The organism is Streptomyces sp. NPDC048417 (assembly GCF_040651615.1).
Taxonomy (GTDB): Bacteria; Actinomycetota; Actinomycetes; order Streptomycetales; family Streptomycetaceae; genus Streptomyces.
Genome location: NZ_JBEZKI010000019.1, coordinates 1 through 57463 on the forward strand (window position 1 = coordinate 1; position 57463 = coordinate 57463).

Below are 57463 nucleotides of genomic sequence, written 5' to 3' on the forward strand. Positions count from 1 at the left end.
TCAATCCCCCGCAGTCCGACCCGCGTCACCGGAACACGCCCCCCACGCCAACACGGGGCCCGCCCCGCGCCGCGCCCCCCCCCCCCACCTCTCGATGGCCGGTACGGACCCGGTCAGGTCACGTCGTCGTAGCCGTTGACCCGCTCCGGGGTCTCGGGCAGTGCGCGGCTGGCGGAGACGGTCTCGATCTCGCCGATGTCGTCGGGCGTGAGGTCGAGGTCGGAGGCCTCGTCGTCGCCGGGGCCCTCGGCCTCGCGGCGGCGCCTGCGCCGGTCGTTGACCAGCGAGAAGAGGACCGCGCCGAAGTACAGCACCCAGATCGGCCCGGCGAGCGCCAGCATCGAGAGCGGGTCGGTGCTCGGGGTGGCGACGGCCGCGAAGACCGTGATCCCGAGGATCATCGCCCGCCACCAGCCGAGCATCCGCCGACCGGTGACGATTCCGGTGAGGTTGAGCATGACCAGCAGCAGCGGCAGCTCGAAGGAGAGCCCGAAGACGATCACCATGCGGGTGACCAGCTGGAGCAGGTCGTCCAGCGGCAGCAGGTTGCTCACGCTGTGCGGGGTGAACTGGAGGAGCACCTTCGCGGTGGTCGGCAGGACCTTGTACGCGAAGAACGCGCCGCCGAAGAAGAGCGGGACGCCGGTGGCGACGAACGCGTAGGCGTACTTCTTCTCGTTCCGGTGCAGACCGGGCGCGACGAAGGCCCACAACTGGTACAGCCAGACCGGAGAGGCGAACACCACACCCGCCATCAGCGAGACCTGGAGGGCCAGCGTGAAGGGCGCGAGCAGACCGTTGATCGTGATCTGCGCGCAGGGATGCGAGTCGGACTTGGCCCTGGCCAGTTCCCCGAAGGCCTGCTCACAGCCGACCGAGTCGAGGACCGGCTTGGTGAGGAAGTTGATGATGTCGTTGTAGAAGAAGGCGGCGACCACCGTCACGACGACGATGGCCAGCATGGCCTTCGCGAGCCGGTTGCGGAGCTCGCGAAGGTGATCCCCGAGAGGCATCCGCCCCTCGGGATCCTTCTCCTGTTTGCGGGCAGACTTGGGCAACCCACGTCCTCATCTCGTGCGGCAGGCCGGGGGTCACCGGCCTTGCGTCAGCGCTGGGTGGTGTCCGACGGCTCGTTGACCGGGCGGGAGCTGGTCACGTCGCCGGGGGCCGCCTGGATGGTGCGCTGGGCCTGGGCCTGCTCGCCGGAGGCGGGCGCCTGGGCGGAGGAGGTGGTGTTACCGCCGTCTTCCTTCATCGCCTTGGCCTCGCTCTTGAGGATGCGCGCGGACTTGCCGAGCGAGCGAGCCATGTCCGGAAGCTTCTTCGCGCCGAACAGCAGGATGACGACGACAAGGATGAGAATGATCTCGGGAGCTCCGAGCCTTCCGAACATAAGTCTTTACCTTCTCACCGAGGCGGCTGGGTGGGGTGCTGTCCGATCAGCCGGACATGTGTCCGAGTAATCGTGCTCACAGCGATCGTAACGCTCAGGGGTAAACGTCAGGCAATCCCCATGCGTACGCCCGGTCCACGGTACGGGCCTCGTTCTCCGCGCCGCGAGCAGCAGCGTACCCGCCGCGGTGGGCGCCGTGACAGGGCGAAGTGACGCAAAGCGCTTATGGCGCAGTACTCACATCGGTTCCACAGCGGGTCTCAGAGGGTGTCCACAGTCCGCGCGGCGCTCGCCGCCGCCCGCTCCAGGTCCTCGGCGGCCCGGTTGATGCGCCGCGCCGAGTCCGCGACCTGCGCTCCCAGCAGCCGCGCCGCCAGGAAGACCCGGACGGCGAGCACGCCGAGCACGGCGAGACCCACGAAACCCACAGCTACCGCGAACATCGGCCAGAACATGCGGGTGAGCCTAGACGGTGGGGTGCAGCCGCAGGGTCCTGACCCCGCCGCCGGTGAGCAGCTCGATGATCCGCTCGCCCGCGGGCTTGCGGACCAGGACGCCGCAGTCGGGGCAGGTGAAGGAGTAGAACGTGGTCTTGCTGGTGGCTCCGATGGCCAGGCGCAGGGCGCTCGCGGTGAGCTCGAAACTGCCCCGGCAGTCCGGGCAGCCGGCCTTGAACACCACGGGGACCACTCTTCTCATCCCGGCGAACGCGGCCGCGACCGTCACGTCCCTCGCGCCTGCGACACCGGAACCCGAAGACTCGTTCAAATCCCTCGCCCCTCCTGCTCGGTCGTTCGCCTCCGGAGCACCTCAGCCGGTGCCGAGGGGGTGACCGTGGTCAACCCCGCGGGCCTCCGCGCGGTCACGCCCTCGGCATCGGCGCGCCCCTCCGGGTCACTCATGCCCTTCCTCATCGCCGTGCCCAGCGTGGTCGTACGCCGCCAGGGCCTCGCGGGCCGCCCGGCGGGCGCTGTCGGCCAGCTCGGGCGGTGACACGATCCGGCCGTCGCCGCCGAGCCTGAGTGCCAGCCGGCGCAGGGAGGTCGGATCGGGGGTGCGCAGAGTAATACGCAGCCCGCCGTCGGGAAGCTCGTCCGCGCTGTCGTGCGGGTAGTACTCGGCGACCCAGCGGCCGGCCGGGCCGACCTCGACGACCACCTCGGGGTCCTCGGCGGCCGGCTGCACCAGGGCCTCGGACAGGTCCCGAAGCTCGATCTCGGGGGGCGCGGACGGCTCGTCGAGGATCTTGATCTCGGCGACGCGGTCGAGGCGGAAGGTGCGCCGGGCCTCGGAGCGGCGGCACCAGGCCTCCACATAGGTGTGCCCGACGCTGACCAGGCGGATGGGGTCGATCTCACGCTCGGTGACCTCGTCGCGGGCCGGTGAGTAGTAGCGGATCCACAGCCGGCGGCGCTCGGAGATCGCCCGGTCGACGTCGGCGAAGACCCCGCCCTCGGACTCGAAGGTCACCGACAGCCGGGCGCTGGCGCCGGCCGCCTCGCCGGCCGCGGTCTCCACCTTGGCGGTGGCCCGCAGCAGCGCCTGCCGGTCACCCTCGCGCAGACCGGGCAGCGTGGACACGGCACGGGCGGCCACCAGCAGCGCGGTCGCCTCGTCGGCGGCCAGCCTCAGCGGCTCGGCGGCCTCCTCGCCGAGCGCGGCCGCGTTGTGCCACCAGATGCGCTCGCCGTCGGTGTCGATGTCCAGCAGGTCGCCGCCCCGGAAGCTGGTGCCGCACATGGGCAGCACATCCAGGTCGGAGACCAGCTCGTCCTCGGTGATGCCGAAGGCCCGGGCCACGTCCGCGATGCGGGCGCCGGGGCGCTCGCGCAGATAGGTCACCAGGGAGAGCATCCGCCGGGTCTGGTCGATGGCGCTCACGGGCCTGACCGGTTTGCCTGCCACTGTCTTGCTCCGCTCCCCCTCAGCCCTTGGCCACGGCACGCAGCCGGTCCACCACGTCCGCGCGCAGCTCGGCCGGCTCCAGGACCACCACGTCCGGTCCGAACTCCACCAGCCAGGCGTCCAGACCGTGCCCGTACGGAATCTCCAACTCGTCCCAGCCGTCGCCGAGTTCCCGCACCGTCGTGGCCTTCGCCCGAAGCGGGTAGCCGGCGCCCGAGCGCAGCCGGATCAGCGCCGAACGGTCGGCGATCTCACCGGCCCAGCTCGCGACGGTCTCCCGGACGGTGACCACGTCCGGGACGGGCTCGGTGAAACGGGTGCCCCGGGAGCGCACCCGGCCGGTGATCCGGGACAGCCGGAACACCCGCTCGGCGCCCCGGTCCCGGTCCCAGCCCGCCAGGTACCAGTGGCCGCGCCAGCATTCCAGGGCCCACGGCTCCACGTGCCGGGGCTCGGGGCGGGCGGCGGTGGCCTTGCGGTAGTCGAAGAGGACCGGGCGGCGGTCACGGCAAGCCAGCATCAGCGGTTCGAAGGCGGCCTCGTGCACCGGGATGCGCGGCTCCAGGGCGCTGTGCGCCTCGTACGGGTCGACGTCCTCGGGCAGCCCGGCGGCGCGCAGCTTCTGCAGGGCGCCGCTGGCCGCGCCGGCCAGCCGGGCCTGCTGCCAGACCTTGGCGGCCAGCCCCAGGGCTGCGGCCTCCTCGGCGTCCAGCGTGATCGGGGGCAGGCGGTTGCTGTCGCGGCGGGCCAGATAGCCGACCTCGCCGTCCAGGTTCTCGACGGTCTCGATCACCAGTCCGAGCTCGCGCAGATCGTCCTTGTCTCGCTCGAACATCCGGTTGAAGGAGTCGTCGTTCCCCGCCTCGAGGTAGGCCTCGATGGATTCCCGCAGCTCGCGCTTGCTGAGCGGCCGCCGCGTTCCCAGCAGACACAGCGCCAGGTTCATCAGCCGCTCGGCCTTGGCAATGGCCATCGACGCCCTTCGCCTTCCCTATGGTGCTTCTGACCGATGACCGTACCGCTCCGGAGTGTCACGGCAAAAGCCAGGACAAACAACGAGGACCGAAACGGACAGGACACGACAAACAACGAGGGCCCGCGCATACGGCACGGGCCCTCGTCCAGCTGGTTTCCGACCAGGGGCGATCAGCGCCGCAACGGCGCCGACCGGGCACGGGGCTCAGACCCCGAGCAGGTCCACGACGAAGATCAGCGTCTCACCGGGCTGGATCAACGGGCTCGGGCTCTGGTTGCCGTAGGCGAGGTGGGCGGGGATGGTCAGCTGGCGACGGCCGCCGACCTTCATGCCCTCCACGCCCTGGTCCCAGCCCTTGATGACCCGGCCCCCGCCCAGCGGGAAGCGGAAGGGCGTGCCCCGGTTCCAGCTGGCGTCGAACTCCTCGCCCGTGCTGAACGCGACACCCACGTAGTGCACGGTGACGGTGTGGCCGGCCTTGGCCACCTCGCCGTCGCCCTCCCAGATTTCCTTGATCTCCAGGTCGGCCGGGGGCTCGCCGCCCGGGAAGTCGATCTCGGGCTTGTCGATGCTCACGTCTTACGCTCCTGCTTGTGTACGACACGGAACCCGGACAGTCTTTCATCCCCGCCCGGCTCCCGCCCGCGCGACTACATCGCCGCCAGGATGTCCACCGAGAACACCAGCGTCGAACCCTTCTTCACCACACCACCGCTCGGCGGGTTGTTCCCGTAGGCCAGATCCGGCGGTACGACGAGCAGCAGCCGGCTGCCCACCTTCTTCCCGGTGATGCCCTGCGCCAGCCCCTTGACGACCTCCTGCATCTGCGCGAGCGCGAACTGGGCCAGCCGTCCGCTGTCGTACGTCTGCTCGAAGACCTTGCCGCTGTCCCAGACCTCGCCCTTGAACTGGCACAGGACCGTCTGCGACGACGTAACCTCCGCGCCGTCGCCCTCCAGGACGTAGTTCGACACCAGCTTCTTCGGCGGGGCGGCCTTGGGAATGTCGATCGACGGAGCCTTGCCGTCGGTGTTGGTGCCGACCTTGGGCAGCGCGGAGTCGCTCTGCGCGACCGCCTTGCCGGTGCTGGAGCTCTTGGAGTTGAACGAGTTCAGCACATCCACCACGAACACCAGCGTGTCGGTACCCTTGATACCCGCCTGCGAGTTGCCCGCCGTGCCGTAACCCCAGGTCGGAGGCACCGCCATCAGCACCCGGCTGCCGACCTTCTTCCCGGCCAGCGCGTACCGCCAGCCGTCGATGATGCTGCCCTGGGCGAGCTGCATGAGCAGCGGCGTGCGGTCGTACGACTGGTCGAAGACCTTCGCCGTGGACCAGATCTGCCCGAGGTAGTCGGCCTGGATGAAGTCGTTCTCCGCGACCGCCTTGCCGCCGCCCGCGATCACCGTCTTGACCGCGAGGTCCTTCGACGGATCCCCGGAACCCTTGGCCACCGTCGGCTTCTCGTCGAACTTCGTCCCCGCCGTGATCGCCGGCAGCGGCCCCTCCACGATCTTCGGCGGCGGCACCGAGGAGGCGGAACCGGACGGCGCCGCACTGGCCTTGCTGGAAGCGGACTTGTCGTCACCGCACGCGGCAAGCGTGACCAGTCCTGCGGGTACGGCGGCAAGGAGAAGAGAGCGTCGGCGCACGGAAACAGCCTCATAATCGATCGATCTTGCGGATGCGTGCGCGCAACTCTACGACGTGGCACAGGCGCCGTACGGTAAACGTACGGCGCCCGTGTGGCGTTCGCTCACATACCGGCGATGAGCTTCTCCACCCGGTCGTCGACCGAACGGAACGGGTCCTTGCACAACACCGTCCGCTGTGCCTGGTCATTGAGCTTCAGATGCACCCAGTCGACCGTGAAGTCCCGGCGCTGCTCCTGAGCCCGCCGGATGAAGTCACCGCGCAGGCGCGCCCGAGTCGTCTGCGGCGGTACCGACTTGCCCTCGAAGATCTTCAAGTCATTGCAGATCCGCGCGGCTTGCCCCTTCCTCTCCAGCAGGTAATACAGACCCCGACGACGGTGAATGTCGTGATAAGCGAGGTCTATCTGCGCCACCCGCGGATGAGACATGGTCATGTTGTGCTTGGCCCGGTACCGCTCGATGAGCTGGTACTTCATCACCCAGTCGATCTCGGTGCCGATCCGGTCCAGGTCCTCGGCCTCGATCGCGTCCAGGGTCCGGCCCCACAGCTCCAGCACCTGCTCGACCGTGCCGGTGCGGATACCGCGCCGCTCGCAGAAGTCCACGGCCTTCTCGTAGTACTCCCGCTGCACCTCCAGGGCGGAGGCCTCACGGCCACTGGCCAGGCGCACCTTGCGCCGGCCCGTGATGTCATGGCTGACCTCGCGGATCGCCCGGATCGGGTTCTCCAGGGTCAGGTCCCGCATCACCGTGCCCGCCTCGATCATGCGCAGCACCAGGTCGGTGGCACCGACCTTGAGCAGCATGGTCGTCTCGGACATGTTCGAGTCGCCGACGATGACATGGAGCCGGCGGTAGCGCTCGGCGTCCGCGTGCGGCTCGTCCCGGGTGTTGATGATCGGCCGGGAACGGGTCGTCGCCGAGGAGACGCCCTCCCAGATGTGCTCCGCGCGCTGGCTGACGCAGTACACCGCACCGCGCGGCGTCTGCAGCACCTTGCCGGCGCCGCACAGCAGCTGCCGGGTCACCAGGAACGGAATGAGGATGTCCGCGAGCCGGGAGAACTCCCCGTGCCGCGCCACCAGATAGTTCTCGTGGCAACCGTAGGAGTTGCCCGCCGAGTCCGTGTTGTTCTTGAAAAGGTAGACGTCGCCCGCGATTCCTTCCTCGTGCAGGCGTCGTTCGGCGTCCACCAACAGTCCTTCGAGAATGCGCTCGCCGGCCTTGTCGTGGGTGACCAGTTCGGTCACGTTGTCACATTCGGGTGTCGCGTATTCCGGATGTGAGCCCACGTCGAGATAGAGCCGGGCGCCGTTACGAAGAAAGACATTGCTGCTACGGCCCCATGACACGACACGGCGGAAGAGGTACCGCGCCACCTCGTCAGGCGACAGGCGGCGCTGTCCCCTGAACGTGCACGTGACGCCGTACTCGTTCTCCAGCCCGAAAATGCGGCGGTCCATGACTGAACATTACGCCCGATCCCCTGAGCTGAAACGGGGTTCGGCAGCACGATTTGGATCATTTTCCAATGAAGCCGCAACCACCGCGCCCCCACCGGGAGCTGCGAGGACCCGCCGCGTGACCACCAGGACCAGCAACGACACGCCCCCCGCCGCACCCGGCACAGCGAAGCCCCACAGCGCCCCGCCCGCCTCGACGACCGGGCCCGCCAGGCCCGTTCCCACCGAGGCGCCCACTGTGAACGTCGTCACAAGCCAGGAGAAAGCCTCGGTGACCGTCCCCCTCGGCGCATGCCGGTCCACCAGCACGAACGCACATGCGATCGCCGGCGCCAGGAACACCCCCGCCAGCACGGTGAGCAACACCATGGCCACCACACCCGGCATCACCATCAGCGGCAGATAACACACCGCCAGAAGCGCCACCAGCACCCGCAGTCGCACCGCCGGCTCCCCCCGCCAGAGCCGCGCGCCGTACACCGAGCCGCCTAGCAGCGCGCCCAGCCCCACCCCCGCCATCATCCAGCCGTACACCCCGTCACCGCCGTGCTCGTCCGCGTACGGCACCGACGCCACCGTGATGGAACCCAGCGCGATCCCGACGAACAGGAACGCGCCCAGCAGCGCCAGCAGCCCGGACGACCGCAGCGCACCCAGCCAGTGCGCCGCGCGCGGCGCCGAACGCCACGCGCGCGAGGGCGGCGAGACGACCACGGAAAGAGCCCCGAGCACGCCCACCGCGTTCACCACCAGCAGCGCCGCCTGCGCCGACCACAGCGACACGCACAACGTCACCAGCAACGGCCCCACCGTGAACATGACTTCCTGCGCCACCGCGTCCATCGCGTACGCCGTGTGCACCTGGCCTTCCTTGCCGAGCACACTCGGCCACAGCGCACGCAGACCACCCTCCAGGGGCGGCGTGAACAACCCCGCCGCGGCCACGCACGCGTAGGCGAGCGGCAGCGGATCGGTGCCGGCGAAGGCGAAACCGGCCATGGCGAGAGCCGACGCCACAGCCGCGGGCAACTGGACCCGCGGCTGGCCGTGCACGTCCACCAGTCGGCCCAGCACCGGCTGGCCCACCGCGTTGGCGACGCCGTACACGGCCGCGAGCCCCCCCGCCAGGCTGTACGTACCGCCCTCCGCGCGCACGAACAGCACGATCGCGATCGCGGCCGTGGCGTTCGGCAGCCGGCCCACCAAGGTGCCCGTCAGCAGGCGGACCGCGTGCCTCGCCCTGAGGATCTCCAGGTATCCCGCGGCCATGATCCGCCTCCAAGTTTTACGTATAACCTCGGCTCCCATACGTACCATGTGCGCAGTTCACACGTCCAGACGAAGGAGCCCACTCCCGGTGGCACGCAGCAGCACGCGCCCGACGAGCCGCGACGTCGCCCAGGCCGCCGGCGTCTCCCAGGCAGCCGTGTCACTCGTACTCGGCGACAAATGGCGCGGCCGCGTCTCCGAGGCCACCGCCGAACGCGTCCGGGAAGCCGCCCGCGACCTCGGCTACCGCCCCAACCTCGCCGCCCGCAACCTCCGCCTCGGCCACACCCGCACCGTGCTCCTGGTCGTCCCCGCGCTCACCACCGAGTTCTTCGCCGGCGTCTACACCGGCGCCGCCCGCGTGGCCGCCGACCACGGCTTCGGCGTCGTCCTCTACCCCTCCCCCGAAGGCATCGGTCCCGCCCGCCCGTCGCCCACCACCACCCTCAAAGGAAGGCCCTTGCGGGCCGCCCCCATTCGCGACCCCTTCGCCTCCGCCCAGGCCGCCCTCGACGGCGTCATCGCCTCCTCCATGGCCGCCGACGCCCTCACCACCATCCGCGGCGACCAGCTCCCCCTGGTGATGCTCGACAGCGACCCCGACGGCAGCCTCGGAGCCGCCACGGTCAACCTGGACATCGCCGACGGCGTACGCCAGGTCGCCGACCACCTGCTGGGCCTCGGCCACCGCCGCTTCCTCCACCTGGCCGCCGACGTCGCCTCCTGGACCTTCGAGGTACGCGCCCGCGAGCTGGCCGCACGCACCGCCGAGGTACCCGGCACCTCGGTCCGCACCGTCCACGCCCCGATCTCCATCGAAGGCGCCCACACGGCCACCGAAGCCGCCCTCGCCGCACCCGGCCCCCACCCCACCGCCCTCGTCTGCGACGACGACAAGCTCGCCGCCGGCGCCTACAAGGCCCTGCGCCGCCACGGCCTGCGCATCCCCGACGACATCTCCGTCACCGGCCTCGACGACCTCGCCCTCGCCACCGCCATCGACCCCGAACTCACGACCGTACGACTGGACGCCGAACTCTTCGGCGAACGCGGCATGCACGCCCTCCTGGCCGTCCTGGAAGGCCGCGCACCAGAAGGCCCGGACATCCCCGTCGAGCTGGTCGTACGAGGCTCCACAGCGCCCCCACCGAAGCCCTAGCCGCGCAGACACCCGCGCCCCGCCCGGACGACTCGCCGGGCGGGGCGCACAGAGCGGGTGGCAGCGGGGCTACTCGACGTCTCCGCCGGACTCCTCCGCCTCGTCGGTGGCCGCAGCCGTGGCCGCGCCCTCCGACTCCAGCAACCGGGACAGCTGCGGGCCGCCGATACGCCGGAACTTGCGCTTCTGCGGACGCGTACGGTCCAGCAGCGCAACTTCCAGCCGCTCCGACGGAATCTCCCGCTGCGTGCCGTTCGACTCCCGCGACAGAGCCGTCACAGCCAGCTTCAGCGCCTCCGCGAGAGTCATACCGTCCCGGTGCTCCCGGTCCAGATAACTGCTGATCTGCTCCGCATTGCCACCGACCGCGACCGAACCGTGCTCGTCGACGATCGAACCGTCGTGCGGCAGCCGATAGATCTGATCGCCCTCCGGGGTCTCCCCGACCTCCGCGACCACCAACTCCACCTCGTACGGCTTCTCGGCCGCACTGGAGAAGATCGTGCCCAGCGTCTGCGCGTAGACGTTGGCAAGACCACGCGCCGTCACATCGTCACGGTCATAGGTGTAACCCCGCAGGTCGGCGTAGCGCACACCACCGATCCGCAGATTCTCGTACTCGTTGTACTTCCCGGCGGCCGCGAACCCGATCCGGTCATAGATCTCGCTGAACTTGTGCAGCGCACGGGACGGGTTCTCACCGACGAACACGATGCCGTCGGCGTACTGGAGCACCACCAGACTCCGACCGCGCGCGATGCCCTTCCGGGCGTACTCCGCACGGTCCGCCATGGCCTGCTGAGGTGAGACATAGAACGGCGTCGACACCGGTATCCGTCCCCTTCCTTAGGGTTCCGTCGAAGTCACTGGGATCACCTTCACAACAAGCGCCGGGCGCCTCAGAGCAGCGCCGCGCGCGGGCCGTCCGGCTGCTCCAGACGGCGCGCCAGCACCGCACGGGCGAGCCCGGAGGCCTCGTCGTCGGTGAGCCGGCGGAACCCGTCCTCGGTGATCACGGTGATGATCGGGTAGATCCGGCGGGCGACATCGGGACCACCGGTCGCCGAATCGTCGTCGGCCGCGTCGTACAGAGCCTGCACCACCAGTGTGGTCGCCTGCTCCTCGCTCAGGTCGTCACGGAACAGCTTCTTCATGGCCCCGCGCGCGAAGACCGAGCCGGAGCCCGTCGCGGAGAAGTTGTGCTCCTCGGAACGGCCGCCGGTGACGTCGTACGAGAAGATCCGCCCCCTGCCCCGGTCCACGTCGAACCCGGCGAACAGCGGCACGACCGCCAGACCCTGCATGGCCATGCCGAGATTGGAACGGATCATCGTCGACAGCCGGTTCGCCTTGCCCTCCAGCGACAGCTGCGCACCCTCGACCTTCTCGAAGTGCTCCAGCTCCAGCTGGAAGAGCTTGACCATCTCCACGGCGAGGCCGGCGGTGCCGGCGATGCCGACCGCCGAGTACTCGTCGGCCGGGAACACCTTCTCGATGTCGCGCTGGGCGATCACGTTCCCCATCGTGGCCCGGCGGTCACCGGCGAGCACCACACCCCCGGGGAAGGTCACCGCCACGATCGTCGTACCGTGCGGCGCCTCGATCACCCCCTGCGTGGGCGGCAACTGCCGCTTGCCGGGCAGCAACTCCGGCTGGTGGTCACCGAGAAAGTCCATGAACGAAGAGGACCCAGGCGTCAGGAAGGCAGCTGGTAGACGCCCGGTGCTACGAGTGTTGGCTTCCACGCGTTTCCTTCCAGATAAGCAGCGGCTCGGCGAGCGGCGTCGGGCTTGTCCCTCAATTTACCGATGGCCGAATTGCAGTTGAAGCACAGTACGCCTCGGACCCTACCCGTCTTGTGGCAGTGATCCACATGAACGGGCGGGGCATCGAGGCAGATCGCGCAGAGTCCGTACTGGGCGGCGATCAACGCATCACGCTCGGCTTCGGTGAGGTTGTAGTTACGCTTCAGGTGCCCGGCGCGCCCCTCGACTGCTCTGCACGCCTTGCAGCGGGTCGAGAGCCCGTCCGAGGCCGTCACGTTGCGATGCCAGTCACTCCACGGCTTGACCTCGCCGCACTTCAGGCAGAGCTTGTGGCCTTCAGGGACATCGACCTTCGGCCGGACCTTTCGCCCAAGGCTCACCTGGCGTGCTCGGTGGTAGTCCGACGAACAGTCCCGGCAATGATGCTGGAGGCCGTCAAGGTTTGACCGCTTCCGCGCAAAGGCTGTGTGCGGCTTTTCTTCACCGCACCGCACACAGCGCTTCACGCCCTCTTCGTTCATCAACTTCGAGCCCCCCGCAAACCTTCGATTCGAAGGCTACTCGCCGCCTTTTTGAACGAATGATCGAACGAAATCCTCGGCGTTCTCCTCCAAGACGTCGTCGATTTCGTCCAGGACGGAGTCCACGTCGTCCGACAGCTTCTCGTGCCGTTCCTTGAGGTCCTCCGAAGCCTGCGCTTCCTGCGTCTGCTCCTCGGCCTCCTCGGTGGAACGTGTGGCCTTCTGCTGTCCGCCGCCGGTGTCCTTGGTTGCCATAACCCTCACCCCGCTCAGTTCGCGTTCGCCCGACATGGTCGACAGGTCGGCATTCCTGCCGATCGGTGGTGATCAGACCCTACAAGCCGGGTCCGACATCGGCCCCGCAGTTTCTCCAACGTACGGGGGCCACCTCGATGATTCCCGGACGGCGGGGTTTTGACCCCGGTCGCCGGGCACAGTCCGGGTGCCCGTTCAGCCGCCGGAGAGGACCCTGACCAGGTCTTCTGCGGTGCGGCAGCGGTCCAGGAGCTCCTTGACGTGATTTCGCGTTCCGCGTAGTGGTTCCAGGGTTGGGACGCGCTGAAGACTGTCCCGGCCCGGGAGGTCGAAGATGACCGAGTCCCAGCTGGCGGCGGCGACGTCGTCGGCGTACTGCTCCAGACAGCGGCCGCGGAAGTACGCGCGGGTGTCCTCCGGCGGGCTCGTACGGGCCCTGTCGACGTCGGCCTCGGCGAGCAGCCGCTTGATGCGCCCGCGGGCCGCGAGGCGGTTGTAGAGGCCTTTCTCGGCCCGTACGTCCGCGTACTGGAGGTCGAGGAGGTGGAGCTTGGCGGCGTCCCAGTCGAGGTCGTCGCGGCGCCGGTAGCCCTCCATGAGCTCCTTCTTGGCCACCCAGTCGAGTTCGCCGGAGAGACTCATGGGGTCGTTCTCCAGGCGGTTGAGGGTGTCCTCCCAGCGCTGCAGGACGTCCCGGGTCTGTTCGTCGGCGTCGGCGCCGTAGCGCTCCTCGACGTATTTGCGGGAGAGCTCGTAGTACTCCATCTGGAGCTGGACCGCGGTGAGTGTGCGGCCGCTGCGGAGCGTGACGAGGCGCTTGAGGCTGGGGTCGTGGGAGACCTGGTGAAGGGTCCGTACGGGCTGGTCGACGGCGAGGTCGACGGCGATGAAGCCGTCTTCGATCATCGAGAGGACCAGGGCCGTGGTCCCGAGCTTGAGGTAGGTCGAGATCTCCGACAGGTTCGCGTCGCCGATGATCACGTGCAGCCGGCGGTACTTCTCGGCGTCCGAGTGCGGCTCGTCGCGGGTGTTGATGATGGGGCGCTTGAGGGTCGTCTCCAGGCCGACCTCGACCTCGAAGTAGTCGGCGCGCTGGCTGAGCTGGAAGCCGTGCTCGTGGCCGTCCTGGCCGATGCCGACGCGGCCGGCGCCGGTGACGACCTGGCGGGAGACGAAGAAGGGGGTGAGGTGGCGCACGATGTCGGAGAAGGGGGTTTCCCGCTTCATCAGGTAGTTCTCGTGCGTGCCGTAGGAGGCGCCCTTGTTGTCGGTGTTGTTCTTGTAGAGGTGGATGGGCTGGGCGCCGGGGAGCTGGGCGGCTCGTTCGGCGGCCTCGGCCATGATGCGCTCGCCGGCCTTGTCCCAGAGGACGGCGTCGCGGGGGTTGGTGACCTCGGGGGAGCTGTACTCGGGGTGGGCGTGGTCGACGTAGAGGCGGGCGCCGTTGGTGAGGATGACGTTGGCGAGGCCGATGTCCTCGTCGGTGAGCTGGCTGGCGTCGGCGGCCTCGCGGGCGAGGTCGAATCCTCGGGCGTCCCGCAGCGGGTTCTCCTCCTCGAAGTCCCAGCGGGCGCGGCGGGCCCGGTGCATCGCCGCCGCGTAGGCGTTGACGATCTGGGATGAGGTGAGCATGGCATTGGCATTGGGGTGGCCGGGGACGGAGATCCCGTACTCCGTCTCGATGCCCATTACTCGCCGTACGGTCATGCGGCCCTCCTTGCCCGGCGGAGCCCTCGGTCGTGGGCTCCGCTCGCGTACCGCTGGCGCTCCGGTGCGTGTGCGGTGCCCGTCCCCGCACTGCGCGACTCGGCGGTAGGAAAGAGCCTAGAACGCCTTTGCGCTGGTGGGGAGATCATTTGCGTCATTGCCTTGCTCGCCTCGGTTCCGGTTTTGGCCGGAAAAACAGTCGGCTGCGGGTACCCGGTGGGGGCACCCGCAGCCGCCCTGTGTTTTACAGGTACTGCCCGGTGTTCGCCACCGTGTCGATGGAGCGCCCGGTGTCGGCGCCCTGCTTTCCGGTGATGAGGGTACGGATGTAGACGATCCGTTCGCCCTTCTTTCCGGAGATTCGGGCCCAGTCGTCGGGGTTGGTGGTGTTGGGCAGGTCCTCGTTCTCCTTGAACTCGTCCACGCAGGCCTGGAGGAGGTGGGAGACGCGGATGCCCTTCTGCTTGTTGTCGAGGAAGTCCTTGATGGCCATCTTCTTGGCGCGGCCCACGATGTTCTCGATCATGGCGCCGGAGTTGAAGTCCTTGAAGTAGAGGACTTCCTTGTCACCGTTGGCGTAGGTGACCTCCAGGAAGCGGTTCTCCTCGGATTCCGTGTACATGTGCTCGACGGCCGTCTGGATCATGCTCTCGACGGTGGTCGTCTTGCTGCCGCCGTGCTCGCCGAGGTCCTCGGGGTGCAGCGGGAGGCGTTCGGTGAGGTACTTGCCGAAGATGTCCTTGGCTGCCTCGGCGTCCGGGCGCTCGATCTTGATCTTCACATCGAGGCGGCCGGGGCGGAGGATCGCGGGGTCGATCATGTCCTCGCGGTTGGAGGCGCCGATGACGACCACGTTCTGCAGGCCTTCGACACCGTCGATCTCGGCGAGCAGCTGGGGGACGATGGTGTTCTCCACGTCCGAGCTGACGCCGGAGCCGCGGGTGCGGAAGAGGGACTCCATCTCGTCGAAGAAGACGATGACGGGGGTGCCCTCGCTGGCCTTCTCCCGGGCACGCTGGAAGACGAGGCGGATCTGCCGCTCGGTCTCGCCGACGTACTTGTTCAGGAGCTCCGGGCCCTTGATGTTGAGGAAGAAGCTCTTGCCGGCGGCCTGGCCGGTGACCTCGGCGACCTTCTTGGCGAGTGAGTTGGCGACGGCCTTGGCGATGAGGGTCTTGCCGCATCCGGGGGGTCCGTAGAGCAGGACGCCCTTGGGCGGGCGCAGTTCGTGCTCCTTGAACAGGTCCGGGTAGAGGTACGGCAGCTCGACCGCGTCGCGGATGGCCTCGATCTGGCCGCCGAGACCACCGATCTGCTCGTAGCCGATGTCGGGGACCTCTTCGAGGACGAGTTCCTCGACCTCGCTCTTGGGGACGATCTCGTAGACGTAGCCGGAGCGGGGTTCGAGCAGCAGGGCGTCGCCGGGGCGGATGTTCACGTCCAGCAGCGGCTCGGCGAGCCGCACCACCCGCTCCTCGTCGGTGTGCCCCAGCACCAGGGCGCGTTCGCCGTCCTCGAGGATCTCCTTGAGGGTGACGATGTCGCCGACGCGCTCGTACTTCATGGCCTCGACCACGTTGAGCGCTTCGTTGAGCATGACTTCCTGGCCGCGCCTGAGGTCGTCCAGGTCAACGCTTGGGCTGACGTTCACCCGCAGTTTGCGGCCGCCGGTGAAGATGTCGGCGGTGCCGTCCTCGTTGGCTTGCAGGAAGACACCGAAGCCGGCCGGCGGCTGTGCGAGTCGGTCGACTTCCTCCTTGAGGGCCACGATCTGGTCGCGGGCCTCGCGGAGTGTGTTCGCGAGTCGTTCGTTCTGGGCGGACACGCCGGCCAGGTTCGTCTGCAGCTCGACGATCCGCTCTTCGAGAATCCTCGTGTGTCGCGGAGAGTCGGCGAGCTTGCGTCGCAGGACGGCGATCTCCTGCTCAAGGTAGGCAATCTGCCCGGCGGGGTCGTCGGACCCTCGTCCCGGGCGGATGCCGCGGTTCATGTCGTCGTCGTGGGCTGCCACGGTCCTCACCTCCTCCAAGGGGAGCTGGACGCTTCCAGACCCTACCTGGGTGGGTGTCGATTGAAACCCCTAGATCACAAAGACTGTCAAGGTGTGTCGTCGGTCACCCATCGCTTCTCCCTCGTGCCCGGTGGATACCCACTCAACGCGATTCAGAAGCTGCGTGTTCCAGGCCGGGAGCGGTCAAAACCCTCCGTGACTGACCGGAGTTGTCCGCTCCGATGCCGGTTCAGGGGTTGTGCCCCGGTGAGGGCTCCCTTACACAGAGCAACCGGGCGGGTGGCGTGGGTGATCGCCGGCACGGGTTGCGGGTTGGCTCAAGTCGATCGATCCGGTGGCCGAGCGCCGTCGTCACGCGCGGCCGGGTGCGCCGTGTGCGCGGGTCGGAGGGGCCTCCGGGCGCGGGGGGTGCGCGGCGGAGGGCACGGCCGGGGCCGGTTCGGGCGGGGGTAGGGTCGAAGGAGTTCAACACCCGCCGGGGCGGGACCGGGTGACCGCCGGGTCCGGCTGTCCGGCGCTTTCGACGGCAGGAGAGATGACCGTGCAGCAGGAGACCCTGGCCGGCGCGGAGGCGCTTGAGGTCTGGATCGACCAGGATCTTTGCACAGGTGACGGGATCTGTGCCCAGTACGCCCCGGAGGTTTTCGAGCTGGACATCGACGGCCTGGCCTATGTGAAGGGCGTGGACGACGAACTGCTGCAGGCGAAGGGGGCGACGGTGCCGGTGCCGTTGCCGCTGCTGACGGATGTGGTGGATTCGGCGCGGGAGTGTCCGGGCGACTGCATTCACGTGCGCCGGGTCACGGACCGGGTCGAGGTGTACGGGCCGGACGCGGAGTGACTTTCCGGCCACCCCGCGTGGCCTGTGGGTCGTGCGGGTGCGGTGGTCAGACGCTGTGGGCGGCCGCGGGTGTGGAGCGGACGAACGTGTGGCCGTCCCAGCGCCAGGTGGCGCGGGTCTTCACGTCCGGGCAGCAACTGGGCACATTGTCCGAGGAATAGCCGAGCAGGGTCGCGGTGACCGTTCTGGCGGCGACGGTGAAGTCGGTGACCGTGAGCCGGTCCTTGGGGTCGACGAGGGTGGCGACGACGCGGGGGCGGGTGGCGTCGGCGGCCTGGGTGAGGACGTAGACGCCGTCGGGCGGGGTGCCCATGGCCGAGTCGCAGTGGACCACCGCCACGGTTTCCGGTCTGCCGTCGCCGTCGAGGTCGCCGGTGGCTTTCTTGACGACCACTTCCTTCACAGGGCCGCAGTCGAGGGGGAAGTCCACGCCGGTGACGCTGGGCGGCGCGGTGGCCGCGGGGGTGGGCTTCGTCTCGGTGCCGGCCGTGGGCTGGGCGGCCTTGGCCGCGCCCGGCTGGAAGAGGGATGACAGCGCGATGACGCCGGTCACAGCAGTGGCGGTGGCGAGCCAGTGCATGGGGCGGGGGTCGGTGTGAGCGAGCTCCGGGACCACGGATTGCTGCACTAGGAGTGTCTCCTGCGAGGCCTGTGCCGGTGGGGGATGGCCTGCATAGTGCCACACGTCACAGTGGGTGGGGAACGGCGGGGTGCGCTTCCGACGACGGCCGCCTCCCACGACAGCTTCCGTGACGACCGGGAGAGGCTTCCACCACAGCCGACGAGGCTTCCGTGGCGGACGGGCGAGCTTCCGTTCCGGCGGTGAGCCGCGGCGACGGCGGGGTGGGGGATGCCGCGACGGCGGGGGGACTGCCGTGACGGCGGGGTGGGCTTCCGCGCGACGGCAGGGCTGGTTTCCGCGAGGGCGGGGTGGGGTTCCGTGGCCGTGGGGTTGGCGGGGGCGGGCGTGGGGTTCCGTGGTCCTGCGCCGCGTCAGCGTGCTGTCGCGTCAACGCGTGAGCGCCGCTGCCGAGTTCCGGTCGGGTCGGGGGAACTCGGCAGCAGCGCTCGTACGTTGACGCTGCGACGCGATGACGGGACGGCTCAGCGGCCGGTGCCGCCGTCGGCGTTGGGGCCGTCGTAGTCCTCGCCGTAGGCGCCCTTGGCGGGGCGGCGGCGGCGCATGGGCGGCTCGACGCCGTCGGCGAGGCGGCGGGCGGTGAGCAGGAAGCCGGTGTGGCCGATCATCCGGTGGTCGGGGCGGACGGCCAGGCCTTCCACGTGCCAGTTGCGGATCATCGTCTCCCAGGAGGTCGGCTCGTTGAAGCAGCCGATCTCGCGGATGGACTCGACGGTCCGCGCGAGCTGGGTGGTGGTGGCGACGTAGCAGCACAGGATGCCGCCGGGCACGAGCGCCTTGGAGACAGCCTCGAGGCACTCCCAGGGCGCGAGCATGTCGAGGATGACACGGTCGACGTCGGTGTCCGACAGGTTGTCCTGGAGGTCGCCGACGGTGAGCTGCCACGCGGGGTGCGGACCGCCGAAGTAGCGTTCCACGTTCTGCTGGGCGATCTCGGCGAAGTCCTCGCGGCGCTCGTAGCTGTGCAGCATGCCCTGGTCGCCGATGGCGCGCAGCAGGAAGCTGCTGAGCGAGCCGGAGCCGACGCCGGCTTCGACGACGCGGGCGCCGGGGAAGATATCGGCGAAGGAGAGGATCTGCCCCGCGTCCTTGGGGTAGACGACGGCGGCCCCGCGGGGCATGGACAGGACGTAGTCGGGGAGCAGGGGGCGCAGCGCGAGGTAGGCGACGTTGCCGGTGGTGCGGACAACGCTGCCCTCGGGAGCGCCGATCAGTTCGTCGTGCGGGAAGGAGCCCTTGTGGGTGTGGAAGTTCTTCCCGGCTTCGAGCGTGAACGTGTAGTGGCGGCCCTTGGGGTCGGTCAGCTGAACCTGGTCCCCGACCTTGAAGGGCCCGCGCCTGCGGGCGGCACCGGTCGGTTCGGACATGTGAACAGCCTACCGGGGTTTGTGGAGGCCACCGACCACGGGGAACGCCCTCCGCCCGGGCGCAGCGGGGCTCAGCTGGGGCGGGCCATGGCCCGTACGAAGGCGCGCTCGACGTCGGCCGCCGACAGGACACCGTAGATCTCGCCGGTCTCCTCGACCACCAGGTACTCGGTGGCAGGGGTGGCGCGCAGCACGTCGAGGAGGTCCTCTCCCGCCAGTTCCGCGGAGACGCGCATGCCGTCGGTGAGGTCCTGGGCGAGGCCGCTGACGGCGACCCAGGGGCGGCGGTGCTCCGGTACGCCGACGATGGCGGCTTCGCGGACCAGGGAGAGGGGGTTGCCGTCGGCGTCGACGACGACCAGGGCGCGGGCCCCGGCGGCGTTGGCGCGGCGCAGGGCCTCGGAGAGGGGGGTCTCTGTCTCCACGGGCACGGCGCGGCGGGTGAGGGTGCGGGCGCGCAGCTCCGGGAGGTGTTCGCGCAGCCTGGCCATGCGCAGGCTGTTGCCGGCGCCGGTCCAGATGATCGCGGCGAGGACGGCGGCGAGCAGGCCGTCGGTGAGGGCGTCCATCCCGTTGGCGTCCTCGGTGCCGCCGCCGAAGGCGCCCGAGTAGTTGAGCAGCGGGAGGCCGATCAGGACGGCGACGGCGAGGGCGCGGCCGACCCAGGCGGCGGCGACGGTGCCGCTCATGGGCCTGCCGGTGATCTTCCAGACGACGGCGCGGAGCATCCGGCCGCCGTCGAGGGGCAGGCCGGGCAGGAGGTTGAAGATGGCCACGATGAGGTTGGAGACCATCAGGCCGGCCAGCAGGACGCCGGGGACCGTGCCGGGCTCGACGGGCTGCATGGCGAGGTAGAAGAGGCCGGAGAGGACGAGGGAGAGCAGGGGGCCGACGAAGGCCAGCACGAACTCCCGTCCGGGGGTCTCGGCCTCCTTCTCGATCTCGGAGACGCCGCCGAAGAACTGCAGCTGGATGCGGCGGACGGGGAGTTTGAAGCGGATCGCGGCGACCGTGTGGGCGAGTTCGTGGACCAGGACGGAGGCGTAGAAGGCGATGGCGAAGAAGAGGGAGACGAGGTAGCGGGCGGCGCCGAGTTCGGGCAGCACGCGGTCGAGCTGGCCGCCGAAGACCCAGGTGATCAGCGCGGCGACGATGAACCAGCTGGGGGCCACGTACACGGGTACGCCGAAGGGCCGCCCCATGAGCAGCCCGCCGCCTGGTTCCCTGGGCCGCCGCGGCGGCTGTCCCTTCGCGATACCGGAGTGCGCGTGAGCACGCTCGCCGGCCTCGTCGGCGCCGGTAGCACCGGTCTTGTCAGGGCCGGAGGCGCCGGGGGCGGCGGTTTCGTCGGTGGCGGAGGCAGGTGGTTCGGGAGGGGGCGCCTTCGGGTTCTTGTTCTCCGGGGTGGGCGTCTCGGCGGACGGTTCGGGCTCCGGCTCCGGTTTCCCGGTGTCGGCGGGTGTCCCGGCCCGTGGCGGAACCGTCGGGGCGTCGATGGGGTCCGGGCCTCCGTCGTTGGTCGGGGCCGTAGGACCTGCGGGCCGCTCGGTCGGTTCGGCGTCGTCCGACCGGGGCTGCCCGCTCCCGCCGCTCACGTCCACGGTGTCCCCTCGCTAGAAGCATCGTCTCCGGTCGATGGTATGCGGCCGTCGTGACGCGTTTCGCCCCGGCACCCCTTGTGTTGGCCGGGGCGTCGAGCGGGTTGGGTGACTGTCAGTGGCGGGCCGTATGGTCTGTGGTCATGGAGAGCAGCATCGAGGACGCCTCGCCGGCTCAGGACGCGGCCGTCACTCAGGGGGAAGGGCCGGTCACGGCGGCGCGGGCGACGGCGGCCCGACCGCCGGCCTCGCTGTCGCCGTCACGGGCCAGTGACTTCATGCAGTGTCCGTTGCTGTACCGGTTCCGGGTCATCGACCGGCTGCCGGAGAAGCCGAGCGAGGCGGCGACCCGGGGGACGCTGGTGCACGCGGTCCTGGAGCGGCTCTTCGACGCGCCCGCCGCGGAGCGGACGGCGCCGCGGGCCAAGTCGCTGGTTCCGGGGCAGTGGGACCGGCTGCGGGAGAGCAGGCCGGAGGTCGGTGAGCTGTTCACGGACGATCCCGAGGGGGAGCGGCTGGCCCGCTGGCTGGGTGAGGCGGAGCAGCTCGTCGAGCGCTGGTTCACGCTGGAGGATCCGTCGCGGCTGGAGCCGGTGGAGCGGGAGCTGTTCGTCGAGACGGAGCTGGAGTCGGGGCTGCGGCTGCGCGGGATCATCGACCGGGTCGACGTCGCGCCGACGGGTGAGGTGCGGATCGTCGACTACAAGACCGGCAAGGCGCCGCGGCCGGAGTACGCCGAGGGCGCGCTGTTCCAGATGAAGTTCTACGCCCTGGTGGTGTGGCGGCTGAAGAACGTGGTGCCGAGGCGGCTGCAGCTGGTCTATCTCGGCAGCGGTGACGTGCTGACGTACGACCCGGTGCTCGCCGATCTGGAGCGGGTGGAGCGCAAGCTGCTCGCCCTGTGGGAGTCGATCCGGCAGGCGACGGAGTCCGGGCAGTGGCGGCCGCGTCCGACGAAGCTGTGCGGCTGGTGCGACCACCAGGCGCACTGCCCTGAGTTCGGCGGTACTCCCCCGCCGTACCCGCTGCCGGTGAGGTCGGCCGAGTCCGGGGACCTTCCGCAGGGCAGAATGGGCGCGGACTAGCGAAGGAGACTCACCGTGGCCATCCGCGTCCTACTGGTCGACGACCAGCCACTGCTGCGAACCGGGTTCCGGATGATCCTGGAGGCCGAGCAGGACATCGCGGTCGTGGGCGAGGCCGGAGACGGCCTCCAGGCTCTCGACCAGGTGCGCGCCCTCCAGCCGGATGTGGTGCTGATGGACATCCGGATGCCGCGGATGGACGGCGTGGAGGCGACCCGGCAGATCACCGGTCCCGGCCGGGACGGCCCGGCGAAGGTGCTGGTGCTGACCACGTTCGATCTCGACGAGTACGTGGTGGAGGCGTTGCGCGCGGGCGCCAGCGGCTTCCTGCTGAAGGACGCCCCGGCCAACGAGCTGGTGCAGGCGATCCGGGTGGTGGCGGGCGGCGAGGCGATGCTGGCGCCGAGCATCACGCGCCGACTGCTGGACAAGTACGCCACGCATCTGCCGTCCGGCGAGGAGCCGGTGCCGGACACTCTGCACACGCTCACCGACCGTGAGGTGGAAGTACTGAAGCTGGTCGCGCGGGGGTTGTCGAACGCGGAGATCGCCGCCGATCTGTTCGTCAGCGAGACCACGGTCAAGACGCATGTGGGGCATGTGCTGACCAAGCTGGGGCTGCGGGACCGCGTGCAGGCGGCGGTGTACGCGTACGAGAGCGGTCTGGTGCGGCCCGGCGCGCAGTAGGCCGAGGAAACGGCAAGGGCGCCCCCTCTCCGTGGAGAGGGGGCGCCCTTCGCGTCGTGTGACCGGTCGTCAGCTGCTGGAGCCGCGGCCGAGCTCCCACAGCTGGAGGCTGGCGGAGGAGTTGAGGGCGTAGGCGACGCCCGTGATGTCGTCGCGGGCGGCGACGAACTGCTTGCCCTGCCACAGCGGCAGCACCGGGACGTCGTCGGCGACGTCGTCCTGGATCTCGGTCAGGCTGCCGGTGGCGCTGGCCCGGTCGGCCTCGCGGCGGGACTCCGGGATCAGCGTGTTGATGATCCGGTTGTTGGTGTAGGGCGACTTGAGGAAGTTGTCCTTGTCGAGGAACGGCGCGAGGAAGTTGTCGGCGTCCGGGAAGTCGGGGAACCAGCCCATGCCGTAGACGTCGTAGTCGCCCTTGCGTTCGGCCGTCTGGTACGTCGCCCAGGGGGTGCCCTCGACGCTGACGTCGAACAGGCCGGTGTCGTTGAGCTGCTGCTTGAGGACCTCGAACTCCTGCTTGGTGGCCGGACCGTAGTGGTCGGTCGTGTAGTGCAGCGTGAGCTTCACCGGGGTGGTGATGTTCGCCGCGGTCAGCAGGCTCTTGGCCTTGGAGACGTTCGGGTCTCCGTACTTGTTGAAGAAGGAGTTGGAGTGGCCGGTCACGGAGGCCGGGACCAGCGAGTACAGCGGCTCGGCCTGGGTGCCGTACACCTTGGCGACGAGTTCGTCGCGGTTGATGACCTGGGCCATGGCCTGGCGGACGGCCTTGGACTTGACCGTGGGCGCGTCGGTGTTGAAGCCGAGGTAGCGGATCTCCAGGCCGGACATCTCGACGAGGTCGACGTTGGCGTCGTCGCCGGTGTCGAGCTTCTTGATCTGGGACGGCGACATGGTGCGGGTCATCAGGTCGATGTCGCCCTTGTTGATCGCCTCGCCCATGGCGGCGGCGTCCTTGTACGAGCGCATGACGACCTGCTCGTTGTTCACCTTCACGCTGCCCTTGTAGTTCGGGTTCTTGGTGAAGGTGGCCGAGACCAGCTCGTCGTTCTTGACGTCGGCCTTGAAGGTGTAGGGGCCGGAACCGTCGATGTCGAAGCCGTCGCGGAGCTTGTCCTTCTCGTAGTCCTTCGGGTTCACGATGCCCGCGACCGGGGTGGACAGCTTGTACGGGAAGGTGGCGTCGGCGGCCTTGAGGTGGAAGATGACCTCGCGGTCGCCCTGCGTCTCGATGGTGTCGATGTTCGAGAGGAGGGCGTAGACGCCGGTGTCGGACTTGATCCGCAGGGCGCGCTGCATGGACCACTTGACGTCCTCGGCGGTGACGGCGTTGCCGTCGGAGAACTTCAGGCCCTCGCGCAGCTTGCAGGCGTAGCGCTCGCTGCCGCTGTCGGTGAAGGAGCAGCTCTCGGCGGCGTCGGGGACCGGGTCGCCCTCGCCCTTGGGCTGACTCATCAGGGTCTGCACCGTCTGACGCAGGATGTTCCAGCCGCCGACGTCGTAGGAATACGCGGGATCGACCGGCGCCGGGGCGTCCTTCGTGGCGGTGAACCCGTCGGTGGTGCCGACGACGATCGCGCCGTCACTCGCGCTGCCACTGTCGGATCCACCGCACGCGGCGAGAACCGGAGTGAGCAGGCCGATCACAGCCGGCAGCACCAAAGTCTTGCGGTTCATGCTCGAAGTTCTCCAGAGCTGTTCGAGTCCGTGTATCCGGCATGCAGGGGTGTCGAAGCGGACCACGGGGGTAACGGCGATGTTCTCGCGATGAGATTAGTCCGCGCCCGCAGGAGGGTTCACGGGCGCATGAGTTGAGGTCCCATCACTCAGTGGAACCGGCTGTGGACAGACCGAAAACCCGACGGCGGCAGGATTAGTGCAGCGTCTCCCCAATCGGGACACAAGGGCGCCTGAATTCCCCCCGATCAGGGGGAAGCGGCACACCCGGGCAACGTTGTCGACCCCCGTGCACGTGGGGAACGTCACATGCCCAATGACGGGGGCGGGTATCGGAATTCAGCCGCTTGAACAGTTGCGAATTCCGTTGAATGACCTACGCCGGGATTTCACCCAATGCTGTTCGCACGCTGGGTGAACGGCTAGCGCATTTCCGTCATCAGTCCGCGTAGGAATGCCAGGTCGACCTCTTCCAGGGAGGTGACCACGGTGCGCCGCTCGGCCGGGGCGATAGGCGCGACGGACGGTACGGCGACCACCTGGCACCCGGCGGCCTCGGCCGCGGCGACACCGGTGGCGGTGTCCTCGACGACCGCGCATCTGGCCGGATCGACCCCGAGGCCGGCGGCGGCGAGCAGATACGGGTCCGGATAGGGCTTGGTGCGGGAGACCTCGTCGCCGGCGATGGACAGGGTGAAGTGCTGGGTGCCCAGCGAGATCAGGACACGGTCGATGATCCGCCGGTGCGAGGCGGAGACCAGGGCGGTGGGGATCTGCTGCTCGTGGAGTTCGGCGAGCAGCCGCTTGGCGCCCGGCATCAGCGGCAGCGCGGTGCCGATGCGCTGCTCGAAGCCGTCGTTGAGCAGCACGCTGAGTTCGGCGAGCGTGATGGCCGCTCCGGTGGCCTCGATGAGGAACCCGGCACTGCGGGTCATGGGGCCGCCGACCACGACATGGCGCCAGGACTCGTCGAGGGTGTGGCCGAGGCGGGCGAAGATCTCGACCTCGACGTCCCACCAGAAGCCCTCGGTGTCCACCAGGGTGCCGTCCATGTCGAGGAGCACCGCCTGAAGCGCCGAGCCTTCCGCCGTGCGGGTTCCGAGCGCGGGGACCGTACTGGTCATCCGGGCGCACCTCCTTGAGGGACGACCAGGCCGGTTCCCATGCGGGGAACCGGCCTGCTGTGGACCGACCAGTGTACGACTTATCCGATCAGTGTGCTCTGTGGCACGCGTCTCGGCGCCGCACCGCACACGTACGGCTCAGCGCCGCACACCTGCGGGCTCACCGTGCGTTGAAGTACTTCGCCTCCGGGTGGTGGATCACGATGGCGTCCGTGGACTGCTCGGGGTGGAGCTGGAACTCCTCGGACAGCTGGACGCCGATCCGCTCGGGCTGGAGCAGGTCGGCGATCTTGGCGCGGTCCTCCAGGTTGGGGCAGGCGCCGTAGCCGAGGGAGAAGCGGGCGCCCCGGTACTTCAGGGCGAACATGTCCTCGACGTCGCTCGGGTCCTCGCCGGCGAAGCCCAGCTCCGCACGGACGCGCGCGTGCCAGTACTCGGCGAGTGCCTCGGCCAACTGGACGGACAGGCCGTGCAGTTCGAGGTAGTCGCGGTAGGAGTTGGCCTCGAAGAGCTTGGCGGTCCGCTCACCGATGCGGGAGCCGACGGTGACGACCTGGAGGCCGACCACGTCCGTCTCCCCGGACTCCTCCGGGCGGAAGAAGTCGGCGAGGCACAGCCGGCGGCCGCGACGCTGGCGCGGGAACGTGAACCGGGTGCGCTCGTTGCCGCGTTCGTCCAGGATGATCAGGTCGTCGTCCTTGGAGACGCAGCGGAAGTAGCCGTAGACCACGGCCGCCTCCAGCAGGTTCTCGGTCTGGAGCTGGTCCAGCAGGCCGCGCAGCCGGGGACGGCCTTCGCTCTCCACGAGTTCCTCGTACGAGGGGCCCTCGCCGGTGCGGGCCTGCTTGAGGCCCCACTGGCCCTTGAAGAGGGCGCCCTCGTCGAGCCAGCTCGCGTACTCCTTGAGCTGGATGCCCTTGATGACGCGGGTGTCCCAGAACGGCGGGGTGGGCACCGGGTTGTCGACGGCGACGTCGGAGCGGACGTGGCCCTCCTCGGGCCGCTCCTCGGCCTCGACGGTGGCGGTCGGCCGCACCCGGCGCTGCTTCAGTTCCGGCAGGCTGGCGCCGGGTACTCCGCGCTTGACGCCGATGAGCGCGTCCATCAGGCGCAGGCCCTCGAAGGCGTCGCGGGCGTAGCGGACCTCGCCCTCGTAGATCTCGTGCAGGTCCTGCTCGACATAGGCACGGGTGAGGGCGGCGCCGCCCAGGATCACCGGGTAACTGGCCGCCAGGCCACGCTGGTTGAGCTCCTCCAGGTTCTCCTTCATGATCACCGTGGACTTGACCAGCAGGCCGGACATGCCGATGACGTCGGCCCGGTGCTCGTCGGCGGCCTCCAGGATCGCGGAGACGGGCTGCTTGATGCCGAGGTTGACGACGTTGTAGCCGTTGTTGGACAGGATGATGTCGACGAGGTTCTTGCCGATGTCGTGGACATCGCCGCGCACGGTGGCGAGCACGATGGTGCCCTTGCCCTCGGAGTCCGACTTCTCCATGTGCGGTTCGAGGTAGGCGACCGCGGACTTCATGACCTCGGCGGACTGGAGGACGAACGGCAGCTGCATCTGGCCCGAGCCGAACAGCTCGCCGACGACCTTCATGCCGTCCAGCAGGGTCTCGTTGACGATGTCGAGGGCGGGGCGGTCCTGGAGGGCCGCGTCCAGGTCGGCCTCCAGGCCGTTCTTCTCGCCGTCGATGATGCGGCGCTTGAGGCGCTCCTCCAGCGGGAGGGCGGCCAGTTCCTCGGCCTTGCCGGCCTTGAGGGACTTGGCGGTGGCGCCCTCGAAGAGGGCCATCAGCTTCTGGAGCGGGTCGTAGCCCTCGGCGCGGCGGTCGTAGACCAGGTCGAGGGCGGTCCCCACCTCCTCCTCTGAGAATCGGGCGATCGGCAGGATCTTGCTCGCGTGCACGATCGCCGAGTCCAGGCCCGCCTTGACGCACTCGTCGAGGAAGACGGAGTTCAGCAGGATGCGGGCGGCCGGGTTGAGGCCGAAGGAGATGTTGGACAGGCCGAGCGTGGTCTGGACGTCCGGGTGGCGGCGCTTGAGTTCGCGGATCGCCTCGATGGTGGCGATGCCGTCCCCCCGGGACTCCTCCTGGCCGGTGCAGATGGTGAAGGTCAGGGTGTCGATGAGGATGTCCGACTCGTGGATGCCCCAGTTCCCGGTCAGGTCCTCGATCAGCCGTTCGGCGATCTCGACCTTCTTCTCGGGGGTGCGGGCCTGGCCCTCCTCGTCGATGGTCAGCGCGATCAGCGCGGCGCCGTGCTCGCGCGCCAGCGTGGTGACCTTGGCGAAGCGGGACTCCGGGCCGTCGCCGTCCTCGTAGTTGACGGAGTTGATGACGGCGCGGCCCCCGAGCTTCTCCAGTCCGGCCTGGATGACCGGGACCTCGGTGGAGTCCAGGACGATCGGCAGCGTGGAGGCGGTGGCGAAACGGCCGGCCAGCTCCCGCATGTCGGCGACGCCGTCCCGGCCGACGTAGTCCACGCAGAGGTCCAGCATGTGGGCGCCCTCGCGGATCTGCTCGCGGGCCATCTCCACACAGTCGTCCCAGCGGGCGTCCAGCATGGCCTCGCGGAACTTCTTGGAACCGTTGGCGTTGGTGCGCTCGCCGATGGCCAGGTACGAGGTGTCCTGGCGGAACGGGACGGTCTGGTAGAGGGAGGCGGCGCCGGGCTCGGGGCGCGGGTCGCGCTCGGGCGGGGTGACGCCCCGGACCCGCTCGACGACCTGGCGCAGGTGCTCGGGGGTGGTGCCGCAGCAGCCGCCGATGAGGGAGAGGCCGTAGTCCCGTACGAAGGTCTCGTGGGCGTCGGCCAGCTCGGAGGGGGTGAGCGGGTAGCTGGCGCCGTCCTTGCCGAGGACGGGCAGGCCGGCGTTGGGCATGCACGACAGCGCGATACGGGAGTGCCGGGAGAGGTAGCGCAGGTGCTCACTCATCTCGGCGGGGCCGGTGGCGCAGTTCATGCCGATCATGTCGATGCCGAGCGGCTCCAGCGCGGTGAGCGCGGCACCGATCTCGGAGCCCAGCAGCATGGTGCCGGTCGTCTCGACGGTGACGGAGACGACGATCGGGACGTCCAGGCCGGCGATCTCGCGGGCGCGGTGGGCGCCGATCACGGCGGCCTTGGTCTGGAGCAGGTCCTGAGTGGTCTCCACGATCAGCGCGTCCGCGCCGCCCGCGATCAGGCCCTCGGCGTTCTGCTGGAAGGCGTCGCGGATCGTGGTGTACCCGATGTGACCGAGGGTGGGCAGCTTGGTGCCGGGGCCGATGGAGCCGAGCACCCAGCGCTGGCGGCCGTCGCGGGCGAGATAGCCGTCGGCGGTCTCGCGCGCGATCCGGGCGCCCGCCTCGGAGAGTTCGTAGACGCGCTCGGGGATGTCGTACTCGGCCATCGCCGCGTAGTTGGCGCCGAAGGTGTTGGTCTCGACGCAGTCCACGCCCGCGTCGAAGTACGCCTCGTGGACCGAGCGGACGATGTCGGGGCGGGTCAGGTTCAGGATCTCGTTGCAGCCCTCCAGCTGCTGGAAGTCGTCGAGGGTGGGGTCCTGCGCCTGGAGCATGGTGCCCATGGCTCCGTCGGCGACCACCACCCGTGCGGCGAGCGCCTCTCGGAGCGCGGACACACGGGTCCGGCTGTCGGCGGAAGGGGACGGCGGCAACGAGGCCATGAAGGGCTCCCTTGGATGCGACGGCTGTCGGCTATGCGGTGCGCCGGGCCGGGCCCGGGCGTGGACGCACTGCGCCAGCCTAACCGGGTGTGGGCTTGGATGGGCAGGGCGTCCATGTGGCGGACGAGTGAGAGGGCTGGTGGGGCGGCGGATGGGCGAGTATGTCGCCCACCACGGCGTCCGCGCCGCGCACGGGAACCGCAGGTGAGGTGAGCCACGGGAACCGCACGTGCGGCGGGCACGGACCACGCCTGGTGTAACAGGTGTCGACCGACCATTAGCGGAGAGTCGGCATGGACCGGTAGTGTTCGACATTGCCGAACGACGGTTACGGCAGTCTTACGGCGAAGGTCGTAGGGGACGGAGGCAGGACTGCGATGGCACGGAACATCCAGTCGCTCGAACGGGCGGCCGCGATGCTGCGGCTGCTCGCGGGCGGCGAGCGACGGCTCGGCCTGTCCGACATCGCCTCGTCACTGGGTCTGGCCAAGGGCACCGCGCACGGCATACTGCGCACCCTTCAGCAGGAGGGGTTCGTCGAGCAGGAGGAGGCCTCGGGGCGCTACCAGCTGGGCGCCGAGCTGCTGCGGCTCGGCACCACCTACCTGGACGTGCACGAGCTGCGGGCCCGGGCGCTGGTATGGACGGACGACCTGGCCCGGTCCAGCGGTGAGAGCGTCTACCTGGGCGTTCTCCATCAGCAGGGTGTGCTGATCGTGCACCACGTGTTCCGGCCCGACGACAGCCGGCAGGTGCTGGAGATCGGGGCGATGCAGCCGCTGCACTCCACGGCCCTCGGCAAGGTGCTGTCGGCCTACGACCCGGTGGCACACAGCGAGGCCCTGGAGGCCGACCGCAAGCCGTTCACCGACCGCACGACCTGCGACCTGGACGCTTTCGAACACCTCCTCGACATCACGCGCGCACGGGGATACGCGGCGGACGTGGAGGAGACGTGGGAGGGCGTGGCCTCGGTCGCGGCCCCGATCCACGACCGGCGGCGCATGCCGGTGGGCGCGGTGGGCATCACGGGCGCCGTGGAGCGGCTGTGCAAGGACGGGGAGCTGCAGCCCGAGCTGATCGCCGCGGTGCGCGACTGCGCCCGGGCGGTCTCGCGCGACCTGGGCGCGGGACGGTTCTGACCGCGCTCCACTGATCACCACTGAGGCCGGTCCGCCTGTCGGCGGACCGGCCTCAGTCGTACTCTGATGTGGACAAAACAGAACAAAAGTGGAGTTCAGTGGGGCTGCCGCAGCGGATCCGGGCCGCGATCCCGACAAAGATCGACAACTCACGGCAATCAATAACGATCGCGCTTTCGATAACAGAACTCTTGACGCACACGTAACGCCGGAGCGAGACTCCCGTCCATCGGTCGGCATTGTCGAACACCTACCGGCAATACGCGCTAGAGTGTGACAACGCCAAAGGCCGGATTCGCTCTCACCCACGAGGGCGCCAACACCCCGACGGGACTCGGGGTTCGGCTTCCCTGGACGAAGGACAAAGGAGTCGCGGGTGTCCAGCTCCGACATCTTCATCGGCGAGACCATCGGTACCGCCATACTCATCCTGCTCGGCGGCGGTGTGTGCGCCGCCGTCACGCTCAAGGCCTCCAAGGCCCGTAACGCCGGCTGGCTCGCCATCGCCTTCGGTTGGGGCTTCGCCGTCATGACGGCGGTCTACATCTCCGGACCGCTGTCCGGCGCCCATCTCAACCCGGCCGTCACCGTCGCCCTCGCGATCAAGAACAGCGACTGGAGCAACGTTCCGGTCTACTTCGCCGGCCAGCTGCTCGGCGCGCTGATCGGCGCGACCTTGGTGTGGGTCGCCTACTACGGCCAGTTCCACGCGCACCTGACCGACAAGGAGATCGTCGGCGGTCCGGGCGCGCAGGCCACCACGGCCAAGGCCGTCGAGGCGGAGGAGAAGGGCGCCGGCCCGGTCCTCGGCATCTTCTCCACCGGTCCCGAGATCCGGAACGTGGTGCAGAACCTCGCCACGGAGATCATCGGCACCGTCGTGCTGATCCTGGCGGTCCTCACGCAGGGCCTCAACGACAAGGGCAACGGCCTCGGTGTGCTGGGCGGCCTGATCACCGCCCTGGTGGTCGTCTCCATCGGTCTCTCGCTCGGCGGCCCGACGGGTTACGCCATCAACCCGGCCCGTGACCTCGGCCCGCGTATCGTGCACGCGCTGCTCCCCCTGCCCAACAAGGGCGGTTCCGACTGGAGCTACGCCTGGATCCCGGTGGTCGGTCCGCTGATCGGCGGAGCGATAGCCGCGGGCATCTACAACGTCGCTTTTGCTTAGAAGCAGGCCTCCGCTACCGGCAGAACTCCGCTGAAGCAGCAGACGTACCGCCACACACCACGGATCTTCGAGGAGCACACAGTGACCGACGCCCACACCGCGGGCCCCTTCATCGCCGCGATCGACCAGGGCACGACCTCCAGCCGCTGCATCGTCTTCGACAAGGACGGCCGCATCGTCGCGGTCGACCAGAAGGAGCACGAGCAGATCTTCCCCAAGCCGGGCTGGGTCGAACACAACGCCAACGAGATCTGGACCAACGTCCAGGAAGTCGTCGCCGGGGCCATCCGGAAGGCCGGCATCACCCGCGACGACATCAAGGCCATCGGCATCACCAACCAGCGCGAGACCACCGTGCTGTGGGACAAGAACACCGGTGAGCCCGTCCACAACGCCATCGTCTGGCAGGACACCCGCACCGACGCCCTCTGCCGGGAGCTCGGCCGCAACGTCGGCCAGGACCGCTTCCGCCGCGAGACCGGCCTCCCGCTGGCCTCCTACTTCGCCGGCCCCAAGGCCCGCTGGCTGCTCGACAACGTCGACGGCCTCAAGGAGCGCGCCGAGGCCGGCGACATCCTCTTCGGCACCATGGACTCCTGGGTCATCTGGAACCTGACCGGCGGGACCGACGGCGGCCGGCACGTCACCGACGTCACCAACGCCTCCCGCACCCTGCTGATGAACCTGCACACCATGCAGTGGGACGAGAAGATCGCCGAATCCATCGGCGTCCCGCTGCAGATCCTGCCCGAGATCCGGTCCTCCGCCGAGGTGTACGGCGAGGTCACCGGCGGCAGCCTCGGCGAGCTGCTCGGCGGCATCCCGGTCGCCTCCGCGCTCGGCGACCAGCAGGCGGCCCTGTTCGGCCAGACCTGTTTCTCCGAGGGCGAGACCAAGTCCACCTACGGCACCGGCACCTTCATGGTGATGAACACCGGCACCAAGATCATCAACTCCTACGCGGGCCTGCTGACCACGGTCGGCTACAAGATCGGCGACCAGCCGACCGTGTACGCGCTGGAGGGCTCGATCGCCGTCACCGGCTCGCTGGTGCAGTGGATGCGCGACCAGATGGGCCTGATCTCCACCGCGGCCGAGATCGAGACGCTCGCGCTCTCGGTCGAGGACAACGGCGGCGCCTACTTCGTGCCGGCCTTCTCCGGTCTGTTCGCTCCGCACTGGCGCTCGGACGCCCGCGGTGTCATCGCCGGCCTGACCCGGTACGTCACCAAGGCGCACCTGGCCCGCGCCGTCCTGGAAGCCACCGCCTGGCAGACCCGCGAGATCGCGGACGCCATGGTGAAGGACTCCGGCGACGAGCTGGTGACCCTCAAGGTCGACGGCGGCATGACCTCCAACAACCTGCTGATGCAGACGCTCTCCGACGTCCTCGACGCACCCGTGGTGCGCCCGATGGTCGCCGAGACCACCTGTCTCGGCGCCGCCTATGCCGCCGGCCTCGCCGTCGGCTTCTGGTCCAGCACCGACGAACTGCGCGCCAACTGGCGCCGGGCCGCCGAGTGGACCCCCCACATGGACGCGGAGACCCGCGACCGTGAGTACAAGAACTGGCTCAAGGCCGTCGAGCGGACCATGGGCTGGATCGACGACGAGAGCTGACGAGAGCGAGCGCGCTCTCACGATCGAGCTCTGACGAGGAGTAAGAACCCGACATGACCAGTCAGTCCACCCTGCAGTCCGTGCCTGCCCTGGGAACGCACCCGGCCTCCGGCTCGCTTCCGAGCCGGGCCGAGACCAGGGAGCAGCTCTCCAAGGCGTCGTACGACCTTCTTGTGATCGGCGGCGGCATCCTGGGCATCTCCACCGCCTGGCACGCCGCGCAGTCCGGTCTCAGGGTGGCCCTGGTCGACGCCGGCGATTTCGCCGGCGCCACCTCCTCCGCCTCCTCCAAGCTCCTCCACGGCGGTCTGCGCTACCTGCAGACCGGCGCGGTGAAGCTGGTGGCGGAGAACCACTTCGAACGCCGTGCGGTCTCCCGCCAGGTGGCCCCCCACCTGGCGAACCCGCTCACGTTCTACCTCCCCGTGTACAAGGGCGGTCCGCACGGCGCGGCGAAGCTCGGGGCGGGCGTGTTCGCCTACTCCGCGCTCTCCGCGTTCGGTGACGGCGTCGGCCACCTGCTCTCGCCCGCGCGGGCGCAGCGGGACGTGCCGGAGCTGCGCACCGAGAACCTCAAGGCCGTGGCCGTGTACGGCGACGACCAGATGAACGACGCGCGCATGGCGCTGATGACGGTCCGCGCGGCCGTCGAGGCGGGCGCGGTCGTCCTCAACCACGCCCAGGTCACCGGCCTGCGCTTCACCAAGGGCCGGGTGACCGGCGCCGACCTCAAGGACGCGGTCTCCGGCGAGGAGTTCGGCGTCAACGCCCGGCTGGTGCTCAACGCGACCGGCCCCTGGGTCGACCACCTGCGCCGGCTGGAGGACCCGAACGCGGCCCCGTCCATCCGCCTGTCGAAGGGCGCGCACCTGGTCCTGAAGCGGACGGCCCCGTGGAAGGCCGCCCTCGCGACCCCCATCGACAAGTACCGGATCACCTTCGCCCTCCCCTGGGAGGACATGCTCCTGCTCGGCACCACCGACGAGGAGTACGAGGGCGACCCGGCGGACGTCTCCGTCACCGAGAAGGACATCGCCCAGATCCTGGACGAGGCCGCGTTCTCGGTCCGGGACCAGCAGCTCCGGCGCGACCTGATCACCTACTCCTTCGCGGGCCTGCGGGTGCTGCCGGGCGGCCCCGGCGACACCGCGAAGGCCAAGCGGGAGACCGTGGTCACCGAGGGCAAGGGCGGCATGCTGTCCGTCGCGGGCGGCAAGTGGACCACGTTCCGGCACATCGGCCGTACGGTGATGGAGAAGCTGGAGGCGCTGCCGGGGCACCCGCTGGGCGACGACTTCGAGCCGATCGCCTCGCTGCCGAAGAAGCTGCCGCTGCCCGGCGTCGCCAACCCCCGGGCGGTCGCCCACCGGCTGCTGGTGGACAGCCCGGCCCCCGGCCCGCGCATGGCCGCCGACACGGCCAAGCACCTGGCCACCCACTACGGTTCGCTGGCCTTCGACATAGCCCGGCTCGCCAACGAGCACCCGGACCTGGCCGAACGGGTCCACCCGGACGCCCCGGAGATCTGGGCGCAGGTCGTGTGGGCCCGGGACAACGAGTGGGCCGAGACGACGGACGACGTGCTGCGCCGGCGTACCACCCTGACGATCCGCGGCCTGGCCACGGACGACGTCAAGGCCAAGGTCCAGGACCTGCTCGACAAGAAGTGACCCGCCGCGAGGCGGACGAGATACGGGCGGTGCGCCGGGTCCCCTGACCGGTCCGGCAGCCGCTGGAGTCGGCCCCGCCGTACCGGGGTCGGGTCTGCGAAGGGGCGGCTCCTCTCCCCTGGGGAGCCGCCCCCTTCGCGCGCCCGTTGTCAGTGCCGCACATGGCTGATCGACGGCGAGGGCGCGATGCCGTTCGGCGCGGAGTTCGGGTCCACCACGGCCGTGCCGGGCTTCACCGGCTGGGTGCGGCACTGGGCGTCCGGCAGGGAGTGGTTCGACGCGGAGTGAGACCGCCGCCCGGCGGCCACCTGTGCGTACAACCCGCACCGGGAGGTCGTCGCGGCCGGTGTCGAACGCGGTGCGGTGGTGCCCTGGGAAGCGCTGCGGCCGCCGGCGGCCGAGAGCGGGGCGCTCACCGGTCCCGGCCGGTGCCCGGCACCACGGTCTGACGGTGGCCTGACCAGGTCGCATAATGTGGCTGAGACATCGGATGTCTCAGCGACAAGGAGGCCGGTATGGCAGTCACCGATGAGGCGATCGAGAAGATCAAGGACATGATCGTCTCCGGTGCGCTGCGCCCCGGTGACCGGTTGCCGAAGGAGAGCGAACTCGCCGCCGAACTCGGCCTGTCCCGCAACTCGTTGCGGGAGGCGGTGCGCGCCCTGTCGCTGATCCGGATCCTGGACGTACGGCAGGGCGACGGCACCTACGTGACCAGCCTGGACCCGCAACTGCTCCTGGAGGCGATGAGCTTCGTCGTCGACTTCCACCGTGACGACACGGTCCTGGAGTTCCTCGCGGTGCGCCGGATCCTGGAGCCGGCCGCGACCGCGATGGCCGCCTCCCGGATCAGCGAGCAGCAACTGAACGCGCTGACAGCCCAGTTGGACGCGCTGGGTGCCGCGCCCTCGGTGGAGGAGCTGGTCGCCTGCGACCTGGAGTTTCACCGGGGCATCGTGCAGAGCTCCGGGAACTCGGTGCTCTGCTCGCTGCTTGACGGGCTGTCCGGGCCGACCACCCGGGCCCGGATCTGGCGCGGGCTGACCCAGGAGGACGCGGTCGCCCGGACCCTGCGCGAGCACCGGGCGATCCTGGCCGCGCTGCGCGACCGGGACGCGGAGGCGGCCCGCTCCTGGGCGACCGTGCACATCGCGAGCGTGGAGCAGTGGCTGCGCAGCAGCCTGTGAAGCGCTTACTGCCCGTGAGCGGTTCCTCGCCGAATCGGGGTGTTCGAGGGCGGCGAACGGGGCAGTGATCCGTTCACTCCCCCGTGCAAGGGGGCTGCGGGCGCCCCCGCCGGACGCCGTAAGGTTGGGGCGTACGCGAGGGTACGTCGGAAGGAGGCGCTGGGTGATCGAGCTGGAGGGGGTTCCCGAGCTGATCGACCCAGTCATGGTGGCCGCGTTCGAAGGCTGGAACGATGCCGGCGACGCCGCCTCCACCGCGGTCGCGCATCTGGAGCGGGAATGGAAGGGCGAGGTGTTCGCGGCCCTGGACGCCGAGGACTACTACGACTTCCAGGTGAACCGCCCCACGGTGTGGATGGACGCCGGCGTGCGCAAGATCACGTGGCCGACCACACGGCTGTCGGTGGTCCGGGTCGGCGGCGACAAGCCGCGCGACCTGGTGCTGGTGCGGGGCATCGAGCCGTCCATGCGCTGGCGCTCGTTCTGCAACGAGCTCCTCGGCTTCGCCCACGAACTGGGCGTGGAGCTGGTGGTCGTCCTGGGCGCCCTGCTCGGTGACACCCCGCACACGCGTCCGGTGCCGGTCAGCGGGGTCACGTCCGACCCGGATCTGGCCCAGCGGATGGACCTGGAGGAGACCAAGTACGAGGGTCCGACGGGCATCGTCGGCGTCCTCCAGGAGGCCTGCACGCACGCGGGCGTCCCGGCGGTCTCGCTCTGGGCGGCCGTCCCGCACTACGTCTCCCAGCCGCCCAACCCGAAGGCCACGCTGGCGCTGCTGAACCGCCTGGAGGACCTGCTCGACCTGCGGATCCCGCTGGGCGAGCTGGCCGAGGACGCGCGCGCCTGGCAGGTCGGGGTGGACCAGCTGGCCGCCGAGGACACCGAGGTCGCGGAGTACGTGCAGACGCTGGAGGAGGCCCGGGACACCGCCGAACTGCCGGAGGCGTCGGGCGAGGCGATCGCTCGTGAGTTCGAGCGCTATCTGCGGCGCCGGGATGTGAACCCGCCGCCCGGCGGCCACGCCACGGCGGACGGCACCGACAGCGCGTCGTACCTGCGGGACAACCCGAGCGGCAAGACCCGGCCGCCCAGACCCCCGAAGCCCGACACGCCCGGGAACCCGGGGAATCCCGCGGACACCGACGACTCCGCGGACTCCGACGAGGACCTGGGCCCGGAGGGCGGGGACACCTCCGAGGACTGACCGAGGGCCGGACGAGGGGCGGTACGCGTGACGCGTACCGCCCCTTCTTCCTGTCACGCCTCAGGCGTCGACCACGGTGACGGAGTACGTCGTGCCGGGCGTCGGCGCGGTCGTGAAGCGGGCGTTGGGCAGATAGAGCCGGCCGCCGTACGCGGCGACCGTGGTCGGGACGTCGAAGGCCGGGTCGGTGATCCGCCGTTGGAAGACCCCGCCGCGGCCGTCCGGGGCCAGCCGGAAGACGTCGATGGCGTTCTGCCGGTTCTGGACGGCGTACAGCGTGCGCCCGCGGACCAGCAGGCCGTCGCCGTTGCCGAGCGGGGCCGCGTCGCCCAGGTCGACGGTCTCGGTGACGCCGGTGCGCGGGTCGACGCGGTGCAGCAGGCCGACCCCTCCTTGGACGACGAGGAGTGCGGAGCCGTCGGGGGTGCGGGCGATGCCGTTGGCGTTGATGGCGCCGTCGGCCGTCTGGCTCCAGTCGCCGGTGAGCGGCAGCCGCACGACGTCCTCGGCGGCCGGCAGCGCGCCGTCCCGGCCGAGCGGGAGGCCGTAGAGCACCGGCTGGTAGGACTCGGTGAACCAGGCGGCGCGCGGGGTCAGCACGACGTCGTTGGCGAAGCTCGGGGTGGCGGTGGCGAGGGTGTAGGAGGCGAGGGTCTCGCCGCTGCGGGCGTCGACCACGCGGGCGCCGAAGCCGCGTGCGGCCACGAACAGCCGTCCGTGGGCGTCGAGTTTGAGGCCGACGGCGGGGGTGCCGGGGCCGGTGGAGACCACCTTGCCGGTGCCGGTGCGCAGGTCGGCGCGGTAGATGGAGCCGTCGGCGAGGGAGCCGAGGTAGGCGTAGGGCCCGGCGCCGATGGTGATGCCCTCCGGCTGCCAGCCGTCGGGGAGGGCGAGGGAAGCGGGGCGGGGGGTCGCGTCGGCGTGGGTGCCTGAGGCGAGGGCGCCGAGGGTTGCCGTGCCGATCGTGAGGAGGCCGCGTCGGCTCAGGGGGTGGGCCACGGGGTGCCTTCCGCGTGGGGACCGACCGGCAGTTGGCCGGTCCGACGGTCAACTGACCGTCGTAGCCCATCACATGTGTCGCACCGAGCACACCGGCGTCGGCCGATCGACAGGACTTCGACAGTTGGGAGTGCGCGTCGAGTCGTTCCCGCGGGTGCGTTGTGGCTGAGCGCGCGGTTCCCCGCGCCCCTGAAGGACAGGAGCGCGGGGCCGGCGTTTCTTAGAGAGCTACGCCCAGCAGCGCGTCCACCGCTCGGGATACGACCCCGGGCGCGCCCGTGTCCGAACCCCCCTGGTCCTGCTGGAGTGCGGCCCAGCGGTCCACCGCCGCCAATGCGGCAGGGGCGTCCAGGTCGTTGCTCAGGGCCTCGCGGATCTCCTCCACCAGGGCCTCGGCCGGCGGGCCGTCCGGGCGGGAGACCGCTGCTCGCCAGCGGTCGAGGCGGGTCACCGCGTCCGCCAGGACCTGGTCGGTCCACTCCCAGTCCGCGCGGTAGTGGTGGGAGAGCAGGGTGAGGCGGATGGCGGCCGGGTCGACGCCGTCACGGCGCAGCTGGGAGACGAAGACCAGGTTGCCCTTGGACTTGGACATCTTCTCGCCGTCGAGGCCGACCATGCCGGCGTGGACGTACGCCTTGGCCATCGGGAACTCGCCGGTGAGCACCTGGGCGTGCGAGGCGCCCATCTCGTGGTGCGGGAAGGCGAGGTCGGAGCCGCCGCCCTGGACGTCGAAGGTCATGCCGAGGTGGTCGAGGGCGATGGCCACGCACTCGATGTGCCAGCCCGGGCGGCCGCGGCCGAGGGAGCCGCCGTCCCAGCTGGGTTCGCCCTCGCGGGCGGCCATCCACAGCATCGGGTCGAGGGGGTTCTTCTTGCCCGGGCGGTCGGGGTCGCCACCGCGCTCGGCGGACAGCAGCCGCATGGCGGCCGCGTCGAGGCCCGAGACCTCGCCGAAGTGCGGGTCGGACTCGACGGAGAAGTAGACGTCGCCTTCGAGTTCGTAGGCGGCGCCGAGGTCGCGCAGCCGCTCGACCAGCGGCACGATGCCGGGTATCGCCTCGACCGCGCCTATGTAGTGCTGCGGGGGCAGCATCCGCAGGGCGGTCATGTCCTCGCGGAAGAGGGCCGTCTCCTTCTCGGCGAGGGCGACCCAGTCGACGCCGTCGCGCTCGGCGCGCTCCAGGAGCGGGTCGTCGACGTCCGTCACGTTCTGGACGTAGTGCACCTGCCGCTTGGTGTCGAGCCACACACGCTGAACCAGGTCGAACGCGTTGTAGGTCGCCGCGTGTCCCATGTGGGTGGCGTCGTACGGGGTGATGCCGCAGACATAGATACGGGCGACGGGACCGGGGTCGAGGGTGACAGGACCGCCGGTCGCGGTGTCGTGGATCCTCAGGTCGCGGCCCTGACCAGGCAGGGCGGGGACCTCGGAAGCGGGCCAGGCATGCATGTACATGAGCGTAACCGGACCCGAGTTCGGTATACGAACCGGACCAGGCCAGATGGCCGGGAAGGCACTCTTGATCTTGCGTCCGTGATGTGCTGCGGGCCGGTCACACGGGCGGCCACGGGATGGCCGGCCACTCTCCGCTCGGTTCCGGGTGCTTTCCGGTGGTGAGCAGCGCGTCGACACGCGCGCGCGTGGCGTCGAGTTCGGCGGTGGTGATCAGCTCGGCCAGCCGGGCCCCCAGAGCCCCGCCGAGGGCCTCACGGAGCCCCTTGAGGGCCTCGACGGCATCTCCGGTGAGCGGCTCCCCCGCCCAGCCCCACAGCAGGGTGCGCAGCTTGTTCTCGGTGTTGAAGGTCACTCCGTGGTCGATGCCGTAGAGCCGCCCCTCGGCGGTGGGCAGCAGATGGCCGCCCTTGCGGTCGGCGTTGTTGATCACGGCGTCGAGGACGGCGAGCCGGCGCAGCCGCTCGTCGTCGGCGTGCACCAGCAGCGCGGTCCTCCCCTCGCCGACCTCGGCGAACCCGATCGCCTTCCAGCCCGGCTCCGGCTCCTCGGCGTCGACCAGGGCGAGCAGGTCGGCGCTCTCGGGGTCTATGTCGATCCAGAGCTGGCACATGCCCTCGCCGTAGGGGCCGTCGCGCAGCACGGTGGGCGGGACGAGGTCCCAGCCGGTGGCCGCGGCGACCTCGTAGGCGGCGACCTCGCGCTGGGCGAGGGTGCCGTCGGGGAAGTCCCACAGCGGGCGTTCCCCGGCGACCGGCTTGTAGACGCAGGACGCTTCCTGGCCGTCGTGCGCGACCGTGCAGAACAGCGCGGCGTTGGAGGCGTCGCGGATGCGGCCGCGTACCTTCAGCTCACCGTGGACGAGCAGTTCGCCGGGGGTCACGCTCCGCGGCGGTATCCGTTCTGGCGCGGACATACGTGTCCTTCCGGGTCGAGCGGGAGGCTGCACAGCGGGCACGGCGGCCGCCCGGCGTTGACGACGTCCAGGGCGCGTTTGGCGAAGGCCCTGGCCTGCGCGCCGGACAGCCGGACCCGCAGCATCGGGGGCCCGTTCTCCTCGTCCTGCAGGAGCCGCTCCTCGGCCTCGGCGAGGTCCTCGTCGGAGTCGGCGTCCAGTTCCACGAGCGCCTGCGCCTCGACGATCATGCGCTCTTCCTCGCCGTCCCAGGCGAGCGCCATGGTGCCGACGCGGAACTCCTCCTCGACGGGGGTGTCCAGCGGGGCGCTGTCGGCGATCTCGGTGGGTGCGACGGCGGGGACGGCCGCGTTGCCGCCGCTGCGCCGGACGACCTCGTCGAGGAGTTCGTCCATGCGTTCGGCGAGCGCGGCCACCTGGGTCTTCTCCAGGGCCACGCTGGTCGTCCGGGGGCCGGCCGTGGCCTGGAGGAAGAACGTACGGCGTCCGGGCAGTCCGACCGTGCCCGCGACGAAGCGGTCCGGCGGATCGTAGAGGAACACCTGACGGGACACGTCCTGTCTCCATGGGAATCGAGAGTGCGTGGGCTCGGAAGGGCGACTGACCGTGCGGGTTGCCGGTCGGCGACTACGTGGATCGCTTCACCCTACTGCGGCTGACGATCACGGCGCGCCGGCACCGCCACCGACCGGGGCGTCTTCCCCGGGAGGTTCCTCGCGGGGGGCAAGGGACGCGAAATCCCCGGTGTCCCCGAGACGAACGAGAAACGGCCGCAGGCGGGTGTAACGGATCGCGGTGATGGAACACGGTTCCACGGAGATCCGCTGGAAGAGGTCGAGATGCAGGCCGAGCGCGTCCGCGACGAGCGACTTGATGATGTCGCCGTGCGAGCACATCAGGTAGACGGCGTCGGAGCCGTGGTCGCGCTCCACGCGCGCGTTCCACTCGCGGACGGCCTCGGCGGCGCGGGTCTGCATGGCGCGCATGGACTCCCCGCCCGGGAAGGCGGCCGCCGACGGGTGCGCCTGCACCACCTCCATCAGCGGCTCGTCCTTGAGTTCGGCGAGCTTGCGGCCGGACCAGTCTCCGTAGTGGGCCTCCCCGATCCGCTCGTCGGTGTGGGCGGTGAGCTCCGGGCGGGCGTCCAGCAGGGGGCGGATCGTCTCCTGGCAGCGCTGCAGGGGGCTGGCGACGACCTCCGAGATCGGCAGCCCGGCGAGCCGGCCGGGCAGCGCGGCGGCCTGGGCGGCTCCGCGCTCGTCGAGGGCGACGCCGGGCGTCCAGCCGGCGAGCAGCCCGGAGGTGTTGGCGGTGGACCGTCCGTGCCTTACGAGGATCAGCGTGGGCATGCGGCCCAGGGTAGGCGTTTGCCCGCCCAAGGCGTGCGCCGGTGGGGAGGGGCCGAACCCGCCCAGCGCGTCGGGGCTCCGTGCGTTCGGCCCCTCGACGCCGGCCGGGGCGGCCCGGAGGCGAGAAACGTCACGGAATGCGGTGCGGGCCGGGCGACGGGACAATACTCTCCGTGATCGTCGACTGTGCCATCTACCGGGACGGGGAGCGGACGGAGACCCCGCAGGACTTCTCCGACGCCCTCGCGGAGGCACGCGCGCGTGGCGACAGTTTCCTCTGGATCGGCCTGTACGAGCCGACGGAACGCGAGTTCGACCTGGTCACCGACGAGTTCGGGCTGCATCCGCTGGCCGTCGAGGACGCCCTGACCGCCCACCAGCGGCCCAAGCTGGAGGTGTACGACGACTCGCTGTTCGTCGTCCTGAAGCCGGTGACGTACGAGCCGAAGAGCGACACGGTGACCTCCGGTGAGCTGATGATCTTCATCGGGGACTCCTTCGTGGTGACTGTGCGCCACGGGACCCCCTCACCGCTCGGGGACATCCGGCGCCACCTCGAAGAGCAGCACGAGTTGCTCAAGCACGGGCCGACGGGAGTGCTGTACTCGATCTCCGACGCGGTCGTCGACAACTACCTGGAGGTCGCGACCGAACTGCAGAACGACCTGGAGGAGCTGGAGGCCGAGGTGTTCTCGCCGAGCGGCGGCAGCTCCCGGCACACCGCGTCGCGGATCTACACCTTCAAGCGGCAGATCCTGGAGTTCCGCCGGTCCACCGTGCCGCTGGCCCTGCCGATGACCAAGCTGGCGGGAGTGGGCCCGTACGGCAGCGGCCTGACGGTGCCCTTCGTGCGCGAGGACGCCCGCCCCTTCTTCCGGGACGTCAACGACCACCTCCTGCGCGTGAACGAGGGCGTGGAGGCCCTGGACCGGCTGGTGTCGGACGTCCTCAGCGCCCATCTCGCGCAGATGAGCGTGCGGCAGAACGACGACATGCGGAAGATCTCCGCGTGGGCGGCCATGGCGGCGGTCCCCACGCTGATCGCGGGGATCTACGGCATGAACTTCGACCACATGCCCGAGCTGCACTGGCTCTGGGGGTACCCGGCGGTGATCCTGGTCATGGCCGCCCTGGAGCTGGTGCTGTACCGGATGTTCAAGCGCCGCGGCTGGATGTGAGGCACTCGCGGCGGCCGGGCGCCCCTTCTGCTCAGGCGAGTTCGGGGGCGGGGGCGGGGGGGCCGCCCAGGGCGTTCCTGCGCTCCGGCATCCGCAGCGACACCATCCGGCGCCAGCCGGCGGCGCGCTCGTAGCCGTAGACGGCGTGGATGGCGAACGCGAGGAGCGCGGACCTGCCCTTCGGCCAGCCGAGGATGCGGCCCATGTGGGCCATGACGGCGAGGCTGACGTCCCGGTAGATCCGGATCTCGGCGAGCGCGCACGCGCGCAGGGTGCGCTGGATCGCGCGGCCGTGCCCGGCGGCCGCGTACCGCAGCAGTTCCTCGTGGCAGTAGGCGAGGTGGCCGTCCTCGTCGTCGGAGATCATCCGCACCGCGCGGCCGAGGTCCGGATGGTCGGCGAAGTGCCTGCGCAGCAGCTCCATCTGCTCCGAGGCGCGCTGCTCGGTGACCCGGCTGTGGGCGAGGTATATGACGATGTCGGCCACGGTGAGCGGCCGGTCGGCCCGGAGTCTGGCGTGGGCGAGCCCGATGCCGTGCCGCTCCAGGAGCATCGTGTAGTCGGTGTCGGGCGGGACCGGGACGGGGGTGAGCCCGCGCTTCTTCATGAGGGTGTTGAAGATGCGCCCGTGCTTGTCCTCGTCGGCGCCGTGGCGGGCGATCTTGGGGGCGAGGTCGCGTTCGCTCTCCGGTACCAGTGCGGCGATCCGCGTGTTCTCCCAGCCGCCCTGCGACTCGCCGCCGGCCGCGATGGAACAGAAGAGCCGGAAGGATTCGTCGTTGTCGAGGATCTCCCGGAACAGACTCTTGGCCGAAAGCATCGTGGGCACCCCTCCGGAGGACTCACCAGACCCGCAGAGAACGAGTCAAATGCCGCATCCGGACGGCTGCAACAGCTGTGCGGACGAACTCGGCCGAACGGAGGAGCCCCGGGGTCACACCGGGGGCGTAACCGCGCGGGCGCGGGCGCGTTGTTCTGGATGACGGCCGTGGCGGGGAAGACCCCCGAGCCCCCACCACGGCCGCGGACTTCTCTCTCGCCGGGGTGCTCAGGCGAGTCCGGCGCGCTCCAGGGCCTCGGCGCCGGCCCGCAGCGAGGCGAGCCGCTCGTCCAGGGCGAACCCGGCGGGCGCGAGGGACAGCGTGGTGACCCCGGCGGCCGCATAGGCCTTCATCCGGTCGGCGATCCGGTCCACGGAACCCAGCAGCGTGGTCTGGTCGATCAGGTCGTGCGGAACGGCGGCCGCGGCCCCGTTCTTGTCCCCGGACAGGTACTTGTCCTGGATCTCGGCGGCCTCCTGCTCGTACCCCATGCGCTGGGCGAGCTGGTTGTAGAAGTTCTGCTTGCGGCTGCCCATGCCGCCGACGTACAGCGCGGTGTACGGCCGGAAGGTGTCGGCGAGCGCGGCCACGTCCTTGTCGTCGCCGACGGCGAGCGGCAGCGTCGGGCAGATGTCGAACCCGTCGAGGGTCCGGCCGGCCTTCTCCCGCCCCGCGCGCAGGTACTTGACGGCCGTCTCCTCCAGGTGCTCGGCGGAGGGGAAGATCAGCAGCGCGCCGTCGGCGATCTCACCGGTCTGCTCCAGGTTCTTCGGCCCGATGGCGGCGATGTAGACGGGGATGTGCTCGCGCTCCGGGTGCACGGTCAGCTTGATCGGCTTGCCGGGACCGCCCGGCAGCGGCAGCGTCCAGTGCTCGCCCTCGTACGACAGCCGCTCGCGGCTCATCGCCCTGCGCACGATCTCCACGTACTCGCGGGTGCGGGAGAGCGGCTTGTCGAACTTGACGCCGTACCAGCCCTCGGAGACCTGCGGGCCGGACACGCCGAGGCCGAGCCGGAAGCGGCCCTTGGACAGCGAGTCGAGTGTCGCAGCGGTCATCGCGGTCATCGCGGGCTGCCGGGCCGGGATCTGGAAGATGGCCGAGCCGACGTCGATGAGCTCGGTCTGGGCGGCGACCCAGCTGAGCACGGTGGCGGCGTCGGAGCCGTAGGCCTCGGCGGCCCAGCAGACGGCGTACCCGAGCCGCTCGGCCTCCTGCGCCACGGCCAGATTGTCCCCGTCCATCCCGGCACCCCAGTAGCCGAGGTTGATCCCGAGCTTCATGGCCGATCCCCTTACCGATCAGTAACGTCGCTGTTGCGGAGACCTTAGCGCGGTCATTTGGCGGGTGGGAGATCGGTCGTGGTCCGGCCGCGGGTCGTGGGGGCCGGTCGCGCCCGCGCGGCGGAGCCGCATATCGGCACTGCCCGGCGCCCCCGGGTGGGTCGGCTCCCGCCTCCCGCAACGCACCGCTGCCTTGTGAAATCGGTTATCCACAGGCAACCCAACGCGCCAGCTCTGGCCAGTAATCTCGCGGGCATGGAGCAGAGGCATCTCGGCCGTACCGGCCTGCGCGTGTCCCGGATCGGGCTCGGCACCCTCACCTGGGGCCGGGACGTCGACGAGCACGACGCCGCGGACATGCTGAAGGCGTTCTGGGAGGCCGGCGGAACCCTCGTCGACACCGCGGACGTGTACGGCGACGGAGAGGCCGAGTACCTGCTCGGACAACTCATAGAAGGGCTGGTGCCGCGCCGGGACCTGGTCATCTCGACCAAGGCGGGCAGCGTCCCCGATCCCGACCGCCGTTTCAACGGATCCCGCGGCCATCTGCTCGCCGCGCTCGACGCCTCCCTGGCCCGCCTAGGCACCGACTACGTCGACGTCTGGCACGTGCACGCCTACGACCCGGACACCCCGCTGGAGGAGACCCTCCAGGCCCTCGACCTGGCCGTGAGCAGCGGCCGCGCCCGGTATGCCGGGGTCTCCAACTTCTGCGGCTGGCAGATCGCGAAGGCGGCGACCTGGCAGCTCGCGGCGCCGGGCACCCGCACCCGGCTGGCCAGCACGCAGCTGGAGTACTCACTGCTCCAGCGGGGCGTGGAGCGCGAGGTGCTGCCCGCCGCTCTCGACCTCGGCATCGGCCTGCTGCCGTCCTCCCCGCTGGGCCGGGGCGTACTGACCGCGAAGTACCGCCACTCCACTCCCCCGGACTCGCGCGGCGCCTCCGAGCATCTGGCGCCGTTCGTCGCGCCGTACCTCGACGACACCGCGACCCGGATCGTGGACGCGGTGCAGACGGCGGCGGACGGGCTCGCCGTGACGCCGCTCCAGGTGGCGCTCGCCTGGGTCCGGGACCGGCCGGGCGTGGCCGCGCCGATCGTCGGCGCGCGCAACGCGCAGCAGCTCACGGGGGCATTGTCAGTGGAGGCGCTTACTCTTCCTGACGAGATCTGCCGGGCGCTCGACGACGTGTCGGCGCCCGTGCACCGCTATCCCGATCACGACTGGAGCACGCTGTGAGCACGGAGCCGGGGCTGGGCGCCACGCCCGAGGCCGACGAGGCCACGACGGCCGGGGGGACGACGGAGGCCGAAGACCTCACCGCCGGCACGGCCGCGGCGAGCGATCCGCAGGCAGCCGGTCCCCGCACGGCGGACACGGGCCGAGCGGGCGATGACAGCGACAGGACCGAGACCGGCGAGCCCGCCACCACGGCCGCGGGCGATGGTGCGGAGGCCGGTGGTGCGGAGGCCGACGGCTCCGCTGCCGCGGGCGCGGCCGGTGATGGGCAGGCCGGCGGTGCGCAGGTCGGCGAGCCCGCCACCGCGGGCGCGGGCGGTGGTGGGGAGGCCGACGATGCACAGGCCGACGGCTCCGCTGCCGCGGTCGCGGGCGGTGATGGGCAGGCCGGCTCGGGTGAGGACGACCCGGCGGGCGCGGCGAAGCAGTCCGAGGCCGAGGCCGAGCTGGCCGCGCAGCGGATCGAGCGGGAGCGGATCGAGCGCCGGAAGGCGGAGAAGAAGGGTCCCATCGAGAGCGGGGCCGGGCTCAGTGGCAAGGCGGCCGACCTGCTCGCGGCGATCCGGGCGGTGGAGAGCGGCGCGCAGCCGGCGGCCACCGTGTTCGCCGCCCCGGAGCCCGCACCGCGCCCGGCGGCCGCCCCGGAGCCGGTGCACAGGCCGCAGCCGGCGCCTGTCGCCGTCGCGCCCGCCACGGAGACGGTCGCGGCGGTCCGGGCGTTGCTGACCGAAGGCGGTGCGCCCGACTCGCTCGCTCCCCAGATCGCCGCCGCCCTCGGTGAGGGCGCGGACACCCTGCTGCGGGAGGACCCCTGGCAGCTGCTGCGGGTCACCGGCGTACGGCCGGACCAGGCGGACGGGTTCGCGCGGGCGCTGCTGGGCGCGGAGTGCGGTCCGGACGACGAGCGTCGGGGCCGGGCCATGACCGGCTGGCTCCTGGAGCAGGCCGCCCTGGCCGGGCACACCGCGCTGGAGATGCCGGCGCTCACCGCCGCGCTGGCCCAGCGGGCGGTGCCCGACCCCGAGGCAGCCGTGCAGAGCGCGATCGCCGAGGGAGACGCGCTGGTCTTCCAGGACGCCCTGGATCCGGGCGCCCCCGAGCCCGAGGACGACGAGGAGGAGCGGCCGGTGCGGGTCCTGGTCGGTCTGGAGCGGTACGCGCTGGCCGAGGAGAGTCTCGCCGACGGACTGGCCCGGCTGGTCAACTCCCTGTCCAAGGACGCCGAGGAGCGCTGGGAGGCAGCCGTCGCGGCGGCCACCGGCGGCGCGGCCGAGCTGGCGGCGGCGGTCGCCGGGCACGGCCTTGTGCTGCACACGGGCGGCGAGGCGGCGCGCGCCGAACCGGCGGCCCTGCTGAGCGCCGCCCGGAGCGCCGGACTGCGTGCCTTCGCCGCCACCCACACCCCGGAGGGACACCGCCGCCTGGCCGCCCTGGCGGCGGACGGCGAGGCGGCCGTCGGCACGGTCGCCGGTCTGCTCTCCGGCGCCGAGGGGCCGGGCCGGGACGCCGAGGGCGCCCTGGACCTCGACCTGCTGATCGTGCTGGACGCGCCCCAGCTGGACGTGGAGGGCGCGGCGATGCTCGTGGAGGCGCTGCCCGACGGGGCCCGGCTGGTGCTGAGCGGGGATCCGGCGGTGCTGTGGTCGGCGGGCCCCGGGCGGGTCTTCGCCGACCTGCTGGCGGCCCGGGTGTGCCCGGGGATCGCCTCGCGCACGCCCGACCCCGGCCCGCTCGGCGAACTGGTCTCCGGGATCGGCGCCGGCGAGCTGACCCAGGTCGAGGCGCCCGGCAAGGAGATCGTGATCGTGCCGGTGCGGGACGCGGGCGAGGCGGTGCACCGGACGGTGCAGCTGGTCGCCGACTCCGTCCCGCGCGCCATCGGCGTCCCCGCCGAACAGACCGTGGTGATCACCCCGGGCCACGGCGGCGCGGCCGGCACCCGCGCCCTCAACGCGGCGCTCAAGGAACGGCTCAATCCGGGCCCCGGCCGCTTCGGCGGCTTCGACCCGGGTGACCGGATCGCCTACTCCCCCACCCCGGGCCGTACGGTCCCGGGCCAGGTGGTGAACGCCGACTCCGACGGACTGCACCTGTCGTGCGCAGGCACGCCCGTGGTCGTACCGAAGGAGCGGGTGGAGCAGGCCGTGCGCCACGGCTGGGCGCTGACCGCCCACCAGGCGGTGGCCGGCCGTTGGCCCGCCGCGGTCGTGGTGCTGCCCGGGGACGCGGCCCAGGCCCTCAGCCGCCCCTGGGTGTACACGGCGTTCAGCCGGGCGGAGCGGCATCTGTCGGTGGTCCACGGCGTGGAACAGGCCCTGCCGAAGGCGGTGGCCGAGACCCTGCCGAAGCCCCGGACGACCCGCCTGCCGCTCCTCCTCAAGACGCAGGCACCGGCGACCGCCGAAGCCTGACCCGGACCCGCCCCTTCTTCTGCTTCTTCTGCGCTGTACCCGCCGTGTCCGGTGACCGGCGGTGCCCGGCCGGCCTGAAAGCCCGCAAGGCACCGCCGGTCACCGCAGGGTCAGCGTTCGGCGTCCAACGGCTCCAGGTCCTCGTCCTCGTCGAGGTCGAGGTCGTCGTCCAGCTCGTCCGCGTCCACGCTGCGCCCGGTGTCCTCGCCGTCGTCGCCGTCGTCGCCGTCCTCGTCGTCGAACACCGCGCTGACGTCGAACCGGCACACGACCCGCTGCGGATCGACCCCCTCGAACGGGGCCTCCAGCCACTCACCGGGCTCGGCCTGCTCGTCCGCCGCGGTCACCCACAGTGTGGAGTCGCCCTCCTCCAGGCCGAACTCCTTGTGCCGGGAGGCGATCTCGTCCGGCTCGAACTCGCCGAACAGGATCCCCAGCGCCCCGTGGATCGTGCCGGCGGCGTCCTGGTCCGCGCCGGGACCGTCGTCGTACTCCGCCGCCTCCACCCGCTGGGCCTGCGCCAGCAGCCGCTGTGGTTCCGCCACGGCGTAGTCGCGGCGGATCAGCACGCTGATCGCGTTCGGTTCCTCGGGCCCCGCATACGGTGGCAGCGAGTCCTCGGTACCGGGGATCTCGAAGGGGGTGACCTCGTCATAGCGGTCGTAGAGCAGCTCGTCGTAGACCTCGGCGGCCGCGGCCAGCTGGTTGAACGCCTCGTAGACAGCCGGGTCGTCCTCCCCCGACCTGCGTTCGACCGCGGCCAGATGGCGGTCGAGCGCGGTCTTGACCGCCTCGGCGGCGGCGCGTACCTCGGCAGCGGTGGGCTGCGCAGCATCAGACATAGTGCAGACGCTATCCGTACCGGGCACCAGCCCGCACAATAGATGCGATGCCGGAATACGAATTTGTCGACGTGTACGTGCCTCGCGGGGTGTCCCGCAAGGAGGCGACGCGCCTGCTGACAGACCATGCCGAGTACGGACACTGGGAGTTGGACCGACTGAGCCTCATGCGAGACGGCAGCCGCAGGGTGCGGTTGCGCCGGCGGATCATCCGCCAGGTGCGTGCCACATGGTGAGACTCGCCGAATGACGGAAGGGGCCCCGCATCGACGGGGCCCGCTCCGTTCCACGCACCGCCGCCGGGGGCGCCCCCTCTGAGAGGTGCGTCACGGTCCGTGCGCTACGCCGAGGCGCGCGCCTTGCGGTACAGCACCGCGCCCGCGAGCAGCGCGCCGGCGCCCGCCGGGAGCGCGAGGCCCGGCGGCAGGTCACTGCCGGTGTGCGCGAGCTGCGCGGCGGCCGGCCCGGGCTGGGTCACCGAGAGGCTGCCCAGCGGGTCGACGAGGGGGGAGCCGTGGGTACCGGTCGTGACGGTCCCTCCCCCGGAGTGACCGGGCGGCGTACCGGGGTGCTGGCCCGGGTTGCCCGGCTGCCCAGGGTGTCCAGGGGTTCCTGGCTGACCCGGAGTCCCCGGCTGACCCGGCTTCCCGGGCGGGTTGCCGCCGTGTCCGCCATGTCCTCCGTGCCCGCCGTGCCCGGGAGGGGTCCCGTGTCCGTGCCCCCCGTGTCCGGGCGGCTGCGTGTGGTGACAGTCTCCGGAGTGGCCGGAGCCGCCGGAATGTCCGGAACTCCCGCCGTTCGCACACTCGTCGCCCACGGCGGCGTTGCCGATCCCGATGACGTTGACGCTGTTCCCGCACACGTTGACCGGAACGTCGATCGGCACCTGCACGGTGTTGCCCGAACCGACCCCGGGCGAGCCACCGGTGTGCCCCCCGGCGTGCGAGCCGCCGTGGCTTCCGTGCCCACCGCCGTGCCCCGTGTCTCCCCCGTACCCGCCGTACCCGCCGTGGCCGCCGTGGCCGCCATGGCCGCCATGGCCGACGGAAGCACCGCCCCCGCCCCCGTGGTTGGCGCACTTGTTGCCCATCGACGGGTTGAGGGCGCCGACGACGTTCACGGTGTTGCCGCAGACGTTCACCGGAACGTGCACCGGCGCCTGCACCGTGTTCCCGGAGAGCACACCGGGTGAGTCGGTGGCGGAGCCGGTGGCTCCCGAGTCGGCATGGGCGTAGCCGCCCGCCGCGGCGATCACGCCGGTCGCCGCGGCCACTGTCATGAGGCCCTTACGGGTGCCCTGTCGCATCTCTGAATTCCCCCCTGCCTTGGATCCTGAACTGTTGCATTTCTCGCGGAAAGAGCCCGCGAAAACCGGTCGGCCCCGGAGCGCATGGCGCGCGCTCCGGGGCCGACGGAAAGACGCCCCTCAGGGAGTGGGCGTCACTTGTTGACGCAGGTGTTGCCGAAGGCGGGGTTCAGCAGCCCGATCACCGAGATCGTGTTGCCGCAGACGTTCACCGGGACGTGCACGGGAACCTGGATCACGTTGCCGGAGACGACACCCGGGGAACCCACGGCAGCGCCCTGGGCACCCGAATCGGCGACAGCCAGGCCCGCACCCGCGAGAACCAGACCACCAGTGGCAGCCGCAGCAGCGACGACCTTCTTGAGCATTATTCCTCCTTGTTGGCAATACGATCCCAAGTAGCGGATCGCATTAGATGTAACGAGGAGGGAGTAATGGAGCTACGAGCTTATCGTCGCATTCACTCTTTTCAGTCGATCTCGCACAGCCGCCCGATTACCTGAAGCCAGGGCTTCACGACGCGTCGATGAAGCGGTCGAGCACCCGCACGCCGAACCGCAGACCGTCCACCGGCACCCGCTCGTCCACGCCGTGGAACATGCCCGCGAAGTCCAGCTCCGGCGGCAGCTTCAGCGGTGCGAAGCCGAAGCCGCGGATGCCGAGGTCGTCGAAGGACTTGGCGTCGGTGCCGCCGGAGAGCATGTAGGGGATCGCCTTGGCGGTGGGGTCCTCGGCCAGCAGCGAGGACTGCATGGCCTCCACCAGCGCCCCGTCGAAGGAGGTCTCCAGCGCCTTGTCGGAGTGCACGTCCTCGCGGACCACGTGCGGGCCGAGGATCCGGTCGAGGTCGGTGAGGAACTCGTCCTCGTGACCGGGCAGGAATCGGCCGTCCACGTGCGCGGTGGCCTCACCGGGGATGACGTTGACCTTGTAACCGGCGTTCAGCTGGGTGGGGTTGGCGGTGTTACTCAGGGTCGCGCCGATGAGCTTGGCGATGCCGCCGAGCCGGGCCAGCGTCGACTCCATGTCCTCCGGGTCCAGTTCGGTGCCGAGCGCGTCGCCCAGTTCGTCGAGGAAGGCCCGGGTGGTCTTGGTGACCCGTACCGGGAAGCGGTGCCGGCCGAGCCGGGCCACGGCCTCCGAGAGCTCGGTGATCGCGTTGTCGCGGTGGATCATCGAGCCGTGCCCGGCGGTACCGGCCACCTTCAGCTTCATCCAGTGCATGCCCTTCTCGGCCGTCTGGATCAGATAGAGCCGGCGCTGCTCGTTCACCGTGAAGGAGAAGCCGCCCACCTCGCTGATCGCCTCCGTGACGCCCTCGAAGAGGTCCGGGTGGTGGTCGACGAGGTGCCGGGCGCCCCAGGTGCCGCCGGCCTCCTCGTCGGCGAGGAACGCGAGCACGATGTCCCGGGGCGGCTTCCGGCCGCTGCGCAGCCGGTCCCGCACGACCGCCAGGGTCATCGCGTCCATGTCCTTCATGTCGACCGCGCCCCGGCCCCACACGCACCCGTCGGCGATCTCGCCGGAGAACGGGTGGTGGGTCCAGTCGTCGGCGTTGGCCGGTACGACGTCGAGGTGGCCGTGGATCAGCAGGGCGGGCCGGGTCGGGTCCGCGCCCTCGATGCGGGCCACCGTCGAGGCGCGGCCCGGGTGCGACTCGAAGATCTTCGGCTCAAGGCCGACCTCGGCGAGCTTCTCGGCCACCCACTCGGCGGCCTTGCGCTCGCCCGGCCCGGAGTGGTCGCCGTAGTTGCTGGTGTCGAAGCGGATCAGCTCGCGGCAGAGGTCCACGACCTCGTCCTCGCCGGTGACGCTCCTGGCCGTGTCCGTCTCGCTCACGCTGCTTCCTTCCGCTGTCACTGCCGGCCGGTTCCTGTCATCCTCTCCGTCATCCTCTCTCCCTTCCCGCTCCGAGCCCAAGACGGGCTCCGGTCCGTCACACGCCGTTCACGCCGGCCCGCCCCCGGAACAGGGTGTGATCGGCCACCTCCGAAAGCCTGGTAATGTTTCCTCCGTCGCCGCGAGGGCAACCCCGCACGACAGACACCTTGTCCGGGTGGCGGAATGGCAGACGCGCTAGCTTGAGGTGCTAGTGCCCTTTATCGGGCGTGGGGGTTCAAGTCCCCCCTCGGACACCACGAAGAAACCCCTGCTGAGCAGGGGTTTCTTGGTTTTCGGGGCGGTGTGCGGGTCAGCCGAGGCGGCCTATTCGGCCGTTCCCGGGGTTCCCGAGGGGCACGGCCGAGGTGAACGCGGAGAGTGCCGCTCGCCCCAGCAGCAGCGCGGGCCCGTGGGGCCGCTTGCTGTCGCGGACGGCGACCGTCGCCCCGTCGACGATCCCGCATTCCACGCAGTCGGACTGTGATGCGGACGCCGAGGACTTCCACCAGGTCACCGGCAGAGTCGACGCGTCGTCAACGTGCTTCATTCGCTATTCGTTCTTCCTTATCTGGGTGATCAGTTCCACCGACGCCTCGACGGACTCGGCGGCAGACGTGAGGCGTTGCCACGCGGCCCGGTGCGTGGAGACCCGATCACGTTCCTCGATGTACAGGGCGGAGGTCAGCCCTTCCTGGTGGACGACGTCCAGGTCCGTGTGCGGACCGAAGCCCAGGATGCTGAAGGTGCCGGTCAGCCCGGCGTGGAGGGGGGCGTCCGAGCGCAACACCTGGATGTTGATGTTCGGACGCCGCCCCATCGTAAGCAGGCGCCCCAACTGCTCGTACATCAGGGCGGGATCCTCGGTGGTGCAGCGCAGGGCCTGTTCGGAGATGATCGCCCAGAGCGCCAGCGGGTCGCTGTCCCGGGTGAGGACGGCCTGGCGTGCCAGCCGTACCTCGACCAGTGCGTCGACCCGCGCCTCGACCGCCTCGGACATGGCGGTCGCCCGGATGATCTCGCGGGCGTACTCGGCGGTCTGGAGCAGTCCGGGGATCATCCCCAACTGCCAGGTGGACACCGTCTCCGCCTCGGCCTCCAGACTGATCAGGTCCTCGTACACCGGTGTGAGGACACCCCGGTACGAGTGCCACCAGTCGCGGCGGCCGCCTTCCTTGGTGAGTGTGATCAGGGCCGCGCGCAGTTCGTCGCTCACGTCGCGGCCGAGTGCGGTGTACAGGTCGAGCAGCGCCTGGATGTCCGCTGCCTTGGGGGCGGTCTTGCCGGTCTCCATCCGGGACAGCTTCGAGGAGACGAACGCGCCTTCGGAGTGCTCCGCGACCTCGTCGAGGGTGAGTTCGCCGCGCAGTTCGCGCAACTTCGCACCGAGTCGTCGCCGGCGCACCGTGGGCGTGCTCACGGATTCCCCCTTCTGTCCGGTGAACTGCCCGACAGTCTGCCGTGCCACCCCCACCCTCGCCACCGGCTCGCAGCTTGTGCCGCAACTCTCCCGCAGAGGTGCGCAATTTTTCACATCACGTGGAACGTATTGCGGTTGACTGTGTCGTGAAGGCACCATGAATCCGGGAAATACGAAAGTGACCGCACTCGCATGGCGAACCACCGTGCCTGCGTTGGGACATGCCCGTGAGGGGATCTACATGATCGAACGCCAGCGGAGCACCACGACCGAAACCCGTGCACTGCAAGTCGCCCCGCCGCCCGTCCTGTTACTGGCCAGCGAGCCTCAGTCCGCCAGGGCGGCACGGATGTTCGTGAGCGACTTCATCACCCATCACACACCGGATGCCTCCCGGGACCACATCGAGGCCGTCGCGCTGGTCACCTGCGAGCTGGTCACCAACTCCCTGCGGTACGAGACCGACCCGGACGACCCGGTCCGTCTCCTCATCGACACCGACGGCTCCCGGACCCGGGTGGAGGTGCACGATCCGCTGAACCACCACCCCCGGCTACGGCCCATCTCCGTCGAACGCGACCGCGGACGCGGTCTGCTGATCCTGGACGCGCTGTGCTCCGGCCGCTGGGGCGTGGGCAATCTGCCCTGGGGCAAGTCCATCTGGGCCGAGGTCACCGCCGCTTGAACAGCGCCGTCTGAACCGCGCCGCCCGCACCGTACCGTCCGATCCACACCGCCCCCCACGGCGACAGCCGGTTCCGCGGCGAACTCCCCTCCCCGCCGCGGCGCCGGCCGTCGTCGTGTGCGCGGTCGAGCCTGTGGAGTCGGCCCGCCTCGCGCGCTGTTGGCCCTTCTTACGCTGTGTTGACCCGGCTCACGCTGTGTGTCTCATCTCTCGTCACGTCCGGAGAAGGCCTGGTCAGAGCTGACTCAAGATTCAACAGACCGCCCCGAACGGCCACTTTCCAGTGGCCACACGATGAACGGGAGCCTAGCGTCGTACTAATATTTCCGGCTTGTTACCCAGCCGGAGCCGGACAACCCCAGGCAGACCTGAGGACCCGCCGGCGCCCCGGAGGTTCCGGGAACGAGACGCGAGGACCGGATGGCAGCGATTGGCGAGAGCAGTGCTCTCGGCTTGCTCGACGAAGAGATCCGCGAGGAGTTCGGGAACACGGCACGATTCTCGGCGGGAGCCGCGGCGTCGCCGCGCACGCTCGTGGACGTGTTCGAAGCGACGGTACGGGCACACCCCGACGAGCCCGCACTGGACGACGGTACCGCCCAGCTCACCTACCGCGCACTCGCGGTCGAGGTCGAGCGGCTGCGGCGACGGCTCCACGAGGCCGGGGTCGGGCTCGGCGACCGCGTGGGCGTGCGGGTGCCGTCCGGGACCAACGATCTGTACATCGCCGTGCTCGGCGTGCTCGCGGCCGGTGCCGCCTATGTACCCGTCGACGCCGAGGACCCGGACGAGCGGGCCGCGCTGGTGTTCGGGGAGGCCGCGGTCGCGGCCGTTCTCGGCGCCGGGCCGGCGATCGACGTACGGAACCCCGAGGCGGGCAACGCCGCCCGGCGGCCCGGCGTCGAGCACGACGCCTGGATCATCTTCACCTCCGGTTCCACCGGCAAGCCCAAGGGCGTCGCCGTCACCCACCGCAGCGCCGCCGCCTTCGTGGACGCCGAGGCCGCCCTCTTCCTCACCGAGGAGCCGATCGGACCCGGCGACCGGGTCATGGCGGGCCTGTCGGTGGCCTTCGACGCCTCCTGCGAGGAGATGTGGCTGGCCTGGCGCTACGGCGCCTGCCTGGTCCCCGTACCCCGCTCCCAGGTCCGCAGCGGCGCCGATCTCGGCCCCTGGCTGGTCGAGCAGGAGATCACCGTCGTCTCGACCGTGCCGACCCTGGCCGCGCTCTGGGAGCCCGAGACGCTCAACGACGTCCGCCTGCTGATCTTCGGCGGCGAGGCCTGCCCGCCCGAGCTGGCGCAGCGGCTGGTCACCGAGGGCCGCGAGGTCTGGAACACCTACGGGCCCACCGAGGCCACCGTCGTGGCCTGTGCCGCCCTGATGACCGGCGAGGAGCCGATCCGTATCGGGCTGCCGCTGAACGGCTGGGAGCTCGCCGTCGTGGACGACGCGGGCGTGCCCGTGGCCATGGGCGAGAGCGGCCAGCTGGTGATCGGCGGGGCCGGTCTGGCCCGCTACCTCGACGCCGAGAAGGACGCGGAGAAGTACGCGCCGCTTCAGTCCCTGGGCTGGGAGCGGGCGTACCGCAGCGGTGACCTGGTGCGCGCCGACCGCGAGGGGCTGGTGTTCCTCGGGCGCGCGGACGAGCAGATCAAGCTCGGCGGTCGCCGGATCGAACTCGGCGAGGTCGACGCGGCCCTCCAGGCGCTGCCCGGCGTCGCGGGCGCCGCGGCGGCCGTACGCACCGCCCGCAGCGGCAACCAGCTGCTCGTCGGCTATGTGGTCACCCAGGACGGCTGGGACCAGGCGACCGCCGTCGAGAAGCTGCGTGCCGAGTTGCCCGCGGCCCTCGTCCCGCTGCTCGCGCCCGTCGGGGAGCTGCCCACCCGCACCTCCGGCAAGGTCGACCGCAACGCGCTGCCCTGGCCCCTGGAGGGCCTGGAGACGGCCGGCAAGGCCGAGCAGCTGTACGGCACCGAGGCCTGGCTCGCCGAGCAGTGGACCGAGGTCCTCGGCATCCCGGTGGCCGGCGCCTCCGACGACTTCTTCGCGATCGGCGGCGGCAGCCTGTCCGCCGCCCAGCTCACCACCCGGCTGCGCACCCGCTACCCGAGCGCGGCCGTCCTCGACATCTACCAGCAGCCGGTGCTGCGCACGCTGGCCCGCCACCTGGAGGAGTCCGCGCAGGACGACAGCACGCCGCGGACGATCGCTCCGGTGCCGCACGCCGCCCAGCTGGTGCAGCTCATGGTGCTGCTCCCGCTGTTCACCCTGCTCGGACTGCGCTGGACGGTCGTCCTGGCCGCGCTCGGCAACGTGCTGAGCGGCTACGGCTGGCTGCCCACCGCGCCCTGGTGGCTGGTGGCCGTCGGGGCCCTGGTCCTGTACACCCCGCCCGGCCGGATCGCGATCGCCGCCGGTGGCGCGCGGCTGCTGCTGCGGGGTGTGAAGCCCGGCCGGTACCCGCGCGGTGGCTCCGTGCATCTGCGGCTGTGGACGGCGGAGCGGCTGGCCGAGTTCACCGGGGCGACCGCGCTGACCGGGTCCTGGCTGGAGCGGTACGCGCGGGCGCTGGGCGCCAAGATCGGTCCCGAGGTGGACCTGCACTCGCTGCCGCCGGTCACCGGCCTGCTCAGGGTGGGGCGCGGCGCGGCCGTGGAGTCCGAGGTGGACCTGTCCGGCCACTGGCTGGACGGCGACCGGCTGGTGATCGGCCCGGTCCGGATCGGCGCCCACGCGGTCGTCGGGACGCGCGGCATCCTCTTCCCGGGCGCCCGCGTCGGCAAGCGCGCCGAGGTGGCCCCCGGCTCGGCGGTCACCGGGCAGATCCCGACCGGCCAGCGCTGGGCCGGCGCCCCGGCGGTCAAGCTGGGCAAGGCCAAGCGGAACTGGCCCAAGCACCGGCCGCAGC

Annotated in this window: 51 protein-coding genes, 1 tRNA gene and 1 pseudogene (1 of these 53 cut by a window edge); 18 read left to right on the plus strand and 35 right to left on the minus strand. The window is 70.5% G+C overall.

Annotated features, from left to right (window positions below):
• Positions 1–113 precede the first annotated feature (113 nt).
• From tatC to AB0D59_RS28285, 10 genes are all read right to left on the minus strand, one after another.
• Positions 114–1058: a twin-arginine translocase subunit TatC gene (tatC, locus tag AB0D59_RS28240; protein ID WP_362570952.1), complete on the minus strand. Its 945-nt coding sequence runs from the start codon at positions 1056–1058 to the stop codon at positions 114–116.
• A gap of 47 nt (positions 1059–1105) precedes the next feature.
• On the minus strand, positions 1106–1393 hold the full coding sequence (gene tatA, locus AB0D59_RS28245; RefSeq protein ID WP_362570955.1) for a Sec-independent protein translocase subunit TatA: 288 nt from the start codon (positions 1391–1393) through the stop codon (positions 1106–1108).
• Positions 1394–1653: 260 nt separating this feature from the next.
• Positions 1654–1848, minus strand: coding sequence for a hypothetical protein (locus AB0D59_RS28250; RefSeq protein WP_362570958.1), 195 nt, complete (start codon positions 1846–1848; stop codon positions 1654–1656).
• A 10-nt stretch (positions 1849–1858) separates the two neighbouring features.
• On the minus strand, positions 1859–2161 hold the full coding sequence (locus AB0D59_RS28255) for a hypothetical protein (protein ID WP_362570961.1): 303 nt from the start codon (positions 2159–2161) through the stop codon (positions 1859–1861).
• 126 nt (positions 2162–2287) lie between these two features.
• Complete coding sequence (locus tag AB0D59_RS28260; RefSeq protein ID WP_362570963.1) at positions 2288–3298, minus strand: WYL domain-containing protein; 1011 nt, start codon at positions 3296–3298, stop codon at positions 2288–2290.
• 19 nt (positions 3299–3317) lie between these two features.
• Entirely contained in the window at positions 3318–4271 is a 954-nt protein-coding gene (locus AB0D59_RS28265; RefSeq protein WP_362570966.1) for a WYL domain-containing protein, read from the minus strand.
• Between the two features lie 207 nt (positions 4272–4478).
• Positions 4479–4850, minus strand: coding sequence for an FKBP-type peptidyl-prolyl cis-trans isomerase (locus tag AB0D59_RS28270; protein WP_362570969.1), 372 nt, complete (start codon positions 4848–4850; stop codon positions 4479–4481).
• Positions 4851–4924: 74 nt separating this feature from the next.
• Complete coding sequence (locus AB0D59_RS28275; RefSeq protein WP_362570971.1) at positions 4925–5926, minus strand: FKBP-type peptidyl-prolyl cis-trans isomerase; 1002 nt, start codon at positions 5924–5926, stop codon at positions 4925–4927.
• Between the two features lie 104 nt (positions 5927–6030).
• Positions 6031–7392, minus strand: a complete 1362-nt coding sequence (pafA, locus tag AB0D59_RS28280; RefSeq protein WP_007499792.1) for a Pup--protein ligase — start codon at positions 7390–7392, stop codon at positions 6031–6033.
• 9 nt (positions 7393–7401) lie between these two features.
• Positions 7402–8661, minus strand: coding sequence for an MFS transporter (locus AB0D59_RS28285; RefSeq protein WP_362570974.1), 1260 nt, complete (start codon positions 8659–8661; stop codon positions 7402–7404).
• 88 nt (positions 8662–8749) lie between these two features.
• On the opposite strand from AB0D59_RS28285, the gene AB0D59_RS28290 reads away from it, so the two are divergent.
• The gene (locus AB0D59_RS28290; protein ID WP_362570977.1) at positions 8750–9820 is read left to right on the plus strand and encodes a LacI family DNA-binding transcriptional regulator; all 1071 of its coding nucleotides are present in this window, start codon (positions 8750–8752) and stop codon (positions 9818–9820) included.
• 69 nt (positions 9821–9889) lie between these two features.
• Here the strand turns inward: AB0D59_RS28290 and prcA are convergent, their stop codons facing one another.
• The 6 genes from prcA to arc form a co-directional block, all read right to left on the minus strand.
• Positions 9890–10648 (minus strand): proteasome subunit alpha, encoded by a 759-nt coding sequence (prcA, locus tag AB0D59_RS28295; protein WP_362570979.1) that lies wholly within the window; start codon positions 10646–10648, stop codon positions 9890–9892.
• A gap of 71 nt (positions 10649–10719) precedes the next feature.
• Positions 10720–11565, minus strand: coding sequence for a proteasome subunit beta (gene prcB / locus AB0D59_RS28300; RefSeq protein WP_362570982.1), 846 nt, complete (start codon positions 11563–11565; stop codon positions 10720–10722).
• Complete coding sequence (locus AB0D59_RS28305) at positions 11517–12107, minus strand: endonuclease VII domain-containing protein (RefSeq protein ID WP_362570984.1); 591 nt, start codon at positions 12105–12107, stop codon at positions 11517–11519. Before AB0D59_RS28305 ends, prcB begins: the two co-directional genes overlap by 49 nt.
• A 36-nt stretch (positions 12108–12143) precedes the next feature.
• Positions 12144–12362, minus strand: a complete 219-nt coding sequence (locus AB0D59_RS28310; protein ID WP_351700277.1) for a ubiquitin-like protein Pup — start codon at positions 12360–12362, stop codon at positions 12144–12146.
• A 195-nt stretch (positions 12363–12557) separates the two neighbouring features.
• Positions 12558–14069 carry a depupylase/deamidase Dop gene (dop, locus tag AB0D59_RS28315; RefSeq protein WP_362570987.1) on the minus strand — a complete coding sequence of 504 codons (1512 nt, stop codon included), beginning with the start codon at positions 14067–14069 and terminating at the stop codon, positions 12558–12560.
• A gap of 244 nt (positions 14070–14313) precedes the next feature.
• On the minus strand, positions 14314–16080 hold the full coding sequence (gene arc, locus AB0D59_RS28320) for a proteasome ATPase (protein WP_362570990.1): 1767 nt from the start codon (positions 16078–16080) through the stop codon (positions 14314–14316).
• A 535-nt stretch (positions 16081–16615) separates the two neighbouring features.
• On the opposite strand from arc, the gene AB0D59_RS28325 reads away from it, so the two are divergent.
• Complete coding sequence (locus AB0D59_RS28325) at positions 16616–16921, plus strand: ferredoxin (protein ID WP_362570993.1); 306 nt, start codon at positions 16616–16618, stop codon at positions 16919–16921.
• Between the two features lie 46 nt (positions 16922–16967).
• Here AB0D59_RS28325 and AB0D59_RS28330 read toward each other — a convergent pair whose 3' ends face one another.
• The 3 genes from AB0D59_RS28330 to AB0D59_RS28340 all read right to left on the minus strand — a co-directional run bounded on the left by AB0D59_RS28330 (position 16968) and on the right by AB0D59_RS28340 (position 20529).
• Complete coding sequence (locus AB0D59_RS28330) at positions 16968–17549, minus strand: hypothetical protein (protein WP_362570996.1); 582 nt, start codon at positions 17547–17549, stop codon at positions 16968–16970.
• A gap of 476 nt (positions 17550–18025) precedes the next feature.
• Positions 18026–18928 carry a tRNA (adenine-N1)-methyltransferase gene (locus AB0D59_RS28335; RefSeq protein WP_351700261.1) on the minus strand — a complete coding sequence of 301 codons (903 nt, stop codon included), beginning with the start codon at positions 18926–18928 and terminating at the stop codon, positions 18026–18028.
• 71 nt (positions 18929–18999) lie between these two features.
• Positions 19000–20529, minus strand: coding sequence for a site-2 protease family protein (locus AB0D59_RS28340; protein ID WP_362570999.1), 1530 nt, complete (start codon positions 20527–20529; stop codon positions 19000–19002).
• Positions 20530–20669: 140 nt separating this feature from the next.
• On the opposite strand from AB0D59_RS28340, the gene AB0D59_RS28345 reads away from it, so the two are divergent.
• Both AB0D59_RS28345 and AB0D59_RS28350 read left to right on the plus strand, forming a co-directional pair.
• On the plus strand, positions 20670–21611 hold the full coding sequence (locus tag AB0D59_RS28345) for a RecB family exonuclease (protein ID WP_362571002.1): 942 nt from the start codon (positions 20670–20672) through the stop codon (positions 21609–21611).
• Between the two features lie 15 nt (positions 21612–21626).
• Positions 21627–22298, plus strand: coding sequence for a response regulator transcription factor (locus AB0D59_RS28350; protein ID WP_020939010.1), 672 nt, complete (start codon positions 21627–21629; stop codon positions 22296–22298).
• A gap of 69 nt (positions 22299–22367) precedes the next feature.
• On the opposite strand, the gene AB0D59_RS28355 is transcribed toward AB0D59_RS28350, so the two are convergent.
• The 3 genes from AB0D59_RS28355 to metH all read right to left on the minus strand — a co-directional run bounded on the left by AB0D59_RS28355 (position 22368) and on the right by metH (position 28772).
• Complete coding sequence (locus AB0D59_RS28355; RefSeq protein WP_362571005.1) at positions 22368–23972, minus strand: ABC transporter substrate-binding protein; 1605 nt, start codon at positions 23970–23972, stop codon at positions 22368–22370.
• A 422-nt stretch (positions 23973–24394) separates the two neighbouring features.
• The gene (locus tag AB0D59_RS28360; RefSeq protein WP_362571008.1) at positions 24395–25096 is read right to left on the minus strand and encodes an HAD family phosphatase; all 702 of its coding nucleotides are present in this window, start codon (positions 25094–25096) and stop codon (positions 24395–24397) included.
• 160 nt (positions 25097–25256) lie between these two features.
• Positions 25257–28772 carry a methionine synthase gene (gene metH / locus AB0D59_RS28365; RefSeq protein WP_362571011.1) on the minus strand — a complete coding sequence of 1172 codons (3516 nt, stop codon included), beginning with the start codon at positions 28770–28772 and terminating at the stop codon, positions 25257–25259.
• A gap of 377 nt (positions 28773–29149) precedes the next feature.
• On the opposite strand from metH, the gene AB0D59_RS28370 reads away from it, so the two are divergent.
• The 7 genes and pseudogenes from AB0D59_RS28370 (at position 29150) to AB0D59_RS28400 (ending at position 36769) form a co-directional block, all read left to right on the plus strand.
• Positions 29150–29914, plus strand: coding sequence for an IclR family transcriptional regulator (locus AB0D59_RS28370; RefSeq protein WP_362571014.1), 765 nt, complete (start codon positions 29150–29152; stop codon positions 29912–29914).
• 376 nt (positions 29915–30290) lie between these two features.
• On the plus strand, positions 30291–31085 hold the full coding sequence (locus AB0D59_RS28375; RefSeq protein WP_362571017.1) for an MIP/aquaporin family protein: 795 nt from the start codon (positions 30291–30293) through the stop codon (positions 31083–31085).
• Between the two features lie 81 nt (positions 31086–31166).
• Positions 31167–32705, plus strand: coding sequence for a glycerol kinase GlpK (gene glpK, locus AB0D59_RS28380; protein ID WP_362571020.1), 1539 nt, complete (start codon positions 31167–31169; stop codon positions 32703–32705).
• 53 nt (positions 32706–32758) lie between these two features.
• Positions 32759–34375, plus strand: a complete 1617-nt coding sequence (locus AB0D59_RS28385; RefSeq protein WP_362571022.1) for a glycerol-3-phosphate dehydrogenase/oxidase — start codon at positions 32759–32761, stop codon at positions 34373–34375.
• A 180-nt stretch (positions 34376–34555) separates the two neighbouring features.
• Positions 34556–34663 (plus strand): annotated as a pseudogene (locus tag AB0D59_RS28390) (SMI1/KNR4 family protein); the annotation flags it as partial.
• A 227-nt stretch (positions 34664–34890) separates the two neighbouring features.
• The gene (locus tag AB0D59_RS28395; protein WP_362571024.1) at positions 34891–35562 is read left to right on the plus strand and encodes a FadR/GntR family transcriptional regulator; all 672 of its coding nucleotides are present in this window, start codon (positions 34891–34893) and stop codon (positions 35560–35562) included.
• A 163-nt stretch (positions 35563–35725) separates the two neighbouring features.
• Positions 35726–36769 carry a PAC2 family protein gene (locus AB0D59_RS28400; RefSeq protein WP_362571027.1) on the plus strand — a complete coding sequence of 348 codons (1044 nt, stop codon included), beginning with the start codon at positions 35726–35728 and terminating at the stop codon, positions 36767–36769.
• A gap of 60 nt (positions 36770–36829) precedes the next feature.
• Here AB0D59_RS28400 and AB0D59_RS28405 read toward each other — a convergent pair whose 3' ends face one another.
• The 5 genes from AB0D59_RS28405 to AB0D59_RS28425 all read right to left on the minus strand — a co-directional run bounded on the left by AB0D59_RS28405 (position 36830) and on the right by AB0D59_RS28425 (position 41486).
• Positions 36830–37768 (minus strand): superoxide dismutase, encoded by a 939-nt coding sequence (locus AB0D59_RS28405; RefSeq protein WP_362571029.1) that lies wholly within the window; start codon positions 37766–37768, stop codon positions 36830–36832.
• Positions 37769–37988: 220 nt separating this feature from the next.
• Positions 37989–39218 (minus strand): cysteine--1-D-myo-inosityl 2-amino-2-deoxy-alpha-D-glucopyranoside ligase, encoded by a 1230-nt coding sequence (mshC, locus tag AB0D59_RS28410; RefSeq protein ID WP_362571032.1) that lies wholly within the window; start codon positions 39216–39218, stop codon positions 37989–37991.
• 103 nt (positions 39219–39321) lie between these two features.
• Positions 39322–40137, minus strand: coding sequence for an SCO1664 family protein (locus AB0D59_RS28415; RefSeq protein ID WP_362571035.1), 816 nt, complete (start codon positions 40135–40137; stop codon positions 39322–39324).
• A complete protein-coding gene (locus AB0D59_RS28420) occupies positions 40101–40691 on the minus strand; it encodes a DUF3090 domain-containing protein (protein ID WP_362571038.1) in 591 nt (196 codons plus the stop codon). Before AB0D59_RS28420 ends, AB0D59_RS28415 begins: the two co-directional genes overlap by 37 nt.
• A gap of 108 nt (positions 40692–40799) precedes the next feature.
• Positions 40800–41486: a histidine phosphatase family protein gene (locus AB0D59_RS28425; RefSeq protein WP_351700140.1), complete on the minus strand. Its 687-nt coding sequence runs from the start codon at positions 41484–41486 to the stop codon at positions 40800–40802.
• A 173-nt stretch (positions 41487–41659) separates the two neighbouring features.
• On the opposite strand from AB0D59_RS28425, the gene corA reads away from it, so the two are divergent.
• Complete coding sequence (gene corA / locus AB0D59_RS28430; RefSeq protein ID WP_362571041.1) at positions 41660–42664, plus strand: magnesium/cobalt transporter CorA; 1005 nt, start codon at positions 41660–41662, stop codon at positions 42662–42664.
• A gap of 31 nt (positions 42665–42695) precedes the next feature.
• On the opposite strand, the gene AB0D59_RS28435 is transcribed toward corA, so the two are convergent.
• Positions 42696–43484 (minus strand): ferritin-like domain-containing protein, encoded by a 789-nt coding sequence (locus tag AB0D59_RS28435; RefSeq protein WP_362571044.1) that lies wholly within the window; start codon positions 43482–43484, stop codon positions 42696–42698.
• 228 nt (positions 43485–43712) lie between these two features.
• Positions 43713–44768 carry an LLM class F420-dependent oxidoreductase gene (locus tag AB0D59_RS28440; RefSeq protein WP_362571046.1) on the minus strand — a complete coding sequence of 352 codons (1056 nt, stop codon included), beginning with the start codon at positions 44766–44768 and terminating at the stop codon, positions 43713–43715.
• A 255-nt stretch (positions 44769–45023) separates the two neighbouring features.
• Here AB0D59_RS28440 and AB0D59_RS28445 point away from each other — a divergent pair, with 255 nt between their 5' ends.
• Both AB0D59_RS28445 and AB0D59_RS28450 read left to right on the plus strand, forming a co-directional pair.
• Positions 45024–46007 (plus strand): aldo/keto reductase, encoded by a 984-nt coding sequence (locus AB0D59_RS28445; protein WP_362571049.1) that lies wholly within the window; start codon positions 45024–45026, stop codon positions 46005–46007.
• Entirely contained in the window at positions 46004–48418 is a 2415-nt protein-coding gene (locus AB0D59_RS28450) for a helix-hairpin-helix domain-containing protein (protein ID WP_362571052.1), read from the plus strand. The genes AB0D59_RS28445 and AB0D59_RS28450 overlap by 4 nt, the downstream gene beginning before the upstream one ends.
• 110 nt (positions 48419–48528) lie before the next feature.
• Here the strand turns inward: AB0D59_RS28450 and AB0D59_RS28455 are convergent, their stop codons facing one another.
• A complete protein-coding gene (locus tag AB0D59_RS28455) occupies positions 48529–49260 on the minus strand; it encodes a hypothetical protein (RefSeq protein ID WP_362571055.1) in 732 nt (243 codons plus the stop codon).
• A gap of 47 nt (positions 49261–49307) precedes the next feature.
• On the opposite strand from AB0D59_RS28455, the gene AB0D59_RS28460 reads away from it, so the two are divergent.
• Positions 49308–49496 carry a DUF5703 family protein gene (locus AB0D59_RS28460; protein ID WP_046732800.1) on the plus strand — a complete coding sequence of 63 codons (189 nt, stop codon included), beginning with the start codon at positions 49308–49310 and terminating at the stop codon, positions 49494–49496.
• A gap of 104 nt (positions 49497–49600) precedes the next feature.
• Here AB0D59_RS28460 and AB0D59_RS28465 read toward each other — a convergent pair whose 3' ends face one another.
• The 3 genes from AB0D59_RS28465 to AB0D59_RS28475 all read right to left on the minus strand — a co-directional run bounded on the left by AB0D59_RS28465 (position 49601) and on the right by AB0D59_RS28475 (position 52405).
• A complete protein-coding gene (locus AB0D59_RS28465) occupies positions 49601–50566 on the minus strand; it encodes a chaplin (RefSeq protein ID WP_362571058.1) in 966 nt (321 codons plus the stop codon).
• A gap of 134 nt (positions 50567–50700) precedes the next feature.
• Complete coding sequence (gene chpH, locus AB0D59_RS28470) at positions 50701–50934, minus strand: chaplin ChpH (protein WP_362571061.1); 234 nt, start codon at positions 50932–50934, stop codon at positions 50701–50703.
• Between the two features lie 145 nt (positions 50935–51079).
• Positions 51080–52405 (minus strand): M20/M25/M40 family metallo-hydrolase, encoded by a 1326-nt coding sequence (locus AB0D59_RS28475; protein WP_362571064.1) that lies wholly within the window; start codon positions 52403–52405, stop codon positions 51080–51082.
• A gap of 211 nt (positions 52406–52616) precedes the next feature.
• Between AB0D59_RS28475 and AB0D59_RS28480 the strand changes: the two genes are divergently transcribed.
• Positions 52617–52704, plus strand: a tRNA-Leu gene (locus tag AB0D59_RS28480).
• A gap of 53 nt (positions 52705–52757) precedes the next feature.
• Here the strand turns inward: AB0D59_RS28480 and AB0D59_RS28485 are convergent.
• Positions 52758–52994 carry a DUF397 domain-containing protein gene (locus AB0D59_RS28485; RefSeq protein ID WP_362571067.1) on the minus strand — a complete coding sequence of 79 codons (237 nt, stop codon included), beginning with the start codon at positions 52992–52994 and terminating at the stop codon, positions 52758–52760.
• Positions 52995–52997: 3 nt separating this feature from the next.
• Entirely contained in the window at positions 52998–53864 is an 867-nt protein-coding gene (locus tag AB0D59_RS28490; RefSeq protein ID WP_352220058.1) for a helix-turn-helix transcriptional regulator, read from the minus strand.
• Positions 53865–54105: 241 nt separating this feature from the next.
• Here AB0D59_RS28490 and AB0D59_RS28495 point away from each other — a divergent pair, with 241 nt between their 5' ends.
• A complete protein-coding gene (locus AB0D59_RS28495) occupies positions 54106–54549 on the plus strand; it encodes an ATP-binding protein (protein WP_362571070.1) in 444 nt (147 codons plus the stop codon).
• A gap of 420 nt (positions 54550–54969) precedes the next feature.
• Positions 54970–57463, plus strand: partial view of a Pls/PosA family non-ribosomal peptide synthetase gene (locus tag AB0D59_RS28500; protein ID WP_362571073.1) — the 5' portion only. Its footprint extends 1376 nt past the window's final position; only the first 2494 of its 3870 coding nucleotides appear in the window; its start codon is at positions 54970–54972; its stop codon lies beyond the right edge, outside the window.

Coding starts and splice junctions, on each gene's coding strand:
- tatA (WP_362570955.1), bottom strand. CDS start 1,393: ATGTTCGGAAGGCTCGGAGCTCCCGAGATCATTCTCATCCTTGTCGTC.
- AB0D59_RS28250 (WP_362570958.1), bottom strand. CDS start 1,848: ATGTTCTGGCCGATGTTCGCGGTAGCTGTGGGTTTCGTGGGTCTCGCC.
- AB0D59_RS28265 (WP_362570966.1), bottom strand. CDS start 4,271: ATGGCCATTGCCAAGGCCGAGCGGCTGATGAACCTGGCGCTGTGTCTG.
- pafA (WP_007499792.1), bottom strand. CDS start 7,392: ATGGACCGCCGCATTTTCGGGCTGGAGAACGAGTACGGCGTCACGTGC.
- AB0D59_RS28285 (WP_362570974.1), bottom strand. CDS start 8,661: ATGGCCGCGGGATACCTGGAGATCCTCAGGGCGAGGCACGCGGTCCGC.
- AB0D59_RS28305 (WP_362570984.1), bottom strand. CDS start 12,107: ATGAACGAAGAGGGCGTGAAGCGCTGTGTGCGGTGCGGTGAAGAAAAG.
- AB0D59_RS28310 (WP_351700277.1), bottom strand. CDS start 12,362: ATGGCAACCAAGGACACCGGCGGCGGACAGCAGAAGGCCACACGTTCC.
- dop (WP_362570987.1), bottom strand. CDS start 14,069: ATGACCGTACGGCGAGTAATGGGCATCGAGACGGAGTACGGGATCTCC.
- AB0D59_RS28325 (WP_362570993.1), top strand. CDS start 16,616: ATGACCGTGCAGCAGGAGACCCTGGCCGGCGCGGAGGCGCTTGAGGTC.
- AB0D59_RS28335 (WP_351700261.1), bottom strand. CDS start 18,928: ATGTCCGAACCGACCGGTGCCGCCCGCAGGCGCGGGCCCTTCAAGGTC.
- AB0D59_RS28345 (WP_362571002.1), top strand. CDS start 20,670: ATGGAGAGCAGCATCGAGGACGCCTCGCCGGCTCAGGACGCGGCCGTC.
- AB0D59_RS28355 (WP_362571005.1), bottom strand. CDS start 23,972: ATGAACCGCAAGACTTTGGTGCTGCCGGCTGTGATCGGCCTGCTCACT.
- AB0D59_RS28360 (WP_362571008.1), bottom strand. CDS start 25,096: ATGACCAGTACGGTCCCCGCGCTCGGAACCCGCACGGCGGAAGGCTCG.
- metH (WP_362571011.1), bottom strand. CDS start 28,772: ATGGCCTCGTTGCCGCCGTCCCCTTCCGCCGACAGCCGGACCCGTGTG.
- AB0D59_RS28370 (WP_362571014.1), top strand. CDS start 29,150: ATGGCACGGAACATCCAGTCGCTCGAACGGGCGGCCGCGATGCTGCGG.
- AB0D59_RS28385 (WP_362571022.1), top strand. CDS start 32,759: ATGACCAGTCAGTCCACCCTGCAGTCCGTGCCTGCCCTGGGAACGCAC.
- AB0D59_RS28395 (WP_362571024.1), top strand. CDS start 34,891: ATGGCAGTCACCGATGAGGCGATCGAGAAGATCAAGGACATGATCGTC.
- mshC (WP_362571032.1), bottom strand. CDS start 39,218: ATGCATGCCTGGCCCGCTTCCGAGGTCCCCGCCCTGCCTGGTCAGGGC.
- AB0D59_RS28415 (WP_362571035.1), bottom strand. CDS start 40,137: ATGTCCGCGCCAGAACGGATACCGCCGCGGAGCGTGACCCCCGGCGAA.
- AB0D59_RS28425 (WP_351700140.1), bottom strand. CDS start 41,486: ATGCCCACGCTGATCCTCGTAAGGCACGGACGGTCCACCGCCAACACC.
- AB0D59_RS28435 (WP_362571044.1), bottom strand. CDS start 43,484: ATGCTTTCGGCCAAGAGTCTGTTCCGGGAGATCCTCGACAACGACGAA.
- AB0D59_RS28440 (WP_362571046.1), bottom strand. CDS start 44,768: ATGAAGCTCGGGATCAACCTCGGCTACTGGGGTGCCGGGATGGACGGG.
- AB0D59_RS28445 (WP_362571049.1), top strand. CDS start 45,024: ATGGAGCAGAGGCATCTCGGCCGTACCGGCCTGCGCGTGTCCCGGATC.
- AB0D59_RS28455 (WP_362571055.1), bottom strand. CDS start 49,260: ATGTCTGATGCTGCGCAGCCCACCGCTGCCGAGGTACGCGCCGCCGCC.
- AB0D59_RS28460 (WP_046732800.1), top strand. CDS start 49,308: ATGCCGGAATACGAATTTGTCGACGTGTACGTGCCTCGCGGGGTGTCC.
- AB0D59_RS28465 (WP_362571058.1), bottom strand. CDS start 50,566: ATGCGACAGGGCACCCGTAAGGGCCTCATGACAGTGGCCGCGGCGACC.
- chpH (WP_362571061.1), bottom strand. CDS start 50,934: ATGCTCAAGAAGGTCGTCGCTGCTGCGGCTGCCACTGGTGGTCTGGTT.
- AB0D59_RS28485 (WP_362571067.1), bottom strand. CDS start 52,994: ATGAAGCACGTTGACGACGCGTCGACTCTGCCGGTGACCTGGTGGAAG.
- AB0D59_RS28495 (WP_362571070.1), top strand. CDS start 54,106: ATGATCGAACGCCAGCGGAGCACCACGACCGAAACCCGTGCACTGCAA.